This window comes from Kineococcus sp. NPDC059986 (assembly GCF_040702905.1).
In the GTDB taxonomy this organism is placed as follows: domain Bacteria; phylum Actinomycetota; class Actinomycetes; order Actinomycetales; family Kineococcaceae; genus Kineococcus.
The window spans coordinates 1-57671 of the sequence record NZ_JBFBND010000014.1; the positions used below are offsets into that span (position 1 = coordinate 1).

At 73.8% G+C, this 57671-nt stretch carries 52 protein-coding genes (1 of these 52 running past the window's edge); 21 read left to right on the forward strand and 31 right to left on the reverse strand.

What is annotated here, in order from left to right:
* The 15 genes from AB0637_RS12310 to AB0637_RS12380 all read right to left on the reverse strand — a co-directional run.
* Positions 1-611, reverse strand: a 611-nt coding sequence (locus tag AB0637_RS12310) for a hypothetical protein (protein WP_366172491.1), incomplete at its 3' end; no start/stop codon positions are given.
* A 94-nt stretch (positions 612-705) separates the two neighbouring features.
* A complete protein-coding gene (locus AB0637_RS12315) occupies positions 706-1398 on the reverse strand; it encodes a GntR family transcriptional regulator (RefSeq protein ID WP_366172493.1) in 693 nt (230 codons plus the stop codon).
* Between the two features lie 96 nt (positions 1399-1494).
* The gene (locus AB0637_RS12320) at positions 1495-3090 is read right to left on the reverse strand and encodes an ABC transporter substrate-binding protein (RefSeq protein ID WP_366172495.1); all 1596 of its coding nucleotides are present in this window, start codon (positions 3088-3090) and stop codon (positions 1495-1497) included.
* Between the two features lie 32 nt (positions 3091-3122).
* Positions 3123-4049: an ABC transporter permease gene (locus AB0637_RS12325; RefSeq protein ID WP_366172497.1), complete on the reverse strand. Its 927-nt coding sequence runs from the start codon at positions 4047-4049 to the stop codon at positions 3123-3125.
* Between the two features lie 5 nt (positions 4050-4054).
* Entirely contained in the window at positions 4055-4915 is an 861-nt protein-coding gene (locus AB0637_RS12330; protein WP_366172499.1) for an ABC transporter permease, read from the reverse strand.
* Complete coding sequence (locus tag AB0637_RS12335) at positions 4912-6672, reverse strand: ABC transporter ATP-binding protein (RefSeq protein ID WP_366172501.1); 1761 nt, start codon at positions 6670-6672, stop codon at positions 4912-4914. Before AB0637_RS12335 ends, AB0637_RS12330 begins: the two co-directional genes overlap by 4 nt.
* On the reverse strand, positions 6669-7565 hold the full coding sequence (locus AB0637_RS12340) for a polysaccharide deacetylase family protein (protein ID WP_366172503.1): 897 nt from the start codon (positions 7563-7565) through the stop codon (positions 6669-6671). The genes AB0637_RS12335 and AB0637_RS12340 overlap by 4 nt, the downstream gene beginning before the upstream one ends.
* Entirely contained in the window at positions 7562-9082 is a 1521-nt protein-coding gene (locus AB0637_RS12345) for an amidohydrolase family protein (RefSeq protein WP_366172505.1), read from the reverse strand. The genes AB0637_RS12340 and AB0637_RS12345 overlap by 4 nt, the downstream gene beginning before the upstream one ends.
* Positions 9079-9801, reverse strand: a complete 723-nt coding sequence (locus AB0637_RS12350) for an aspartate/glutamate racemase family protein (protein ID WP_366172507.1) — start codon at positions 9799-9801, stop codon at positions 9079-9081. Before AB0637_RS12350 ends, AB0637_RS12345 begins: the two co-directional genes overlap by 4 nt.
* Entirely contained in the window at positions 9798-10664 is an 867-nt protein-coding gene (locus AB0637_RS12355; RefSeq protein WP_366172509.1) for a carbohydrate kinase family protein, read from the reverse strand. The genes AB0637_RS12350 and AB0637_RS12355 overlap by 4 nt, the downstream gene beginning before the upstream one ends.
* A complete protein-coding gene (locus AB0637_RS12360; protein ID WP_366172511.1) occupies positions 10657-11838 on the reverse strand; it encodes an SIS domain-containing protein in 1182 nt (393 codons plus the stop codon). The genes AB0637_RS12355 and AB0637_RS12360 overlap by 8 nt, the downstream gene beginning before the upstream one ends.
* Positions 11835-12629, reverse strand: coding sequence for a BtpA/SgcQ family protein (locus AB0637_RS12365; RefSeq protein ID WP_366172513.1), 795 nt, complete (start codon positions 12627-12629; stop codon positions 11835-11837). The genes AB0637_RS12360 and AB0637_RS12365 overlap by 4 nt, the downstream gene beginning before the upstream one ends.
* Positions 12630-12714: 85 nt before the next feature.
* Positions 12715-13575 (reverse strand): NAD(P)-dependent oxidoreductase, encoded by an 861-nt coding sequence (locus AB0637_RS12370; protein WP_366172515.1) that lies wholly within the window; start codon positions 13573-13575, stop codon positions 12715-12717.
* Complete coding sequence (locus AB0637_RS12375) at positions 13572-14555, reverse strand: NAD(P)-dependent oxidoreductase (RefSeq protein ID WP_366172517.1); 984 nt, start codon at positions 14553-14555, stop codon at positions 13572-13574. Before AB0637_RS12375 ends, AB0637_RS12370 begins: the two co-directional genes overlap by 4 nt.
* Positions 14552-15517, reverse strand: a complete 966-nt coding sequence (locus AB0637_RS12380; RefSeq protein WP_366172519.1) for a cyclase family protein — start codon at positions 15515-15517, stop codon at positions 14552-14554. The genes AB0637_RS12375 and AB0637_RS12380 overlap by 4 nt, the downstream gene beginning before the upstream one ends.
* Positions 15518-15672: 155 nt before the next feature.
* Between AB0637_RS12380 and AB0637_RS12385 the strand changes: the two genes are divergently transcribed.
* From AB0637_RS12385 to AB0637_RS12410, 6 genes are all read left to right on the forward strand, one after another.
* Positions 15673-16449, forward strand: coding sequence for an IclR family transcriptional regulator (locus tag AB0637_RS12385; protein WP_366172521.1), 777 nt, complete (start codon positions 15673-15675; stop codon positions 16447-16449).
* 121 nt (positions 16450-16570) lie between these two features.
* Entirely contained in the window at positions 16571-18079 is a 1509-nt protein-coding gene (locus AB0637_RS12390; protein WP_366172523.1) for a sugar ABC transporter ATP-binding protein, read from the forward strand.
* On the forward strand, positions 18076-19158 hold the full coding sequence (locus AB0637_RS12395; protein ID WP_366172525.1) for an ABC transporter permease: 1083 nt from the start codon (positions 18076-18078) through the stop codon (positions 19156-19158). The genes AB0637_RS12390 and AB0637_RS12395 overlap by 4 nt, the downstream gene beginning before the upstream one ends.
* A gap of 29 nt (positions 19159-19187) precedes the next feature.
* Positions 19188-20339 carry a substrate-binding domain-containing protein gene (locus AB0637_RS12400; protein ID WP_366172527.1) on the forward strand — a complete coding sequence of 384 codons (1152 nt, stop codon included), beginning with the start codon at positions 19188-19190 and terminating at the stop codon, positions 20337-20339.
* A gap of 30 nt (positions 20340-20369) precedes the next feature.
* Positions 20370-21140: an SDR family oxidoreductase gene (locus tag AB0637_RS12405; protein WP_366172529.1), complete on the forward strand. Its 771-nt coding sequence runs from the start codon at positions 20370-20372 to the stop codon at positions 21138-21140.
* Positions 21128-22186 (forward strand): L-idonate 5-dehydrogenase, encoded by a 1059-nt coding sequence (locus tag AB0637_RS12410; protein ID WP_366172531.1) that lies wholly within the window; start codon positions 21128-21130, stop codon positions 22184-22186. The genes AB0637_RS12405 and AB0637_RS12410 overlap by 13 nt, the downstream gene beginning before the upstream one ends.
* Here the strand turns inward: AB0637_RS12410 and AB0637_RS12415 are convergent.
* The gene (locus AB0637_RS12415) at positions 22164-23834 is read right to left on the reverse strand and encodes an urease subunit alpha (RefSeq protein WP_366172699.1); all 1671 of its coding nucleotides are present in this window, start codon (positions 23832-23834) and stop codon (positions 22164-22166) included. The genes AB0637_RS12410 and AB0637_RS12415 overlap by 23 nt on opposite strands.
* 2 nt (positions 23835-23836) lie before the next feature.
* Positions 23837-24541, reverse strand: coding sequence for an urease subunit gamma (ureA, locus tag AB0637_RS12420; RefSeq protein ID WP_366172533.1), 705 nt, complete (start codon positions 24539-24541; stop codon positions 23837-23839).
* A gap of 157 nt (positions 24542-24698) precedes the next feature.
* Between ureA and AB0637_RS12425 the strand changes: the two genes are divergently transcribed.
* The 4 genes from AB0637_RS12425 to AB0637_RS12440 are packed head-to-tail and all read left to right on the forward strand — an operon-like array spanning position 24699 to position 29480.
* Positions 24699-26153: an APC family permease gene (locus AB0637_RS12425; protein ID WP_366172535.1), complete on the forward strand. Its 1455-nt coding sequence runs from the start codon at positions 24699-24701 to the stop codon at positions 26151-26153.
* On the forward strand, positions 26150-27784 hold the full coding sequence (locus AB0637_RS12430) for an amidohydrolase (RefSeq protein WP_366172537.1): 1635 nt from the start codon (positions 26150-26152) through the stop codon (positions 27782-27784). The genes AB0637_RS12425 and AB0637_RS12430 overlap by 4 nt, the downstream gene beginning before the upstream one ends.
* 30 nt (positions 27785-27814) lie before the next feature.
* Positions 27815-28840, forward strand: coding sequence for an agmatine deiminase family protein (locus AB0637_RS12435; RefSeq protein ID WP_366172539.1), 1026 nt, complete (start codon positions 27815-27817; stop codon positions 28838-28840).
* Positions 28841-28856: 16 nt separating this feature from the next.
* Complete coding sequence (locus tag AB0637_RS12440; protein WP_366172541.1) at positions 28857-29480, forward strand: TetR/AcrR family transcriptional regulator C-terminal domain-containing protein; 624 nt, start codon at positions 28857-28859, stop codon at positions 29478-29480.
* A gap of 10 nt (positions 29481-29490) precedes the next feature.
* On the opposite strand, the gene AB0637_RS12445 is transcribed toward AB0637_RS12440, so the two are convergent.
* Positions 29491-32079, reverse strand: coding sequence for a SpoIIE family protein phosphatase (locus AB0637_RS12445; protein WP_366172543.1), 2589 nt, complete (start codon positions 32077-32079; stop codon positions 29491-29493).
* A 129-nt stretch (positions 32080-32208) separates the two neighbouring features.
* Between AB0637_RS12445 and AB0637_RS12450 the strand changes: the two genes are divergently transcribed.
* Positions 32209-32925, forward strand: a complete 717-nt coding sequence (locus tag AB0637_RS12450) for an HNH endonuclease family protein (RefSeq protein ID WP_366172545.1) — start codon at positions 32209-32211, stop codon at positions 32923-32925.
* Positions 32922-33539, forward strand: a complete 618-nt coding sequence (locus AB0637_RS12455) for a LysE family translocator (protein WP_366172547.1) — start codon at positions 32922-32924, stop codon at positions 33537-33539. The genes AB0637_RS12450 and AB0637_RS12455 overlap by 4 nt, the downstream gene beginning before the upstream one ends.
* Positions 33540-33696: 157 nt before the next feature.
* Here the strand turns inward: AB0637_RS12455 and AB0637_RS12460 are convergent, their stop codons facing one another.
* The gene (locus tag AB0637_RS12460; protein ID WP_366172549.1) at positions 33697-34491 is read right to left on the reverse strand and encodes an NAD(P)-dependent oxidoreductase; all 795 of its coding nucleotides are present in this window, start codon (positions 34489-34491) and stop codon (positions 33697-33699) included.
* A gap of 22 nt (positions 34492-34513) precedes the next feature.
* Here AB0637_RS12460 and AB0637_RS12465 point away from each other — a divergent pair, with 22 nt between their 5' ends.
* A complete protein-coding gene (locus tag AB0637_RS12465; RefSeq protein WP_366172551.1) occupies positions 34514-35119 on the forward strand; it encodes a TetR/AcrR family transcriptional regulator in 606 nt (201 codons plus the stop codon).
* A gap of 1 nt (position 35120) precedes the next feature.
* Here AB0637_RS12465 and AB0637_RS12470 read toward each other — a convergent pair whose 3' ends face one another.
* The 3 genes from AB0637_RS12470 to AB0637_RS12480 are packed head-to-tail and all read right to left on the reverse strand — an operon-like array spanning position 35121 to position 37979.
* Positions 35121-36104 carry a LacI family DNA-binding transcriptional regulator gene (locus AB0637_RS12470; RefSeq protein ID WP_366172553.1) on the reverse strand — a complete coding sequence of 328 codons (984 nt, stop codon included), beginning with the start codon at positions 36102-36104 and terminating at the stop codon, positions 35121-35123.
* Positions 36105-36144: 40 nt separating this feature from the next.
* A complete protein-coding gene (locus tag AB0637_RS12475; RefSeq protein ID WP_366172555.1) occupies positions 36145-37242 on the reverse strand; it encodes a Gfo/Idh/MocA family oxidoreductase in 1098 nt (365 codons plus the stop codon).
* Positions 37239-37979, reverse strand: a complete 741-nt coding sequence (locus AB0637_RS12480) for a sugar phosphate isomerase/epimerase (protein WP_366172557.1) — start codon at positions 37977-37979, stop codon at positions 37239-37241. The genes AB0637_RS12475 and AB0637_RS12480 overlap by 4 nt, the downstream gene beginning before the upstream one ends.
* Positions 37980-38167: 188 nt before the next feature.
* Here AB0637_RS12480 and AB0637_RS12485 point away from each other — a divergent pair, with 188 nt between their 5' ends.
* Positions 38168-39970, forward strand: a complete 1803-nt coding sequence (locus AB0637_RS12485; protein ID WP_366172559.1) for an EAL domain-containing protein — start codon at positions 38168-38170, stop codon at positions 39968-39970.
* 451 nt (positions 39971-40421) lie between these two features.
* Positions 40422-41891, forward strand: a complete 1470-nt coding sequence (locus AB0637_RS12490; protein WP_366172561.1) for an HNH endonuclease — start codon at positions 40422-40424, stop codon at positions 41889-41891.
* A gap of 7 nt (positions 41892-41898) precedes the next feature.
* Here the strand turns inward: AB0637_RS12490 and AB0637_RS12495 are convergent, their stop codons facing one another.
* Positions 41899-42567, reverse strand: a complete 669-nt coding sequence (locus tag AB0637_RS12495; protein WP_366172563.1) for a CbiQ family ECF transporter T component — start codon at positions 42565-42567, stop codon at positions 41899-41901.
* The gene (locus AB0637_RS12500) at positions 42564-43238 is read right to left on the reverse strand and encodes an ABC transporter ATP-binding protein (RefSeq protein ID WP_366172565.1); all 675 of its coding nucleotides are present in this window, start codon (positions 43236-43238) and stop codon (positions 42564-42566) included. Before AB0637_RS12500 ends, AB0637_RS12495 begins: the two co-directional genes overlap by 4 nt.
* Positions 43239-43277: 39 nt before the next feature.
* Here AB0637_RS12500 and AB0637_RS12505 point away from each other — a divergent pair, with 39 nt between their 5' ends.
* A complete protein-coding gene (locus tag AB0637_RS12505) occupies positions 43278-44225 on the forward strand; it encodes an LLM class flavin-dependent oxidoreductase (RefSeq protein WP_366172567.1) in 948 nt (315 codons plus the stop codon).
* A 16-nt stretch (positions 44226-44241) separates the two neighbouring features.
* On the opposite strand, the gene AB0637_RS12510 is transcribed toward AB0637_RS12505, so the two are convergent.
* From AB0637_RS12510 to AB0637_RS12530, 5 genes are all read right to left on the reverse strand, one after another.
* On the reverse strand, positions 44242-45558 hold the full coding sequence (locus AB0637_RS12510; RefSeq protein ID WP_366172569.1) for an alpha-L-fucosidase: 1317 nt from the start codon (positions 45556-45558) through the stop codon (positions 44242-44244).
* Complete coding sequence (locus AB0637_RS12515) at positions 45555-46463, reverse strand: carbohydrate ABC transporter permease (RefSeq protein WP_366172571.1); 909 nt, start codon at positions 46461-46463, stop codon at positions 45555-45557. Before AB0637_RS12515 ends, AB0637_RS12510 begins: the two co-directional genes overlap by 4 nt.
* On the reverse strand, positions 46460-47392 hold the full coding sequence (locus AB0637_RS12520) for a sugar ABC transporter permease (RefSeq protein ID WP_366172573.1): 933 nt from the start codon (positions 47390-47392) through the stop codon (positions 46460-46462). The genes AB0637_RS12515 and AB0637_RS12520 overlap by 4 nt, the downstream gene beginning before the upstream one ends.
* A complete protein-coding gene (locus AB0637_RS12525; protein ID WP_366172575.1) occupies positions 47389-48672 on the reverse strand; it encodes an extracellular solute-binding protein in 1284 nt (427 codons plus the stop codon). The genes AB0637_RS12520 and AB0637_RS12525 overlap by 4 nt, the downstream gene beginning before the upstream one ends.
* A gap of 72 nt (positions 48673-48744) precedes the next feature.
* Positions 48745-50415, reverse strand: coding sequence for a beta-N-acetylhexosaminidase (locus AB0637_RS12530; protein WP_366172577.1), 1671 nt, complete (start codon positions 50413-50415; stop codon positions 48745-48747).
* A gap of 177 nt (positions 50416-50592) precedes the next feature.
* On the opposite strand from AB0637_RS12530, the gene AB0637_RS12535 reads away from it, so the two are divergent.
* The 3 genes from AB0637_RS12535 (at position 50593) to AB0637_RS12545 (ending at position 54601) form a co-directional block, all read left to right on the forward strand.
* Positions 50593-51744, forward strand: coding sequence for an ROK family transcriptional regulator (locus AB0637_RS12535; RefSeq protein ID WP_366172578.1), 1152 nt, complete (start codon positions 50593-50595; stop codon positions 51742-51744).
* A gap of 65 nt (positions 51745-51809) precedes the next feature.
* Complete coding sequence (locus AB0637_RS12540; RefSeq protein WP_366172580.1) at positions 51810-53603, forward strand: family 20 glycosylhydrolase; 1794 nt, start codon at positions 51810-51812, stop codon at positions 53601-53603.
* Between the two features lie 23 nt (positions 53604-53626).
* The gene (locus tag AB0637_RS12545; protein WP_366172582.1) at positions 53627-54601 is read left to right on the forward strand and encodes an ROK family protein; all 975 of its coding nucleotides are present in this window, start codon (positions 53627-53629) and stop codon (positions 54599-54601) included.
* Here AB0637_RS12545 and AB0637_RS12550 read toward each other — a convergent pair.
* Together AB0637_RS12550 and AB0637_RS12555 are read right to left on the reverse strand one after the other, a co-directional pair.
* Positions 54570-55283, reverse strand: coding sequence for a fasciclin domain-containing protein (locus AB0637_RS12550; RefSeq protein WP_366172584.1), 714 nt, complete (start codon positions 55281-55283; stop codon positions 54570-54572). The genes AB0637_RS12545 and AB0637_RS12550 overlap by 32 nt on opposite strands.
* Before the next feature lie 110 nt (positions 55284-55393).
* Positions 55394-56941, reverse strand: coding sequence for a molybdopterin-dependent oxidoreductase (locus AB0637_RS12555; protein ID WP_366172586.1), 1548 nt, complete (start codon positions 56939-56941; stop codon positions 55394-55396).
* A 182-nt stretch (positions 56942-57123) separates the two neighbouring features.
* Between AB0637_RS12555 and AB0637_RS12560 the strand changes: the two genes are divergently transcribed.
* Both AB0637_RS12560 and AB0637_RS12565 read left to right on the forward strand, forming a co-directional pair.
* On the forward strand, positions 57124-57336 hold the full coding sequence (locus AB0637_RS12560; protein ID WP_366172588.1) for a hypothetical protein: 213 nt from the start codon (positions 57124-57126) through the stop codon (positions 57334-57336).
* A gap of 88 nt (positions 57337-57424) precedes the next feature.
* Positions 57425-57671, forward strand: partial view of an oxygenase MpaB family protein gene (locus AB0637_RS12565; protein ID WP_366172590.1) — the 5' portion only. Its footprint extends 602 nt past the window's final position; the window shows 247 of its 849 coding nt (coding positions 1-247); the start codon lies at positions 57425-57427; the stop codon falls past the right edge of the window.

Genomic DNA, 57671 nt, shown 5'->3' on the forward strand with positions numbered 1-57671 from the left:
GCCGAGCCGACCTTGCCTTCGCGGGCCCAGCCCAGGGCGGTGGCGTGGAACGCGTCCAGTGTCGCGGTGAGGGCCGCCCCGTCCAGCAACGCCGGCCCTTCGGTGACGGTCTGACCGGTCGGGTCCAGGGTTGCGGTGCAGGCGGTCAGGCGGCGGGACTGGGACAGGATGGTGCGCGCCTGCCGGGCAGTGACCTGCCCGGTGGCGACGGCGTCCCACACGGGACGTTCGAGGGTGCCGGCGATGTGGGCGGCCCACACGTGGGTCAGGGCGGACTCGATGGGGACACCGCAGCCGCGGGAGTGGTGCAGGGCGACCAGTTCGATCGCCGCCTGCAGCGGGGTCCAGGCCGCGAAGGGGTGGCCGCGCAGCCGACCCATGACCTGTTCGCGGCGGTCCTGCAGTTCCCCGGCCTGGTCGGGGTGCGGGTGGGCGGTGAGCTGCGCGACGAGGTCGGCCAGGGCGAGCAGTTCGCGGGCGTGGGCCTGGTCGGCGGCGCGGCGCAACCCGGCGAGGTGGGCGTCGAGGTCGACGTCGGTGAAACCGTCGGCGTCCAGCGGCAGGACGGTGCGCACGGGGTGCCTCACCTGTTCCTGGACCGCTGTCGTCATACCCGGATCCTACCGCTCAGGAACCGTTCGATCAAGGCGAACACATTGTGCTGCAACGACTCCGCAGCGCTCTCACGTCCCGACGTCGCACCCCTCAGGCGACGGGGGAACTGCCCAGGGACCGGTGCTGGAGCACCGCCAGCGACGGTTCCCGGTCCCGTTCGATGTGGGCGAAGGCGAGGGCCTCGGCCATGCGCACGTCACCACGGGTGATGGCGGCGGTGAGTTCGACGTGGTCGTGGAACGCGTCGTGCACGTCGAGTTCGGAGGTGAGGTGGAACAGCCACTGCACGCGCCCGGAGACCGAACGCATGGACGCCTGCATCAGCGCGTTCCCCGTGAGTTCCACGACGGTCTCGTGGAACCGGGTGCTCGCCTCGGCGATGCGGTAGGCGTCGCCCTCCTCGACGACGGCCTGCGCGTGCTGCAACGCCCGTTCCAGCGCGGCCGCCGAGGAACCGCGGGCGACCGCACGTGCCGCGTGCCCGGCCGCCCCCACCTCGAGGACCTCGCGCAGGTCGAACAGGTCGTTGACGAGCTGCTCGGTCCACGTCGTCACGACCGCCCCACGGCGGGCCGCGGTCACGACGAACCCCTCCATCTCGAGCATCGGCACGGCCTCGCGCAGCGGGACGCGGGAGACGCCGAGGTCCTCGGCGATGCGCAGCTCAACGAGCTTGTGGCCCTGGGGGTAGCGCCCGCGCATGATGAGCTCGCGCAGGCGGGTGTGGATCTGGCGGGACAACGACACGGGGCCGGTGGCCTCGGGCGACGTCGGCAACGTCATCGACCTGGTCCTCCACGGTGGTCTCGGGCGCTCGGGCCGTCCCCGGCCGGGTGGTGACCCGGCCGGGGAGAACCTAGCGCCGGGGGCGGGTGGTGGTCACTTCCGCAGGCCCAGCTTGCTGAAGTCGAGTTCGTTGGCGCCGATGTTGTGCGACTCCTCGACTCCCGTGAGCCACTTCTGGGCCACCACCCAGTCCTTGTTGTAGGACAGGTTGTAGTAGCAGCCGGTCTTGGCGTACTCCTCGGCCGCGGCGACGTAGAGGGCGTCGTCGCCGGTCGCGACCGCCTGGTCCAGCTGGGCGTTGACCTCCTCCACCTCGCACCCGAAGTAGTTGATGCCCCCGGAGGCGTCCCAGAACACGTGCCCCCACATGTACGGCGAACCGCCGTCGGGCCCGTTGTTGCCGTCGAAGAACGCGTCGGGTCCCTGGGTGGGGTCGTTGATCCACCCGAACACCTGCGACGTGGGGTACGACGCGGCCGTCGCCTTGATCCCCAGCGCCTGCAGCTTCGCGGCCTGGATGTTCGCCATCTGCTCGGCGTTGGTGTTGCCGCTGGCGTAGCCGATCGTCATGGCCGTCCCCGCGGGCAGGGTCTTGGCGTAGGCCGTCATCGGAGCGGGGTCGTAGGTGATCTCCTGCTTGTCCGCACCCCCGGGGATCATCCCCTTGGCGTACAGCGTGGTCGCCGGTTCCGAGCGGCTGCCGAGCACCTGGTCGACGAGGGACTTCTGGTCGATGCTCTGCAGGAACGCCACGCGGGCCTGCTGGGACCGGAAGAACTCCTTCGTCGGGTTCACGGTGACGAGGGCGGACTGCAACGTCGGCAGCATGTAGCTGTCGAACTGCTTCGACCCCTCGTACTTCTCCAGGCTCGATGACGGCAGCGCGGCGACGACCGCCGAGACGTCACCGTGGTCGAAGGCCAACTGCAGGGCGGAGGCGTCGGTGTAGATCGGCAGTTCCACGGTCGTGAACGGCGACTTCTCCCCCCAGTACCCCGCGTACTGCTTCAGCGTCCAGGAGGTCCCGGGCTTCGCGGTCTCGATCGTGTACGGGCCGGTGCCGACGTCGTGGGTCTGCAGGTACGTCTGGGCGTCGTCCGACCCGGCGTTGGCGGCCAGGGCGGTCGGCGACTCCATCTTCGGCCCGAACGGGGAGGCGAGGTAGTCCAGGAACGCGGAGTTCGGCGCGGACAGCGTGACGACCGCGGTGAGCTCGTCGGGCGTCGCGACGTCCTTGACCCCCGCCACCATGTAGGCGGCACCCCCCTTGACCGCGGTGCGGCGGTCGAACGCGACCTTCACGGCCGCCGACGTGAACGGCGTCCCGTCGTGGAACGTCACGCCCTGGCGCAGGTGGAACGTGAAGACGGTGTTGCCGGGGTCCACCTCCCACGACGTCGCCAGCCGGGGCGCGATCTCGACGGTGTCCTTGTCGTTCGCGTACTGCACCAGCCCCTCGTAGGTGTTGAGGACGATCGCGAGACCGTTGTTGGCGTAGTAGACGTCCGGGTCCGGGGGCTGGCCGATGTCGCCCAGCAGGCCGACCGTCAGCGTCCCGTCGGTCGGGGCGGCGTTGGGGGCGCCGGACTCGTCACCTCCACCGGAGCAGGCGGCGAGGACGAACAACGGCACCGCGGCGGCGGCGACGAGCAGGGTGCGCGTCCGGCGGCCGATCGAGCTGAACCTCATGGCTCTCCTCAGGGGTGGAGTGGGTCCCGCGCTCAGGCGAGACGGGGGTCGGCCGCCGTCTGGAGGACGTCGGCGAGGGTGTTGACGACCACGTAGACCGCGCCCAGGACGAGCGTCACGGCGGCGATGGCCGGGTAGTCGGAGGTGGGGATGCTGCTGGCCAGGTAGTTGCCCATCCCGGGCCAGCTGAAGACCTGCTCGACGACGACCGTGCCCGCGAACAGGAAACCCAGTTGGAGCCCGGACATGGCCAGCGACGGACCGATGGCGTTGCGGACGACGTGCCGGCCCAGCACGGCGGCCTGGCCGAGGCCCTTGGACCGGGCGGTGCGGACGTGGTCGGCGGCCAGGGTGGCCTCCAGTCCCGCGCGCAGGATGCGGCCGATGGCCAACGCCGGCGCGATGGCCAGCACCGTGGCCGGCAGGACGAGGTGGGCCAGTTCGGAGCCCGGCCCGCCCTCACCGCGACCGGACCCGGGGAGCCAGTCGAGACGGGCGTAGAAGACGACGATGCCGACCAGGGCCAGCAGGAACGGCGGTGCGGTCGCGACGACGAGGAGGACTCCGCGGCCGATCCCGGCGAACGGCCACGACAGCGCCGACGACGCCGCGAACAGCGCGGCCAGCAGGAGGGCGACGACGAACGCCGCGAGGACGAGTTCCAGCGTGGCCGGGAACGCGCTCGCGAGGTCGGTCGCCACCGGCCGGTGGGTCCGGTAGGAGGTCCCGAAGTCCCCCCGCACGGCGTGGCCGAGGAAGCGCAGGAACTGCACGGCCAACGGGTCGTCGAGGCCCAGACGGTGCCGTTCGGCCGCCACGGCGGCGCGGGAGGCGTTGGCTCCCAGCGCGGCCCGGGCGGGGTCGCCCGGCGAGACCTGCTGGAGCAGGAACACGACGGCGCTCAGCACGAGCAGCACGACGATCAGGGAGCCGGTCCGGCGCAGCAGGAAGCGCAGCACGGGGTTCACCTCCGGGTTCCGAGGAGGGTGCGGATGCCGTCACCGGCGAGGTTGGCGACCAGGCTCAGCAGCAGGACGGCCACCCCGGGCACGACGGGCACCCACCACGCGCTGAGCAGCAACTGGGTGTTGGCGGCGGTGTCGGCGCCGAGTTCGGCGGCCGGTGCGGGTTGCCCCAGCCCCAGGAACGACAACCCCGCGAGCAGGAGCACCACGTTGCCGATGTCGAGGCTGGCGGTGACCACGGCGGTCGGGACCACCCCGGGCAGGACGTGCCGCAGCACGAGCCGGACGCGACCGACGCCCGCGAGGCGCGCGGCCTCCACGTGCGGCCGGGCGACCACGGACCGCACCTCGGCCCGGACGAGCCGGGCGTAGTAGGGCCACCACACGATCGACATGCCGAGCAGGGTGTTCCGCAGCCCGGGGCCGAGCGCGGCCACCAGCGCGATGGCGACGAGGGTGGAGGGCAGCGCGAGGAACAGGTCGGTCACGCGCATGAGCAGGGCGTCGACCCACCCGCCGCCGACCCCCGCGGCGACGCCGACGGCTCCCCCGACGAGCAGGCCGACGGCCACCACGGCCAGCGCCGAGAACCACGACGTCTGCAGACCGAACAAGGTGCGGGACAGGACGTCGCGACCGATGGCGTCGGTACCCAGCAGGTGCTCGGGCGACCCCAGCGGGAGCTGCGGGGCGGCGACCGGCTGGATCGGGTCGTCCGGGGCGAGCAGCCGCGCGACGACGGCGAGGAGGGTCAGCGCGGCCAGCAGCGCGACCAGGGTCCAGGCGGTCCGGCGGCCGGTGCGGCGGCGCCCGGGGAGCGTCGCGAGTGCCGCGCGGCGGGGCAGGACGACGGTGCTCACCGGACCACCTCGATCTCGGGGACGGAGGCGACGAGCGCCTGGGTGTACGGCTCGCGGGGCGCGCCGATGACGGCCTCCGCGTCGCCGACCTCGACGACGCGACCGCGTTCGACGACCGCGATCCGGTCGCCCATCAGCCGCGCCACCGCGAGGTCGTGGGTGACGAAGAGGACGGTCATGGCGAGCTCCTCCCGCATCTGGCGGATGAGGTTCAGCGTCGTGGCGGCCAGCGAGGCGTCCAGGGCGCTCGTCGGTTCGTCGCACAGCAGCACCGCGGGTCGCACCACCGTCGCCCGGGCCAGGGCGACCCGCTGGCGCTGCCCGCCGGACAGGTCCGCGGGCCGCAGCCGGGCCACGGCGGCGGGCAGCCCCGTGCCCTCGAGGGCCTCCTCGACCCGGCGGGTCGTCTCGGCCCGTCCCAGGCGCAGCGGGGCGAGCCGCTCCCGCAGGGTCTCCCCCACGGTCAGCCACGGGGTCAGCGAGGACCCGGCGTCCTGGAACACCATCTGGGCGCCCCCGGCGGCGACGCTGACGCGGCCGGCGGTGACGGGCACGAGCCCGGCGACCACCCGCAGGACCGTCGACTTGCCCGACCCGCTCTCCCCCACGATCGCCAGGGCCTCGCCCGCGGCGACGTCCAGGCTGATGCCGCGGACGGCCTCGACCGTGCGGCGACGGCGGCCGTGACCGGTGGTGTAGCTGACCACGACGTCGTCGAGGACCACGGCGGGTTCCGCGGTCGCGGGGGCGGTGCGGGGAGCGGCCGCAGGCGTCGGGGTGACCGCGGCCGTCGCGGACCGGACGGTCTCGCTCCCGAACCAGCAGGCGGCCCCGTGCCCGGGTGCGGGCCGGGACTCCTCCACGCCGGGTGTGTCGGTGGCGCAGCGGTCGACCGTGAGGGGGCAGCGGGCCCGGTAGGCGCAGCCGTGCGACCGCTCGTCGGCCGTCAGGGTGTCCAGGGGCAGCGTCGGCAACCGCCGGGACCGGTCGAGGGTGAGGGACAGTCGCGAACGCAGCAGACCCGCGGTGTAGGGGTGCGCGGGCGAACCGAGCACCTCCGCGGCCGGGCCCACCTCGGCGAGCCGGCCGGCGTAGAGGACGGCGATGCGGTCGGCGATCTGCGCGGCCACCCCGAGGTCGTGGGTGATGAGCAGGACGCTGCAGCCGAGGTCGTCGCGCAGTTCGCGCAGCAGGGCGAGCAGCTGCGCCTGGACGGTGACGTCGAGCGCGGTCGTCGGTTCGTCGGCCACGACGAGCGCGGGCCGACCGGCGATGGCGATCGCGGCCATGACCCGCTGCCGCAGACCTCCGGACAGTTCGTGCGGGTACACCCGGAACCGCAGTTCGGGATCGGGAACCCCCATGGCCCCCAGGAGCCGGACCGCCCCGTCCCGGTCCTGCCCGGCCTCGGTGATCTGGCGACCGACGCGCATCGTCGGGTTCAGCGACGTCATGGGGTCCTGGAACACGGCGCCGAGGGCGGCGCGACGGGCGGCCCGGCGCGCCGGTTCGGGGTCGTTCACCATGTCGGTGTCCAGCACGCGCGCCTGCCCGGTGACGTGCGGGCGGGCGTTCTCGGGCAGCAGTCCGAGCAGGCTGAGGGCGAGCATGCTCTTGCCCGACCCCGACTCACCGACGAGGCCGACGATCTCGCCGCGGGCCACGTCGAGGTCGATGCCGCGCAGCACGTCGGACCGGATCCCGTTGCGCTCCAGGGAGACGTGCAGGTCCCGGACGCTCGCCGTGGGCGCGTTCACGCCAGCGCCCGCTCGGCGGCCAGGTGGGCGGCGATGGCCCGCGGCTGGGTGAACCACACCTGGTCCCGGTGGGCGCGCAGGTGCTGCAGCGCCCGGTCCAGTGCGCGCAGGCGGAAGGGGGCTCCGGAGATGAAGGAGTGGACGACGACGCTCATGACGAGCGGCTGCTCGGCGGACCGTTCGAGGAGTTCGTCGAACTCGTCGACGACCATGTCCGCGAACTCCGCCGCCGAGGCCGCCCGCCCGACGACGGTGGTGCTGTCGTTCACCTCCAGGGCGTAGGGCAGCGCGAGGAGGGGGCCGGAACCCGTCGTCAGCGGCACCGGCCGGTCGTCCAGGCGCAGGTCGAGGAGGTACCGGTACCCGACGGCGGCCAGGCTGTCGAGGGTCGAGGGCGTGTGGGTCAGCCACGGGCTGGACCAGCCGCCGGGGGCAGTGCCCTCCTCGGCCGCGATGCGGGCGGCGACGGCGCCGACGTAGGCGGCCTCCTCGGCCGCGGACATCCCCGCCAGCGAGTCGGAGTTCGAGATGCCGTGGCCGACGAACTCGGCCCCCGCGCGGCGGGCGGCGGCGACGAGTTCGGGGGCGGTGTCGTAGAGGGCGGTGTTCAGCAGCACCGTCGGCGGGATCCCGGCCCGTTCGAGGCGCTCGAGCAGGCGGAACGCGCCCACGCGGTTGCCGTAGTCGCGCCAGGAGGTGTTCACCAGGTCGGGGGCCGTGACGCCGGGGACGATGTCCTCGGTCTGTCCGGCCCCGAACCGGTACTCCTCCAAGCCGATCGCGACGTAGACCGCGAGCCGGCGGCCGCCGGGCCACACCGGGCCGGGGGCCGCGGTGATGGGCTGGTAGTCCCACAGGGCGTGCCCCGGGGCGGGAACTGCGTCGTGCGTCATCCGATCCACCTGTTCATGCCGACGTCGGTGCGGGCGGCCCGGCGGACCACGGCGTCGTACGCCGGGAGCAGGGCGTCGGCCGCGGCCCACGTGCGTTGGAGGGCTGGGAGGCGGGCCGCGTGCAGTTCACGCGCCTCCGCCAGGAGTGCGGTCTCGTCGACGGACACCACGCGTCCGTCCTGCGCCACGACGCGGCCGGCGACGACCGTCATCCGGACGCTGCCACCGTTCTCGCAGTAGACGAGCTGGCCCCGCAGGTCGTTGAAGGGGGTGAACGCGGGGGCGTGCAGGTCGAGCAGGACGAGGTCGGCCTGCGCACCCACCTCGACGCGCCCGATGCGCCCGGTCTGGCGCATGGCCGCCGCACCGCCCTCCCAGAGGGCGTCGAGGACCTCGGCGGGGGTGGGCCACTCCTCGGCGTCGAGCCCGGAGACGTTGTGCACCAACCCGGCCGCCTTCACGACGCCCCAGGTGTTGACGGTGTCGTCGCAGATCGCCTCGTCGACCCCGAGCGCGATGCGGATCCCGCGGTCGCGCAGGGCCCGGAACGGCATGACACCGCTGCCCAGGCGCAGGTTGCTCACGGGGTTGTGCGCGACGACGGCGCCTGCGGCCGCGATGAGGTCGAGGTCCTCGTCGTCGACCCAGACGGCGTGGATGACGTTGACCCGGTCGCTGAGGAACCCCAGGTCCGCCGTGTACTTCACGAGGCTGCGCCCGGCGAACCGGTCCTGCCCCGTGCCGGGGACGGACAGCGCCCGCTGCACCCGGGTCTCCAGGACGTGTGCGAAGAGCGGCAGGTCGTGCCGGCGGCTCAGGTCGTCGAGGGCGCCGAAGTACTCCGGGCTCACGCGTTGCGGCGCGGAGATCGACACCGCTGCCCGCAGCCGGTCGCCGTGGGTGCCGTGCCAGGTCCGGACGAGGTGGTCGTACGCCGCGAGCAGTTCCGCGGCCGCCGCCGGGGCGGGTGCCGCCAGCGCCGCGGCCGCTGACGCGTCGAGGCCGTCGAGGAACGGCAGTTTCGCGCTGTCGGGGAGTTCGGGCTGGTCCAGGGCCACCGTGGCCCGGATCCCGGTGTCGGCGTAGGCCTGCAGGACGGCGTCGATGGTCTCGGGGTCCGGGGCGGGCATGAGGAACGCGTCGTCCTGCACGCTGGTCGTCCCGGTCCGGAGCATCTCCATGGCCCCGAGCGCGGTGCGCAGGTACGCCTCCCGCGGGGTCGGCCGCAGGGCGGGGTCCGCGGGCGACTCGTAGAGCATGAACGTCTCGAGCGGACGGCTGCGGAACGCACCCTTGAGGTGGTTCGCGGGCGAGTGGAAGTGCGCGTTCACCAGACCGGGCACCAGGACGTGGTGACCGCCGCCGCGGACGACGCGGGCGTCGGGCGGGGCGAGTTCCCGGGCCCGCTCGCCGACGGCGCCGACGACGTCGCCCGTGACGAGGAGGTCGGTGGGGCCGAGCATCCCGGACGGCTGGGCCGGGGCCCAGAGGAGGACGTCGGTGAACAGGACGCTCATCCCCACCCTCCGTCCGTCGTGGGGGACCCGACCGGTGCGGCCCAGGTGTTCGCGCGCGACGTCGTGAGTCCCTGCGCGAGGAGCCCCTCGACGGCCGTGGTCGCGGCGGCGACCCCGTCGACCACGGGGACCCCGAGGGCCTCGCGGAGCCCGTCCACGAGTTCGGTGAGTCCCGCGCAGCCGAGGACGACGGCCTCGGCCCCGTCGTCCGCCAGGGCCTGCCGGGCCTCCTGCGCGAACGCGTCGAAGGCGGGTCCGGCCCCGCTCTCGACCTCGGCGACCGAGACGTCGACGGCGCGCACGGTGCACCGGTGGGCGAGGCCGAGCTCCTGCACGACGCGGTCGGTCATGGCGAGCGTGCGCGGGGGCATGGTGATGACGCAGAACCTGTGGGCCAGCAGCGAGACCGCTTGCAGCGCAGCCTCCGTCATGCCGACGACGGGACCGCGGGCGAGTTCGCGCGCCGCCGGCAGACCGGTGTCGCCGAAGCAGGCGACGACGTACCCGTCGACCCCGTCGCGTTCGCCCCGCTCCACCTGGGCCAGGACCCCGGCGGCGCCGAACACCTCGTCGACGTGGGTCTCGACGGTGGCCGGAGCCGCGCGCGAGTGCGTCGCGGTGACGGTGGTCCCGGGGCGTGCCACCGCCCGGGCGGCTGCGAGCACGGCCTGCGTCATGGCGACGCTCGTGTTCGGGTTGAGGACCCGCACGTGGCTCACGCGGCGCACCCGAGGTCGGCGAGGAGCCCGGCGACGCCGTGGCCGCCGATGGCCACCCGCGCGGCGGCGGCACCGACGCGCGCCGCCTCGACGGGGTCGGCGCCCGCGACGTGCGCGGCCGCGAAACCCCCGCAGAACGCGTCCCCCGCCCCCGTGGAGTCGACGGGGACGACGGCCTCGACCGGCAGGACCCGCGTGCCGTCGGCCGTGGCGACGACGCACCCGCGTTCGGCGGTCTTCACGACGACGACGTCCGGTCCGGCGCGCAGGAAGAGGTCCGCGGCGCGTTCGAGGTCGCTCGTCCCGGCCAGGGCGACCGCCTCGACCTCGCTCGGCAGGAACACGTCGCAGGTGGCGAGCAGCGCCAGGAGTGCGGGTTCGTTCCCCGCCACGTAGTCCTCCTGCAGGTCGAGGAACACCGTGGCGTCGGTCCGCCCGCGCAGCCACGGCCCCAGGGTGAGCTGGGAGCGCAGGCTCATGGCGGCGACGAGGATCCCGCTCGCGGACAACGCCTCGGGTGTCACGTCCTCGGGGTGCACCGAGAGGAGGTCGAACGCCTCCTCACCGCAGAGCAGGTCCCAGGTGCGGGACCCGTCGGGTGCGTACTCGACGCGGTTGCGGACGGTCGGGATGCTGCGCGGGGCCACCGGTTCGACCCGGACGCCGAGGCCGGCGACGGTGTCCAGCAGCGTCGCGGGCAGGTCGGTCCCGACGGGGGCGAGCATCCGGACGTCGGCCAGGGTGCGGCGGGCGGCGAGGGCGGCGAAGAGCGCGTCCCCGCCGAGGGCGGTCGTCACCTGCCCGTCGACGACGAGGTCGTCGATCGTGAGGTTCCCCACGCACAGGAGCGAGGCGTCAGGCACGGGACTCCTCCTCCGCGGTGCGGAACTGGGCCATGGCCAGCAGGTACCCGGTGAGCTGGGCGGGGAGCACGGTGAGCAGCGGGCTGAGGGGCTCGGCCACCGCGGGCAGGGTCAGGACCGCGTCGGCGACGCCGTCGAACGCGTCCACACCCTCGGTGGTGATCGCGTACACCCGGCCACCGAACCGCTTGGCCTCGCTCGCGGTGTGGACCGCACGCGGGACGGACGGGCCGGCCGGGGCGATGACCCAGATCGGTTCCCCGGCCTTGAGGGAGTTGTAGTGGTGGAACTCCTCGACCTGCACCGCCTCGGCGTGGTCGGGGGTGCACTCCTTGACCTTGGCCGCGCCGATGACGGCGGCACCCCAGTTCGGGCCGGCGGCGGAGAACAGGAACGTGTCGGCGTCCTGCTCCCGCTCCGCGATCACCGCGAGAGGGCCTTCGACGTCGGCGATCACGCGTTCCATGAGGTCGGGGATCCGCCGCAGTTCCGCCGCGAGGTCGGCCGCTGCAGGGCGGCCGGTCCGTGCGCCCACGCGGACGGCGAGGTCGAGGAGCAGGGCCAGCGCCGTCGTCGAGGACTGCGTGGGCCAGCCGACGCGGGTGGCCTTGAGCAGCAGCGTCCGTCCGCACTCGGTGTCGAGCGTGGACCCCGGGGTGTTCGTGATGGCGACGGTGAGGGCGCCGGCGTGCTGGGCGACGAGCGCGGCCTCGACGGTGCGGGTGGTCTCCCCCGAGCTGGACAGGGCCACGACGAGGCTGCGGGGACCCACCAGCGGGGCGAGGTAGTAGGCCAGCTCCAGGCTCTGCACGGGTTCGCACGGGACGCCGAGCATCGACTCCAGCGCCTGCCGCGCGGCCACCGCGACGGCGAGGGAGTCCCCCGCCCCCGTCACGAACACCCGGTCGACCCCGGTCGCGACGACGAGGTCGGCGAGCTCGTCGAGGGCGGTGTCGTTGGCGGCGAGGGTCTCGCGGATGCGCGCGGGTTGCGCCAGCAGTTCGGGGTGGGTGGCCTCGTCGCGGGCGCGTCGCTTCGGGTCGAGGGGATGGTCGCTCGGCAGGGCGACGATCGAGGCGTGCTCGGCCGCGGAGACGCGCTGCACGACGTCCTGCTGGCGGGCGTCGAGCGGGCTGTCGGGGCCGATGAACGGGCTGGGCGGGGTGGCGTTCACTGCACACCCACCTGCCCGGCGCCCACCGTCAGGGCCGCTCCGAACCGGGCGGCGACGTCGGGGTCGACGCGGGCGTCGGGGGCGGTGGAGCGCTTGATCGCACTGCCGAGGACCGCCCCGTCCGCACCCGCCACAGCGGCGTCGACGGTGTCGAGGGACACCCGGCCGCCGACGACGAAGGGAACCCCGGGGACGACGTCGCGCAACCCGGCGATCGTGGTGAGGGCGTCGGGCACCCCGCTGTCCCGCGTGACGACGAGGACGTCGGCGCGGCCGAACTCCCGGGCCTCCCGCGCGGCCCAGGCGGGGGTCGAGGCCAGCGCCAGGCTCGTGGCCTCGTGGACGTCGGCCCACACCTCGACGTCCGAACCGAGGGAGCGCTTGACCGTGGCCACCTCGTGCGCGCACCCTTCGATCCAGCCGGTGGGGCCGATCGAGACACCGGTGAGGACCTTGACGCGGACGAACCGCGCCCCGACGGCGTGGGCGACGGCGACGGAACCCGGACCGTCGTTGTGGCCCACCACGACGCCGACCGGAAGGTATACCGAATCGGTGACCGCGGCTCCCACGACGGCGAGGGCCGCCACCGTCGGGGCACCCACGCGCACCGCCTGCGGCATGTCACTGGCGTCCTGCACCATGACGTGCGTGAATCCAGCCTGTTGCAGCGCAACGGCATCCTCCGCCGCGCGCTGGGCGATCTCGCGCACCGGGGTGCCGCGGTAGTTGACCGCCCCCGGCAGGGGCGGGAGGTGCAGGACGCCGACGAGGCGGAACGGGTGAGGCACGAGATGGACGGTATACCGTCATGTGTTTCGGGCGTGTTGCTCCGACGTAACACCTGGAGTCACGCTGGAACCGCAGTCGCCACCGTCACTCGGCGCGGCGCGACAACTCCTCCAGCACCTGCACGACCCCGCTGTGGTCGTCCCCCCCGCGTCCGGTCCACCGCATGGCGCCGAACAACTGGTCCACGAGGGCGGTGACGGGGGTGAACGCCCCGGCGGCCCGGGCGGACTCGAGCGCGAACCCCAGGTCGTGGTGCTGGTTGTCCGCCAACCCGCCGGGAGCGAACTCCCCGCTGACCAACCGGTCGCGCTTCACCTCCAGGGCACGGCTGCCCGCGAGACCGCTGCCGAGGACGTCGAGCAACCCCGCGACGTCGAGCCCGGAACTGCGGGCCAGCGTCACGGCCTCCCCCAGCGCCGTCAGCGTGATCGCGACGACGGCCTGGTTGCACGCCTTGGCCAACTGCCCGCTGCCCACGGGCCCGAGGTGGCGCACCACCGTGCCCAGGACGTCGAGCAGCGGCCGGACGCGCGCGAACGCCTCGGGGCGGCCGCCGGCCATCACCGCGAGGCGGCCCGTCTCGGCGCCGACGTCACCGCCGCTCACGGGCGCGTCGACCACCTCGACACCCCGCTCGGCGAGTTCCCCGGCCCACGTGCGCAGGGCGGCCGGGGAGGTCGTGCCCATGACGAGGAGGGTCTGCCCCGGACGCAGCAGCGGTCCGCAGACCTGCTGCACCGGAGCCAGTCCGGGGAACACCGTGACGACGACGTCGACCCCCTCGCACGCCTGCGCCGCCGTCGGGTGCAGGGTCCGGCCCGGGACCTCGGGCACGTCGACCGGGCCGCGGTTCCACGCGCGGACCGGGAAACCCGCCTCGGCGAGCCGCCGCGACATGGGGCGCCCCATGAGACCGAGGCCCAGGAACGCGACGGGGGAACTCACGAGGCCACCTCCAGGACGGCGGGGTCGACGAGGTTCCCGACCGGTTCCCCCGCGCGCAGGGCGAGGATCGAGGTGACGGCGCTGGACCCGTTCCCGAGCGCGAGCTCGTCGGTCCAGGCGAGGCAGTGGGGGGCGAGGACCACGTTCGGGAACGTCGTGAGCGGGTGGTCGGCCGGGAGGGGTTCGTCCTCGAACACGTCGAGCCCCGCACCCGCCAACCGCCCGTCCCGCAGGGCGTCGAGCAGGGCCGCCGTGTCCACGACCGGCCCCCGGGCGACGTTGACGAGGACGGCGCCGGGCCGCAGGTGGGCCAGCACCGCCGCGTCCAGCAGGTGGTGGGTCTGCGGGGTCAGGGGTGCGGTGACGACGACGACGTCCGCGCGCCGCAACCCCTCCGCCAGCGCGACGCGTTCAACGTCGGGGTCCCCCGGCCCCCGGGGAACCTCCCGGCGGCGGGTGTGCGCCAGGTTCACCGTCGCGAACGGCGCGGTGAGCCGGCAGAACTCCGCGGCGACGCTGCCGAACCCCACGACGAGGACGGTCCGGCCGGTCAGCCCGCGGCCGAGGAGGCCGGACCGGTCGGACCAGTCCCCCGCCCGCACCCGGGCGTCCTTCTCCCGGACCCGTTGCAGGACGGCCAGGACGAGGGTCAGGGCGGCGGTGGCGACGGCGCGCCGGGCCCCGTCGGGCGTCACGGTGACCGCGACCCCGGCCCGGGTGCAGGCGGCGACGTCGACGGTGTCCAACCCCACGCCGAACCGCGCGAGGTGCCGGGGCGGGTGCGGCCCGGACACCGTCTCGGCCGTGACGGCGGGCGCGGCGAACAGGACGGCGTCGCAGCCGTCGACGTGCGCGGCGGTCAGCACACCGTCGTCGGGGGGCAGGAACCGGACGTCGGCGTCCGCCGCGCGCAACCGGTCCAGCCCCAGGTCGCCCCAGGCCGCGAGGTCCGCGGACACACCGACCCGCCAACCGCTCACAGGACGGCCACCGGGTTCACGGGCGACCCCGTCCCCCCGCGCACGACGAGGGGCGCCACGACGAGGGCGAAGGTGTACCGCCCCTCCTGCGCGCACGCGGCCGACAGCTCCTCGAGGTCGAGGTTGTCGAGCAACGGCATGCCGAGCGCGGTGAGCGCGAGGGCGTGCACGGGCGAGTGGAGTTCGAGGACGGGACTGGGGCGCACGTCGGAGTCGCCGTCGGACCCGAGCAGGACGGTGCCGCGGCCGGCGAGCCACGGGACGGCGTCGACGTGCAGACCGGCACTGGCCGCGCCGGCGTCCCACGCGCCGAGCGCCCGCCGGCGACCGGCGTGACCGGTGCGCAACAGGACCGCGTCGCCCTCGCCCACCTCCACGCCCAGGGCCTCGGCCACCGCGGCGACGTCGTCCGCGTGCACGGCCGTGCCGGGTTCCAGCCAGTCCACCCCGCGCACCGCGGGGACGTCGAGGAGCACCCCCCGCAGGACCATCCCCGCGGACAACCGGTCCACCGAACCCCAGCGGGATCCCCCGGCGCCGACGACGGACCGGGCCTCGACCCCGCCGAACAGCCGCCCGCGGTACCCGATGTGGCAGACCGCGTCGAGGTGGGTGGTCGCCTTCCCGTGGTAGTCGATGCCCAGGAAGTCCTTGTGGCAGCTGGGTTCGGGGGCCTCGACGTCCCCGAGGTCGACCATGTGGTGCAGCGCCGGGTGGGCGTTGTCCGGACCGGCCGCGGTGTCCAGGGGCCACGCGAGCCCGACGGAGCGTCCGGTGCGGGCGGCCGACAGCGCCCGCAACCGCGCAGCGTCGTCCACGCGCGCGAGGGTCCCGCGCTCGTCCGGGAGCGCACCCTCCCCCCACCGGGCCAGCCGGTCGAAGAGGGCGTCGAACTCGGCCAGGGGCACCACGGGCCCGTTGTCGTACCCGTCGTCGTGCCCGGTGTCGTGAAGAGTCACCACGATCGCGTCCTCGCCCTCGAGTTCGTCACGGGCAGCCCTTGGGTTCCGCCCTGTGGGACAGCATGATGGACACAGACCAGCTCACTGGACAACCCCCAGGTTGTTCGCCGTCCAATAGGCTGAACGCGCGGTCCGCAGACAGAGGGAGACGACAGATGCCCGTCGAGCAGAGCAGTCCCGTCCCGGCGGTGACGCGCGCGGCGGCCGTCCTGGCCGCCCTCGCCGCGGCCGGCGGCGTCCCGGTCTCGGTCAGCGAGCTCGCCCGCCAGCTCGGGCTGCCGAAGTCCTCGACCGCGAACCTGTGCCAGGCACTCGAGAGCGAGCGCATGGTGACGCGGCACGAGAGCGGGTACACCCTGGGCCGCCGGCTCGTCGAGCTCGGTGGCGCCTACGTCTCCACGGTCGACCAGGTGCGGGAGTTCTACGCGGCCTGCCGGCAGGCCCCGACGATCTCCGGACTCACGGCACGGGTCGCCGTCCTGGAGGGGCTGGACGTCCTCTACCTCGCCAGGTACGACGGGGCGCAACCGATCCGGTTGACCGCCAACATCGGCGACCGCTTCCCGGCGCACTGCACGGCGACGGGCAAGGTGCTGCTCGCGGCCCTGCCGTCCGGGGCGCTCGACGAGCGGTTGCGGGGCCGGCGGTCGCTGCCCGCGCTCACCCCGCGCTCGATCACCGACCCCGGGGCGCTGCGCGCCGAGCTCGACCGCGTGCGCGAGCTCGGCTACGGCCTCGACGCCGAGGAGACGACCCCCGGGGTCACGTGCATCGCCATCGCCGTCCCCGGCGCGCGCACCGACAGCGACGCCTTCGCCATCAGCGCCACGACGCTCGCCGGCAGCAGCGAGGCCGGCGACCTCGAGAAGCTGCGGGGTGAGCTCTCCGCGATCGCCCACCTGCTGGGCAACCCGCTCGTCCCGCAGACCTGAGCAGCTCCTGACCCGGACGTCTTGCCAAAGTTCTGGACGCCGTCCATCCTGGTGAACGCCGACGCGATGACGATGTCGGCCGCCGAGGTCTCCTCGGCCCCGATCACCACGGGAGGTCCCGATGGCAGGACCCGCTCCGCTCGACCCCGGCGCCCCACCCCTCGTCCGGGTCCGCGGCGCCGGCAAGCGGTTCGGCGCCACACAGGCGCTCGACGGCGTCGACTTCGACGTCCACGGCGGTTCGGTCGTGGCGCTGCTCGGCGCCAACGGCGCCGGCAAGTCGACCCTCATCAAGGCGCTCGCCGGGGTCTACTCCCTGGACACGGGCACCGCCGAGATCGTCGGCGAACCCGTCGGCACCCCGGCCGCGCAGGCCCGCATCGCCTTCATCCACCAGGACCTCGGGCTGGTCGACGGCCTGACCGTCGCCGAGAACGTCGCCCTCGGCACCGGGTACCCCCGCCGCCGCGGCCTCATCGCCTGGCGCGACGTGCGCCGCCGCGCCGACCGCGCGCTGGAACTCATCGGTGCCGACGTCGACCCGCGGGCCCGGGTGGCGGACCTGTCCCGCACCGAACGCTCGCTCGTCGCCATCGGCCGCGCGCTCGTCGTCGACGCCAAGGTGCTCGTCCTCGACGAACCCACGGCCAGCCTGCCCGTGGACGAGACGCACCGGCTGCTCGCGGTCGTCCGCTCGCTGCGCGACGAGGGCCTCGGCATCGTCTACGTCACCCACCGCCTCGACGAGGTGTTCACCATCGCCGACGAGGTCGTCGTCATGCGCGACGGCCGCGTCGTGGAGACCACCCCGCTGTCCCGCACGAGCCCCGACGAGGTCGTCGGCCACATCGTCGGCCGCAAACCCGTCCCACCACCCCCGCCCGCCCCGCGCACCGGCACCCAGCCGGCCCTCGTGCTCGACGGCGTCGTCGGTGAACGCGTCGGCCCGGTCTCCCTCACCGTCCGCCGCGGCGAGGTCGTCGGCCTCGTCGGCCTCGCGGGCGCCGGGCACGTCGAGACCGGTCGTACGATCCTCGGTGACTCCCGTTGCTACGCAGGCCGTCTGGAACTCGACGGGAAACCCTACCGACCGACCGACGTCCCCACCGCCGTCCGCCGCGGGCTGGGCCTGGTCACGAGCGACCGGGCCGCCGAGGGGCTGGCCATGGGGCTCACCTGCACCGAGAACCTGCTGCCCAACCCGGCGCTGCAGGGCCAGAAGCCCTGGACGTGGCGACGCCACGGCGTCGAACGGGCCCGGGCGGCCGACCTCGTGCGGACGTTCGGCGTCCGCCCCGCCGACCCCGACCTGCCCGTCGGCGGCCTGTCCGGCGGCAACCAGCAGAAGGTCATCCTGGGCCGCTGGCTGTCCACCGACGCCTCCGTCCTCGTGCTCGAGGAACCCACCGCCGGCGTCGACGTCGGCGCCAAGCACGAGATCTACACCCTGCTCGACGCGGCCCTGGAACGCGGACTGGCCGTGCTGCTCATCTCCACCGACTTCGAGGAGGTCGCCACCGTGTGCCACCGCGCACTCGTGTTCCGGGACGGCGAGATCGTCCGTGAGATCACCGCGAACGACCTGAGCGTGACCACCCTGGTCGCCCTGGCCTCGGGAGCCGCCGCGTGACCGGCCCCGTGACCGGACGGGCGAACCGCCGCAGCGGCACCCCGCTCGTCGGGACGTGGGGGCTGCCCGTCCTCACCGTCGTCCTGTTCGTCCTCTTCGCCGTCCTGCTGCCGCAGACGTTCCCGACGGGGACGAACCTGCGGGCGATCCTGACGAACCAGTCGATCCCGGCACTGCTGGCCCTGGGCGCGACGATCCCCATCGTCACCGGACGGTTCGACCTGTCGATCGGGTACGGCATCGGGCTGGCGCACGTCGTGACGATGTGGCTGCTCGTCAACACCGGGCTCGCCTGGCCGCTGGTGATCCTCCTCGTGGTGGCCGGCGGCTGCGTCGTCGGCCTCGTCAACGGCCTGCTCGTCGAGGCCGCTCAGATCGACAGCTTCATCGCCACCCTCGGCACGGGCAGCGTCCTGTACGCGCTCACCGGCTGGATCACCGGGGGCGGACGCATCGTCCCCGGGGCGCAGGGCCTGCCGCCGGCGTTCACCGACCTCACGAACTCCACCCTGGCCGGGCTGCCCATCACCTTCAGCTACGTCGTGGTCCTCGGGATCCTGCTGTGGCTCGCCCTGGAACACCTGCCCATCGGCCGGTTCCTCTACGTCGTGGGCGCCAACCCCCGGGCGGCGCAGCTCGTCGGCATCCGCAGCAGCCGAACGGTCGTCCTGGCCTTCCTCGGGTCCGCGGTCGTCACCGCGGTCGCGGGGGTGCTGCTCGCCGCGCAGCAGCAGATCGGCGACCCGAGCGCCGGGCAGTCCTACCTGCTGCCCGCGTTCGTGGGGGCGCTGCTCGGCTCGACGACCATCAAACCGGGCCGCGCGAACTCCGTCGGCACGCTCGTGGCCGTCGCCGTCCTCGCCGTCGGCCTGTCCGGGTTGCAGCAGCTCGGCGCCGCGTTCTGGACCACCCCCCTCTTCAACGGGCTCACCCTGCTGGCCGCCGTCGGGCTGGCGGGTTTCGCGGCCCGCCGCCGCCAGCGCGCCGGCGCCGCGGCCGGGGCGGCGGGCCGGTCCTCCACGCCCGCCCCCGGACCGCCCACCCCCGAGGCGCCCGCTCCCGACCCGCAGCACTCCTGACCCGCTCCCCCTCGAACCCTGGAGACGACATGCGCACCACCCGATCCACCCTGCGCCTGGCCACCGTCGGGGCCCTCACGGTGACGTTGGCCCTGGCCGGCTGCTCGCGCGGGTCCCAGCAGGCGAGTTCCGGCGACCCCACGGCCACCGGGCAGGGGTCCTGCCCGGACGTCGTGGCGACCGCGAAGCAGGCCGTCCAGGCCGCCTCGGCGACCGACGCCCCGTGGACCGGACCGACTACGGGACCCGCTGCCGCACAGGGCAAGGAGATCGCGTTCGTCGCCCAGACCCTGACGAACCCCGGGGTGGCCGGGGTGGCCAAGGGCGTCCAGGAGGCCGCCGCGAAGATCGGCTGGACCGTCCGGGTCCTGGACGGCCAGGGCGATCAGGCGGGCATCCAGAACGCGTTCGGCCAGGCCCTGGCGCTGAACCCCGCCGGCATCGTCATCGGCGGTTTCGACCCCAAGACGACGTCGTCGCAGCTGGCGCAGGCCAAGGCGGCCGGGATCCCCGTCATCGGCTGGCACGCCGTCGGCGACCCCGGCCCCAGCACCGACCCCGAACTGTTCACCAACGTCACGACGAAGGTCGACGACGTGGCGAAGATCAGCGCGCAGTACATCATCGCCCAGTCCAACGGCACCGCGGGCGTCGTCGTCTTCACCGACGACTCGATCCCGTTCGCGGCCGGCAAGGCGAAGTCGATCGAGACCGACCTCGCCGAGTGCAGCAGCGTCAAGGTGCTGAACAAGTCCAACATCCCGATCCCGGACGCGGGGACCCGCACCCCGCAGGAGTTCTCCTCCCTGGCCTCCCGGCTCGGCGACTCCTGGACGTACTCCGTCGCCATCAACGACCTCTACTTCGACAACGCGGCGACCCCGCTGCGCGCCGCCGGCAAGCAGGGCGGCGGCGCGCCCTACAACGTCGGGGCGGGCGACGGGTCCGAGGCCGCCTTCCAGCGCATCGCGAGCAAGCAGTTCCAGGCCGCGACGATCCCCGAACCCCTCAACCAGGAGGGCTGGCAGATCGTCGACGAGTTCAACCGCGCGTTCGCCGGTCAGCCCGACAGCGGGTACGTCCCGGCCGTGCACATCACGGACGCCGACAACGTGGGCACCTCGACGTCGTGGGACCCTGCGGGGTACCGCGAGGCGTACGCCAAGGTCTGGGGCCGCTGACCGGCCCGCCGATCGAGATCGAGGAGCACCGTGATCCACCCCCTGTTCGACGTCAGCGGCTCACGGGCCCTGGTCACCGGGTCCAGCCGCGGGATCGGCCACGCGCTGGCCACCGGACTGCTGGAGGCCGGCTGCACCGTCGTCCTCAACGGCCGTGACCCCGCGCGGCTCGAGGAGGCCCGCGCGGGTCTGGCCGAGCGGTTCGGCGACCTCGTCCGCGCCGTCGCCTTCGACGCGACGGACGCCGACTCGGTCCGCGACGGCGTGGCCCGGATCGAGGGCGAGGTCGGCCCGCTGGACGTCCTGGTCAACAACACCGGCGCCCAGCACCGCGCGCCGTTCCTGGACTTCCCGGACGAGGCGTGGCACCGGCTCCTCGCGACGAACCTCACGAGCGCCTTCCTCGTGGGCCGGGAGGTGGGCCGGGCCATGGCCTCCCGCGGCCGCGGGAAGATCGTCAACGTCGCCTCGCTGCAGAGCGAGGTGACGCGGCCCGGCATCACGCCCTACGCCGCCACCAAGGGCGGGTTGAAGATGCTCACCAAGGGCATGTGCGCCGACCTCGCCCCGCACGGGCTGTGCGTCAACGCGATCGGGCCCGGGTACTTCGACACCGAGCTCACCTCGGCCCTCGTGGCGGACGAGGAGTTCAGCGCGTGGGTGCGGGGCCGGACCCCCGCGGGCCGGTGGGGGGACGTGCGGGACCTCGTGGGGACGCTGCTGTTCCTCGTGAGCCCCGCGTCGGACTTCGTGAACGGACAGGTCGTCTACGTGGACGGGGGCATGACGTGCGTGCTGTGATCGCCTACGGCAAGGGTGACGTCCGGGTCGAGGCGCTCGAGCTCCCCCGCCCGGGTCCGGGGCAGGTCGCGGTGCGGATCGCGTACGGCGGGATCTGCGGGTCGGACCTGCACTACGTCCACCGCGGCGGTGTCGGGGACTACTCGATCCGCGAACCCCTCACGCTCGGGCACGAGGTCTCCGGCACGGTCGCCGAGCTCGGCGAGGGCGTCGACGGTCCGCCCGTGGGCACGCCCGTCACGGTGCACCCCGCGACCCCGTGCGGGGAGTGCGCGCAGTGCCGTGCGGGCCGCCCGAACACCTGCCCCAGCACGCGCTACCTCGGCAGCGCGGCCCACCTGCCGCACGTGCAGGGCGGGTTCGCCGACGTCCTCGTGGTGCGGGCCGCGCAGCTCGTGGAACTGCCCGCCGGGTTGGCCCTGGACCGGGCGGCCCTCGCCGAACCCCTCGCCGTGGCGCTGCACGCCCTCTCGCGCGCCGGGGACGTCCGCGGGCGCCGCGTGCTCGTCACCGGCGCTGGACCCATCGGCGTCCTCGTCGCCGCCGCCGCCCGGCACGCCGGGGCGGCGGAGGTCGTCGTGAGCGACCTCGTCCCGCAGGCCCTGGAGGTGGCGCGCCGGTGCGGGGCCACCTCGACGGTGCCGGCCGGTGACCAGGCCGGTGGGCTGGACGCGGGCGACCCGCTCGACGTCGACGTCGCGGTCGAGGCCTCCGGGGCCCCGCAGGCGCTCGGCACGTGCGTCCGCCACGTCGTGCGGGGCGGGATCGTCGTGCAGGTGGGGCTGCTGCCCCCCGGCGACGTCCCGGCGCCGGGGAACCTCCTCGTCACCAAGGAGGTCGACCTGCGCGGCGCGTTCCGGTTCGCCGACGAGATCCGCACGGCCGTCGACCTGCTGGCCGGCGGGTTGCCCGTCGACGCCGTGCTGACCCACCGGGTCCCCGTGGCCGAGGCCGTCCCGGCCTTCGACCTCGCCGGCGACCGGACGGTGGCGAGCAAGGTGCTGCTCGACTTCACCGGTGACGTCACAGGTGGTACAGCCGACTGAGGCTCACCGCCTCCGCCGGTGCGGAGGTCACGGGTTCGCCGTCCATCGTCACGAGACCGGTGGGCGCGACCCGGACCTGGGCCAGCCGGGAGTTGCGCACCATCGAGGTCAGTCCGATCCCCCGGGTTCCGCGGACGCCCACGCGGCGGCGACGCGTCGTCATGCTGTCGTTGCCGTCGGCGGCCGCGGCCTGGGACGTGAACGCCACCGACAGGTCGGCCGCGGTGGCGCCGTGGGCCCCGAACTGGGGGCCGTAGACGAGCGGTTGCGCGCGGTCGATGGCCGCGTTCGGGTCGCCCGTGACGCCCCAGGCCGGGAAACCCGCCTTGAGGACGAGGTCGGGTTTGGCGCCGAACCACTCCGGTCGCCACAGCACGACGTCGGCGAGCTTGCCGACCTCGAGGGTTCCGACCTCGTGCGACAACCCGTGCGCGATGGCCGGGTTCACCGTCAGCTTGGCGACGTAGCGCAGGGCCCGCTCGTTGTCGTGCAGCGGGTCCTCCGCACCGAGTTCGGCCTTCATCTTCCCGGCCATCGCGAACGTGCGCCGGACGGTCTCCCCCGCCCGCCCCATGCCCTGGGCGTCGGAGGAGGTGATGGGGATGACGCCGAGGTCGTGCAGGACGTCCTCGGCCCCCATCGTCCCGGCACGGATGCGGTCGCGGGCCAGCGCCGCGTCGCCGGGCAGGTCCTCCTTGAGCCCGTGGGCGGCGATGATCATGTGGTAGTGCTCGGCGACCGCGTCGCGGCCGAACGGCAGGGTCGGGTTCGTCGAGGACCCGATGACGTTGGGTTCCCCCGCCATGCGCAGGACGTTCGGCACGTGGCCGCCGCCGCAGCCCTCGATGTGGAACGCGTGGATCGTCCGGCCGGCCAGGACGGCGAGGGTGTCCTCGACCGACAGCGCCTCGTTGATGCCGTCGGTGTGCAGCGCGACCTGGACGTCGTGCTCCTCCGCCACCGTGAGCGCGGTGTCGAGAGCGCGGGCGTGGGCCCCCATGTCCTCGTGGACCTTGAACCCGCAGGCCCCGCCCTCGACGAGGGCCTCGACCGAGGAACCCGGGTCGCTGGCCGAACCCCGACCGAGGAAACCGATGTTCACGGGCCAGGCGTCGAACGCGTTGAACGCGTGCCGCAGCGCCCACGGCGAGTTCACGCCCACACCCCAGACGGGGCCGAACTCCTGGCCGATGATCGTCGTCACCCCCGAGGCCAGCGAGGCCTCCATGATCCGGGGGGACAACAGGTGCACGTGGGTGTCGATGGCGCCCGCCGTGGCGATGAGGCCCTCACCGGAGACGATCGTCGTGCCGGTCCCCACGACGACGTCCACGTCGTGCAGGGTGTCGGGGTTCCCGGCCCTGCCGATGCCCGAGATGCGGCCCTCGCGGATCCCGATGGACACCTTGCGGATCCCCTGGACGGCGTCGAGGACGACGACGTTGGAGATGACGACGTCGCACGTGTCCCGGACCCGGGCGGCCTTGAGGTGCAACCCGTCGCGCGCGGTCTTGCCGAAACCCGCGAGGAACTCCTCCCCCGGGGCCTGCGCGTCGTGCTCGACCTGGACGACCAACCCCGTGTCGCCCAGGCGGATCCGGTCCCCCGCACGCGGTCCGTAGGTGGCCGCGTAGTCCCTGCCGGACAGGCTCACCGTGAACCCCCTCCGTCGTGGCCGGCGTCGAGGTACCCGCAGGCGCGGGCCCGTTCCAGCGCCTGCTCGAACGCCCCGGGTGCGTCGAGCGGTCCGTCGACCAGGCCGGCGAACCCGATGGCGACGCGGTCGCCCCCGAGGGGCGTGAGGTCCACGTCGTGGGTCTGGCCCGGGTCCCAGCGCACCGTCCCGCCCGCGTCGATCGCGGCGCGGCGGCCGTAGGCGGCGGCCCGGTCGAACGCCAGGCGGGGGTTCACCTCGAAGAAGTGGAAGTGCGAGGTGACGCTGATCGGCACCGTCGAGGTGTTCGTCACCGACAACGTCACGAGGTCGGCGAACTCCAGCGGCGTCTGCGGTCCCGGCAGGACGGCGCCGGGGGCGTCGTCGCCCTGGGACCCTCCCCCGAACGGGTCGGTGACGACGACGAGCCGCGTCCCGTCGTCGAACACGGCCTCGACCTCGACCTGACCGACGACGTCCGGAACTCCGGGCAGCACGTCCTGCACACCGAGGACGGACCGGCCGGCGGCCATGGCCTCGGCCAGGCGCCGGCCGTCCCGGGCGGCCTCGCAGACGGTGTCGGCGACGAGGGCCGTCGCCTCGGGGACGTTGAGCCGCAGTCCGCGCGCTCGGCGGGCGCGGGCGAGCTCGGCCACGGTGAAGATCAGCAGGCGGTCCCGCTCGCTCGGGGTCAGGCGCATGGCGCGGAGAGTAGCCCGCGGCGCAGGCCGCGGAAGACGTCACACGACGGAAACACGGGCGGAACGGATTCGACATCCACGAACCGCACCATAACCGACACGGTTTCGGTTAGGCTCCGGTCGTGCAACGGAGCACCTCACCCAGGAGGACCTCGTGATGGACCCTGTGATCAAGGCTGGAACGACCGCACCACCCGCTCCCCCGGCACGCTCCGACGACCAGCTCAAGGGGTCCCTCGGCGCCACCGGGATCACCGCCATGGTGGTCGCGGCCGCCGCCCCCCTCACGGTCATGACGGGCATCGCCCCCCTGGCCATCGCCATCGGCGGGATCGGCGCCCCCGCGGGCTACCTCGCCGCCATGGTCGTCCTGGCGGTCTTCGCCGTGGGTTTCACGACGATGACCCGCGTCACCGGCGGCGCCGGGGCCTTCTACTCCTACATCACGCTCGGCCTGGGCCGGAGTGTCGGCGCCGCAGCAGGACTCGTCGCGATCATGTCGTACAACGCCCTGCAGATCGGCGTGTACGGCCTGCTCGGCCTGCAGTTCCAGGCCACCGTCGCCCGCCTCACCGGACTGACCCTGCCGTGGTGGCTGTACGCCGTCGTCGCCGTCGTCGCCGTGTGGGCGCTCGGCCGGCGCGGCATCGACGTCGGCGCGAAGCTGCTCGGGGTCCTGCTCACGGCCGAGACGCTCGTCCTGGCGGTCCTCGTCGTGGGGGTCGTCGTCCACGGCGGTGCGAACGGCCTGCACCTGACGACGTTCAGCCCCGCCGCGCTCACCGACCCCGGCCTCGTCGGCATCCTCGGGTTCTGCTTCGCGGCCTTCGCCGGGTTCGAGTCGACCGCGCTCTACCGGCGCGAGGCGCGCACCCCCGAACGCTCGATCCCCCGCGCCACCTTCGGCGCCGTCGCCTTCCTCGGCCTGTTCTACGGCCTCGTCGTGTGGGCCGTCGTCCAGGCCCTGGGCGACGCCGACGCCCGCGCCGCCGCGGGCGCGAACCCCGTCGCGCTCTTCAGCGCGGTGATGGACCGCTACGTCGGGACCTGGGCCACCGACGTCATGGCCGTGCTCGTGCTCACGAGCGTCCTGGCCGCACAGCTCGCCTTCCACAACGCGATCAACCGCTACTCCTTCACCCTGGCCCGCGACGGGCTGATGCCCGCGCCGCTCGCGCACGCCCACCCGCGCTACGCCTCGCCCGCGCGCGCCGGTGCCGCGCAGAGCGTGCTGGCGGCCGTCGTCGTGGTCGGCGCCGCGCTGCTGCACGCCGACCCCTACCGCCAGCTCGTCATCTGGGTGAACACCCCCGGCGCGATCGGCGTCATGCTCCTGCAGACCCTCACGAGCATCGCCGTCGTCGCCTACCTGCGTCGTCGTCCCGACGTCAGCGGCCTCGTGAAGTGGGTCTCGGTCCTCGCCTCCGTCCTGCTCGCCGTGGCCACGGGTCTCCTGGTCCGCTACGTCGCGCTGCTGACGGGAGCCTCGACCGGCACCAACGTGGTCCTCGTGGCCATCGTCCCGGGGGCCCTGCTGCTCGGGATCGTGCTCGCGCAGCTGCTGCGCGCGCGCCGACCCGACCTGTACGTCCGCATCGGAGGAGAGTCGTGACCCACCACACCCCGGACCCACGGCTGATCGTCGTCGCCGACACCGTCCACACGCTGGACCCCGCCCGTCCGCACGCCCAGGCCGTCGCGGTCACCGACGGCACGATCACCGCCGTCGGCGACCGCGCCGACGTCGCCGGCTGGCGCGGGAAGGACACCGAGGTGGTCGACCTCGGCGGCGCCACCGTCACCCCGGGCCTCGTCGACGGCCACGTCCACCCCGTCATGGGGCTCGTGCTCACCGCGGGCGTCGACCTCACCGGCGTGCGCACCCGCGGAGAACTCGTCGAGGCGCTGCGCGCGGGCGTCGGGGACGTGCGCGGGGGTGAGTGGGTTCGCGGCTGGGGCCTGGACCCCAACGCCTTCGAGGGCGCGCCCATCACCCACGAACCCCTCGTCACCGCCCTGGGCCCCGACGCGCTCGTGCACATCACCCTCTTCGACGCCCACTCCGCGCTCGTCTCCCCCCGCGCCCTGGAGCGCGCCGGGATCACCGGGCCCCGGGAGTTCCGCTCCGGCGCCCGCGTCGTCGTCGCGCACGACGACGCGGGAGGCCGCCCGACGGGCCACCTCCTGGAACTCGAGGCCATGGACCTCGTCGGGGACCTGCTGCCGCCCGAGGCTCCCGCCGACCGGCGGCGCCGCTTCCGCGACCTGCTGCAGTCGATGGCGGCGACGGGTCTGGTCGGTGCGAACGCGATGGACTTCGAGGGCGGCTCCGCCGACCTCGTGGTCGCCGTCGCGGACGAGGAGGCCGGGTTGCCGATCCGCCTGCGGTTCGCGCCGTTCGTCATGCCGCACCACGGCCACGACCACCTCGAGCACGTGGTGGACCTGCAGCGCAGCGCCGGACGCCGCTGGTCGGTCGACGGCGCGAAGTTCATGATCGACGGGACGATCGACGGCGGGACGGCCTGGCTCGCGGAGGCCGACGCGCACGGGGAGTCCACGGCGCCGTTCTGGCCCGAACCCGCCCGGTACACCGAGGCCCTGCGGTTCCTCGCCGCGCACGGCGTGCCGACCGTCACCCACGCGATCGGCGACGCCGGCATCCGGCACGTCCTGGCGTCCGTGGCGGGGCTCGACGAGCGCCCCCGTGTCCCGCACCGGGTCGAGCACATCGAGACCCTCCCCGACGACCTCGTCGCGGAGTTCGCCCGGCTCGACGTGACGGCGAGCATGCAACCGACGCACTGCACGCACTTCACCCGGGCCGACCACAGCGACAACTGGTCCCAGCGCCTCGGCGAGGTGCGGGCCGACCGCGCCTTCCGCACCCGCGACCTGCGGGACGCCGGCGCCCGGCTCGCCCTCGGCTCGGACTGGCCGATCGCCCCGTTCGACCCCCGCGCGACCATGGCCGACGCCCGGTTGCGCCGCACCGCCGGCCGGCGGGAGGAGGAACCGGTCCTGCCCGGGCAGGCCCTCACCGCGCTCATGGCCCTGGAGGGGTACACGACGCACGCCGCCCACGCCGCCGGGCTGGGCGACCGGGCCGGTACGGTGCGGGCGGGCGCTCGGGCCGACCTCGTCGCCTTCGGCCTGGACCCGCTGAGCGCCGATCCCGACGAGTTCGCCCAGTCCCCCGTCCACCTCACCGTGGTCGACGGTGCCGTCGTCCACCGTTCCTGACCGACCTGTGCCCGACCGGAGGTCCCACCCATGACGAACCCGACGCGCGCCATGCCCGCCGAGTGGGCGCCGCACCAGCGCACCTGGATGGCGTTCCCGACCCCGAACCCCACGTTCGGGGAGGCGGGCGGACCCGACCTCGCCCGCGCCCGCCGCGCGTGGGGCGCCGTGGCGAACGCCGTCGCGGCGCACGAACCCGTGACCGTCCTGGTGAACCCCGGGGACCGCGCGGCCGCCCGGGACCTGCTCGACGCGCACGTCGACCTCGCCGAGGTCCCCCTCGACGACGCGTGGCTGCGCGACTCCGGCCCCACGTTCGCCACCGAGGGCGGTTCGCCCGTCGCGGTGGACTGGCGCTTCAACGGCTGGGGCGCCCAGGCCTGGGCCCGCTGGGAGCACGACGCCCGCGCGGCCCGCGCCGTGGCCGAGCTCACGGGCACCGCCGTCAGCGCGTCGGACCTCACCCAGGAGGGCGGGGCGTTCCACGTCGACGGGCACGGCACGGTGCTGCTCACCGACACCGTGCAGCTCGACCCGTTCCGCAACCCCGGCTGGACCCGCGAACGCGTCGAGGCGGAGGTGCACCGGCAACTCGGCACGACGACGGCGATCTGGTTGCCGCGCGGCCTGACCGCCGACTACGGCGAGTTCGGGACCCGCGGCCACGTCGACATCGTCGCCGCCTTCACCAGTTCCGGACGCGTCGTCGTGCACACCCAGCCCGACCCCGGGCACCCCGACCACGAGGTGAGCAACGAGGTCCTGGACCTGCTGCGGTCGGCGACCGACGCGCGGGGCGAACGCCTCGAGGTGCTCGAACTGCTCGCCCCGGAGACGGCGGAGGTCGACGGCGAACTCGTCGACCACTCCTACGTCAACCACTACGTCGCGAACTCCGTCGTCGTCGCCTGCGCGTTCGACGACCCGCGCGACGCCGCCGCCCGCGCCGTCCTGGAGCAGGCCTACCCCGGCCGGACCGTCGTCGCGGTCGACGCGCGCGACGTGTTCGCCTTCGGCGGCGGCATCCACTGCATCACCCAGCAGCAACCCGCCTGAACCACCGGAGATCCCCATGGCCCGCCCCAGCACCCCGCTCCTGTCCCGCGAGCAGATCCTGCGCGCCGCACTGGACCTGCTCGACACGACGGGGGAACTGGGGTTGCCCAAGCTCGCCCGCCGCCTCGACGTCGGCACCTCCTCGCTGTACCACCACTTCAAGGGCGGACGGGAGGAACTCGTCGAGGGGCTGCGGGGCCTGCTCACCGAGGACTCGATGCCGACCGTGGTCCTCGCGGGTGAGGGCTGGCAGGACTTCACGCGCCGCTGGGCGCGACGCTACCGGGAGGCGTTCGTCGCCCACCCCGCCGCGGTCCCGCTGATGACGGCGCAGACCGTCTCGCACCCCTCGACGCTCGCCAGCTACGAGATGCTCGCGCAGGTCCTGCACGACGCCGGTTTCGACGACGAGGAACTCCTGCACGCCGTGACCGTCCTGGACAACTTCGTCCTCGGGTCGGCCCTCGACGCCAGTGCCCCCGTGGAGGTCTGGGCGGACTCCGGACGCGCCGACTCGCCGCTGTCCCGGGCGATCCGGGCCACGAAGGCGCAACCCGGTGACCGCTCGGAGCGGGCGTTCCACCTGGGCCTGGAGAGCCTGCTCACCGGCCTGGAACGCCTGCGGGACGACCAGGGCTGAGGACGACCCGTCAGCGGACGGGCGGCAGTCCCCGCGGCAGCCGCTCCGGCCCGGCCTCCGGCGGCCGGGGACGGTCGTGCGAGTGCAGGCGGAACGCGAGCATGGCCACGTCGTCCTCGTGCTCGCCCGGAACCAGCCGCGCCAGCACCCCGTCGAGGAGGTCCTCGAGCGGTTCGGCCGCCAGGTCGGCCACCACCGACCGCAACAGGGCGAGACGCTCCTCCAGGGACGTGTCCCGCCGTTCGATGAGGCCGTCCGTGTAGGCCAGGACCGTGCAGCCGCGTTCCAGGACCGCGACGTGGTCGCTGCGGGTGGCCGCCGGGTCGATGCCCAGGAGGAGTTCGGCCGACCCCGAGTCCAGGCTGTGGACCGCCCCGTCGGGGGTGACGACGAGCGGGTCGAGGTGACCGGCGCTCGACCAGCGGACGTGGGTGCGCTCCCCCGACGCCTCCAGGCGCGCCACCACGGCGGTCGCGGTCGTCCCGACGTCGAGGCCCTGCATGGCCGCGTCCAGACCGGACAGCACCCGGGCGGGCGACTCCCCCGTGCTGTAGGCGATGCCGCGCAGCAGGGACCGGACCTGGCTCATGGCCGCGGCGGCGTCGATGTCGTGCCCCATGACGTCCCCGATGACGAGGACGGTCGCGCCGTCGGGGGTGAGGAACGCGTCGTACCAGTCACCGCCGACGCGCGCGGCCCGGGCCGCCGGCCGGTACCGCACCGCGACCTGCACGTGGTCCGGCTGGACGGGCGGGGTGAGGATGCTGCGCTGCAACCCCTCCGCGACGCGGTGCTGCTGGGAGTACAGCCGCGCGTTGTCGAGGGCCAGGCCGGCCCGGTCCCCCACCTCCGTCGCGAGCAGCAGGTCCTCGGAGGAGAGCCGGTCGGAGGCCCGGTCGTGGAACAGGCTGATGAGCCCGACGGTGCGGCCACGGGCGCGCACCGGCAGGCACTCGAACGCCTCCGGAGCCAGGCGCCGCAGCAGGTCCCGCGCCGGGCCCGTCGTCGTCAACTGCGCGGCGATCGCCTCGGTCGCCCCCGAGGCCAGTCCCGTCGGCTGGCCCGTGCGCCAGACCCGGAACAGGTAGGAGTTCGACGACAGCGCCTGCAGCCGGGCCGCCCGGTACTCCTGGACGAGAGACCGGCGCGCCGGGTCGGTGTGCTGGCAGCCGAGGTCGCGCAGACCACCGTCGTCGTCGACGAGCGTGACGAGGCACCAGTCCCCCAGCGCCGGCACGAGGTGCTGCGCCAGCCGCGCGTAGGCCTCCTCCACGTCCAGCGTCGAGGAGAGGTCCTCGCTGACGCGGACGATGAGGCGCAGCCGTTCGGCGGCCGCGGCGGTCGCCGCGTGGGCGGCCTCGAGCGCCCGCTGCGCCCGCAGCCGTTCGGTGACGTCGAGGAAGGAGACGGACACCCCGTCCGGGTCCGCCCACGCCCGCACCTCGAACCAGGCGTCGAGGGGGGCCGGGTAGTACGCCTCGAACGTGACGGCGGCACCCGTGCGCGCCACCTCGCGGAAGCGCCGGTCGAACTCCGACCCGACGGCCTCGGGGAACAGCTCCCACACGTTGCCGCCCAGCAGGTCCGCCCGCGAACGACCGAGCAACCGCTCGGCCTCGCCGTTGACGTACGTGAAGCGGAACTCGCGGTCCAGGGAGTAGAAGGCCGACGCCATCGACTCCAGGACCCGGGCGATGCGCGCGTCCTCGTCGCGGACCGCCGTCGTGTCGTAGGCCGCCCCCAGCACGCGGGCCGCGCGTCCGTTCTCGTCCGCGAGGGTCTGCCCGCGGGCGCGGACCCAGCGCGTGCTCCCGTCGGGGCGCACGACGCGGTACTCGGCCTCGTAGGGCCCGACCGTGTCGATCGACTCCTGCAGCGCGCGGCCCACCCGGGCGCGGTCGTCCGGGTGGACGCGGTCGTTGAAGGCCTCGATGGTGCGGCCGAAGTCGTCGGCGGCGTAGCCGAACATCGCCAGCAGGTTCTCGTCCCACACCAGGCTGCCGGTGCCGAGGTCCCAGTCGAAGGTGCCCACGCCGCCCGCGCTGACGGCGAGCTGCCACCGCACCCGCACGGCCTCGAGGTCGACCGACAGGGCCGAGAGCTCCAGCTCGGTGACGGCCGAGGCGGCCAGGGCGGTGAGCAGCGAGACGTCCGAGCCGGCCCAGTCGCGCACGTCGGGTCCGAAGACGCACAGCGCCCCCACGATGTGGCCGTCCTGGCCCCGCAGGGGCACGCCGAGGTAGGCGCGGACGGCGCCGCTGGTGACGGGCGGCAACCCGCTCACGCGGTCGTCGACGCGGGCGTCGGAGACGACGAGAGGCGCCTCGGACGTGGCCGTCACGGCAAACAGCGAGTCCGCGAGCGGTGTGACCTCCCCCGCCGCGTCGCTGGCGGGCCCGACGGCCGCGGAGATGGTCTGGACGTCGGACAGCAGCGAGACCTGGGCCGCGGGGGCACCGAGCAGCCGGGCGGCGAGCTGGGCGAGGCGGTCGAGGGCGGGGTTGTTGCTGGCGGTCACGAGGCGGCGGGCGGACTGCACGCGGTCGGTGTCGCCGGCGAACGCGGCCGCAGCGGCGGCGACCGGTGGCGGGCGGTCCATGGCGTTGGGCTCCTCGGACGACCGGACGGTTGGACGGGTGGAGCGGTCGCCGGCTTCTCCAGCGTCTCCGAGTGTGACACGCCGGGCCGGTCCCGACCCCCGCAACCGCAGGTGGGGCAGCATCCTCGGGTGATCGCGAACGTCCGCAGAACCCGGTTCCGACGGGCCCGGGCCGGGCTCCTGGCGGCGGGGTCCTGCCTCGCCCTCGTCGGGTGCGCACCCGGGGCCGCACCGGACGCGGCACCGGCCGCTCCGGGTCAGACGGCCCTGGCGCAGCTCGCGACGCTGGAGGTGAAGGGCCGCGCACCGCGCACGGGGTACGCCCGGGCGCAGTTCGGGGACGGCTGGGTCGACACCGACCGCAACGGCTGCAGCACCCGTGACGACGTCCTGGCCCGCGACCTGCAGGACGTGGCGGTCCGCCCGGGCACGCACGGCTGCGTGGTGGCCAGCGGGGAGCTCCTGGACCCCTACAGCGGGACGCGCATCGACTTCGTCCGCGGTCCGGCCACGAGCGAGGAGGTGCAGATCGACCACGTGGTGGCGTTGTCCAACGCCTGGCAGACGGGTGCCGCCCGGTGGGACGCGCAGCAGCGCAAGGCCTTCGCGAACGACCCGCTGGAACTGCTCGCCGTCGACGGGTCCCTCAACGCGGCCAAGGGCGACGGGGACGCCGCGACGTGGCTGCCCCCGGACGCCGCCTACCGCTGCGCGTACGTGGCCCGCCAGGTCGCCGTGAAGGCCGTGCACGGGTTGTGGGTGACGCCGGCCGAGGAGGAGGCCGTCGCCCGGGTGCTCTCGACGTGCCCCGGCCAGCCGTCCCCCGCGCCTACGCTCCAGCGGTGACCCTCGACGCCGTGCTCGCGTTCTGCGCCCTGTGCCTGCTGCTGGAGCTGACACCGGGTCCGAACACGTTCCTCGTCCTGCGGCACAGCCTGCACGGCGCCCGGGCGGGCGTCCTGACGGCGCTGGGGTCGGCGCTGGGGGCCCTCGTGTGGGCGAGCGCGGTCGCGGTCGGGCTCGCGGCCCTGCTGGAACGGTCCGCGCAGGCCTACCAGGTGCTCAAGGTCGCCGGCGGCGCCTACCTCGTCTTCCTCGGCGTCCGGACGTTCCTCGCGCACCGGCGCACGGGCGGCGACGTCCCCCGCCTCGCGGCCGCTCCCCGGCTGCCCGCGGCGTTCCGCGCGGGGCTCGTCTCGTGCGTCCTGAACCCCAAGGTGGGGTTGTTCTTCCTCGCCGTCGTGCCGCAGTTCGTCCCGGCCGGGGCGGGCGCCCGGGGGACGCTGCTGCTCGGCGCGCTCGAGGCGGCGGTGGCGCTGGCCTACCTCACGGTCCTGTCGCAGGTCGCCTCGCGCGCGGTCGACTGGATCCGCCGCCCGCGGGTGACGCGGACGCTGGACCGGGTGAGCGCGGCCGTGCTGACGGCCTTCGGCGTCGGGACGATCGCGGGAGCGCGCTAGTGGTCTGACCGGGAAGTCCGTGGCCACAGGCGCGTCCTGAGTGCGTGCATCGCAAGGCGTGGGAGCGATGGGCTGGCAGCGTCACCTCGAGCGACCGCAACGCAGCGAGGTGCGTGCTCAGGGCGCGAAGGGGGGCACGAACTTCCCGGTCAGACCACTAGTTCGGTTCCCCCAGCGGGGTGCGGTGGAAGTCGCCGCCGACGAGGTCGTCGTCGTCCTGCGGGACCTCGCTGGCGAAGACCTCGGCGGCGAACCGCTCGGAGTCGTCCTGCGGGTGGTACCCGATGGCCTCGCCCTCGGCCAGGGACCACCAGCGACGGGTGTTGGCCGAAACCCCCCAGACGCAGTGCCATCCCGTGACGGCCGGGTCAACGGCGGCGGTGACGAGCCGCGCGCAGTCGTCGTAGGACATCCACGTCGACAACCCGCGCACCCCGCCGGGGTGCGGGAAGCAGGAGCCGATGCGCAGGACGACGACGTCGAGCCCGGCCCGGTCGACGAACAACCGGCACAGCGACTCCCCCGCCGTCTTGCTCCAGCCGTAGTAGCTGTCGGGCCGGAAGGGGGTGTCGGCCGCCAGCGGCGGACCCTCGGGACGGGTCGTGAGGCCCACGGCGTGGTTGCTGGAGGCGAACGCGACCTTGCCGACCCCGGCCCGGACGCACGCGTCGAGCAGGACCCAGGTGCCGTGGACGTTGGCGTGCAGCACGTCCGGCCAGGCGCGCTCCTTGCTCATCCCCGCCAGGTGCACGACGGCGTCCACCCCCGCCAGGGCCGCGTCCACGACGTCGACGTCGGTGACGGAACCGGTGACGACCTCGTCGGCGTCCACCCCGTCGGCGCTCAGGTCGAGCGCCCGGACGCGGAAACCCCCGGCCCGCAGCCGGGGGACGAGTTCGCGGCCCAGGCCGCCGGAGGCACCGGTGAGGAGCAGGAGAGGTCGTTCGTCCACGGTCTGGTCTTAGCATGGCCGGGTGGCTGAGGGAACCGGGCGACCCGGCGCGTACCGCAAGGGGATCGCGCGGCGGCAGCAGATCCTCGACCACGCCATCGACCTGTTCGCCGAACGCGGCGTGGACGGGGCCTCCCTGCGCTCGGTCGCCGACGGGATCGGGGTTTCCCACGCCGCGCTGCGGCACTACTTCAGCTCGCGGGACGAACTCCTCGTCGAGGCCTACCGCGAGCACGAACGTCGCCACTCCTCCCCGGAGGACCCCGCGGCCGGGGGTCCGGTCGCGCAGATGGCGCGCTCGGCCGACCGCAACCGCGTCGTCCCCGGCCTCGTGCAGCTCTACGCGACGCTGACGGCGGACGCGTTGCAGGAGCGGCACGCGCTGACCCGGGAGTTCGTGCAGGCGCGCTTCGCCCGCGTCCGGGCCGAACTCGCCGAGGCCGTGGCCGCGGGGCAGCGCGAGGGGCGGATCGACGCCGACCTCGACCCGGTCGACGCGGCCGCGCTCGTCATCGCGGCCTCGGACGGGTTGCAGGTGCAGTGGTTGCTCGACCCCGACGGGGTCGACGTGCGCCGGTCCCTGGAACTGCTGGAACGGCTGCTGCCCAGCCGGTCCGCCCCGGAGTGACTCAGCAGCCGCAGCTGCGGCGGACGACGAGCTCGGCCGGCAGCACCTGGCGTTCGTGCGCGCCGTCGGGGGCGGGGTCGAGGGCGCGGGCCACCGCTGCGCGGGCCATCTCGGCCACGGGCTGACGGACGGTCGTCAGCGGCGGCAGGGTGAACTCCGTCTCCTCGGTCCCGTCGAAGCTCACGACGGCGACGTCGTCGGGGACGCGCAGACCCCGCTCGTGCAGCGCCCGCAGCACCCCCACGGCCTGCAGGTCCGAACTCACGAACACCGCGCGGGGGTGGTCCGGAGGCGCGAACAGCCGGGTTCCGGCGTCGTACCCGCCGCGGCGGGAGAACTCCCCGCGCGCGATGGGACCCGGGACCTGTCCGGCGTCCCGGGCGGCGGCCCGCCACCCCTGTTCACGCAGTTCGCCGGCCTCCCCGCCGATGACGAGACCCACGGGACCGCGGTCGTGGCCGAGGAGGTGGGCCGTCCCGGCGCGGGCCCCCTCGAACGCGTCGACACCGAGGCTCGGGAACCCCGGCACCTCGAAGAACGTGTTGAGCTGCACGAGCGGGACGCCGAGGCCGGAGCGGGCGACGAGGTCCGGACGCGCCATGACGCTCGTGACGACGATCGCGTCCACGCCGCGCGCGCTGAGCGCCTCGATCCGCCGGTGCTCGGCCTCGACCTCACCGTCCGTGCTGACGAGCAGGACGTCGTAGCCGCGGGCGGCGGCGACCTCGTCGACGGCGAGCGCGAACGCGGCCCACAGCGGGTTCCCGAGGTCGGGGACGACGTGGCCGAGGAGCCGGGACGACCCGCGCCGCAACGCCTGGGCGGTCGTGTTCGGGCGGTACCCGAGGACCTCGATGGCGTCCCGCACCCGCGCCGCGGTCGCCGGGGCGACCGGGCGCGGGCCGTCGTTGACGACGTAGCTCACGACCGCCGAACTGACCCCCGCGTAGCGGGCGACGTCGGCGCGGGTGACGTTCCTGCTCACCCCGGGAGCGTACTGGCCCCCACCGCGTCGGGGGTGGTGCTCAGAGCGTCGCGGCGCTGGGGTCCCAGTCCTGCGGCAGCGGGGTCACGGGGGCGACCGTGGACGCGATCTCGACGGCCGCACCGCTCGCGGCCGCGTCCCGCACCGCGAGGAGGACGTCGAGGACGTGCGCGGCCACCGCACCGGAGGCGCGTTCGGTCCCGCCCGTGCGGATCGCGCGGGCCAGGTCCAGGACACCGGAACCCCGTCCGAACGTCGACCCGACCGCAGGCAGGGTCGTGGGCTCGTCCTGGCCGAAGCGCCACAGCGTCGAGTCACCCTCGAACGTGTTCGGGTCCGGCAGGACGATGGTGCCCTCGGTCCCGTTGATCTCCACGAACCCGTTGCGCGGCAGGGCGTGCTGGAACGAGAACGTCGACTGGGCGGACTGCCCGCCGTCGAACTCGATGAGCGCGGCGTGGTGCGTCGGCACCTCGACGGGGAAGGTCTCCCCCGCCCGGGGACCCGAGGCGATGGTCCGCGTCGCCACCGACCGCGAGGCGACGGCCTGGACGCGGCTCGCGGAGCCGAAGGCGTGGACGAGGGTCGTCACGTAGTACGGGCCCATGTCGAACAGGGGTCCGGCGCCGTGGGCGAAGAGGAAGTCCGGGTTCGGGTGCCACGCCTCCGGGCCCGGGACGTGGAACATCGTCGTCGCCGTGAGGGGCTGACCGATGTCACCGCGGGCGATGGCGCGCAGCGCGCTCTGGATCCCGGCGCCGAGGACGGTGTCGGGGGCGCAGGCCACGCGCAGGCCGAGCCGTTCGGCGTCGGCGAGCAGCGCCCGGCCGGACTCGGCGTCGAGGGCGAGGGGCTTCTCGCTCCAGACGTGCTTGCCGGCGGCGAGCACCTGGCGACCGACCTCGGCGTGCACCGCGGGGATCGTGAGGTTGACGACGATCTCGACGTCGTCGCGGGCGAGGAGTTCCTCGACGGTCCCCGACGCCTGGACGCCGAACGCCTCGGCCTGCGCCGCAGCCCGGTCGAGGGCGATGTCGGCGACGAACCGGACCTCGACGTCGGCGAACTTCGTGAGGTTCTCGAGGTACTGCGTGGAGATGTTCCCGGCGCCGATGACGCCGACCCCGACGCGGCTCACGCGTCGTTCTCCTGCAGCCACGCGAGGGAGGCGGCGATGCCCTCGAAGACATCGCCGGAGTAGGCGTCGAACTCGATGACGCGCAGCGCGTCCGGCGCCGCGGCGAGGACCGCGGGGACGCCGATCTCGCCCTGACCCGCGGGCTGCTGCAGGCTCGTGTCGGTGCTGCGGGCGCCGTCCTTGACGTGCAGGAACTTGACCCGGTCGCCCAGGGAGCGCAGGAGGGCGGGGGTGTCGGCGCCGCCGACGGTGGACCAGAACGTGTCGACCTCGAGGACGACGGCCGGTTCGAGCTGCTCGACGAAGAGTTCGAGGACGGAGCGACCCTCGACGGTGTTCTGCAGCTCCCAGTGGTGGTTGTGGTAACCGAAGTCGAGGACGTACTCGTGGGCGAGCGCGCTGAGCTCGTTGACGCGCTCGGCGAGGCGGCGCACGTCGTCGGCCGTCTGCCAGCGCTCGGAGGGCACGAACGGGTCGATGACCGTCGTGATGCCGAGGGTGTTCGCCGCCTCGAAGACCTCGCGCGGGTTCTCGGCGTCGATGACCGGCGCGTGGCCGGAGGGGGCGGTGACGCCCGCGGCGGCGAAGGCGTCCTTGTACTCGGCGGTGCGCGCGTGGAACGCGTAGGGCTCCACCTGGGTCAGACCGATCTCGGCCAGTCGCGCCACCGCGGCGGACAGGTCCTGCTGCACGGCCTCGCGCACCGAGTACAGCTGCACGGAGGGTTTCCGGGACACCTCGAGACTCCTTCGTTCCGTGGACGGGGGCCGGTTTGCGGCCGAGGGCGATGCTACACCGGAACCTTCCAGTGGAAGGTATTCGCCGGGTGGGCTCCCGGTGGTGTTCCGCGCTAGGTTGCCCGGGTCCCGGTGACCGGGCGCGCTCGTCCGACCAGGGCGGTCAACCCGTCCTGACAGGAGAGGCCGTGGACCCCGACCAGAACCTGCTCGCCGCCGTCGCCGGCCTGGCCGACACCGCCGCCGCGGACGTCTCCCCCGACGACCTGCTGCGGCGCCTGGTCGACGTCGCGGTCGCGCACCTCGGCGTCGACGGCGCCGGCGTGGTGGCCGACACCCCCACCGGACTGCGCCTGGTGCACGTGAGCGCCGACGGCCCGCTGGCCGCGGAGACCCTGCAGCAGCAGCTCGCCGAGGGGCCCTGCCAGGACGCGGCGTCGTTCGGCGAGGAGGTCGTCGTGGACGACCTGCGGGACCCCCTGCAGACCGCCTGGCCCGCCTACACCGACGCGGCCCTGTCGGCCGGCTGGGCGTCGGTCGTCGCGGTCCCCCTGGCCTGCGCCGGGCGGCTGTCCGGCGTGCTGGACGTCTACCGGCGGACTGCGGGGACGTGGCAGCAGCACGAGCTGCACTGGCTGCGCGTCCTCGCCCACCTCGCCGCCTCCTACCTCGCCCTGTCCGCGGACCGGGACGAGGCCCGGCGGGCCCGGGAGGACCTGCAGCACGCCAGCACCCACGACGCGCTCACCGGACTGCCGAACCGGGTCCTGCTCTTCGACCGCCTCGACCACGCCCTGTCCACCGCCCGACGCCGGGGCCGCGGGGTCGCCGTCCTCTTCGTGGACCTCGACCGCTTCAAGGCCGTCAACGACACCTTCGGGCACGCCGCAGGCGACGACGTCCTGCGCACGGTCGCGGCCCGGATGTCCGCGGAGGTGCGGGACGGGGACACCCTCGCCCGGCTCTCGGGCGACGAGTTCGTCGTCGTCTGCGACGACCTGCCGGCGACGGCCGTCGAGGGTCGGCACCGCGACGTCGAGGCCGTGTTGACCCGCCTGCGCCGGGCCCTCGGCCGTTCCGTGCGGATCGGGGGCGTGGACGTCGTCGTGGCCGCCAGCACCGGCGTCGCCCACGACTCGGCGGGCTCCACGGCCGAGGGGCTCCTCGCCGAGGCCGACGCGGCCATGTACCGCGTCAAGCACCCGAGCCGGAACTCACCGGCCTCCGGGAGTTCCCTGCGCGACCTGGAGCCCCTGCTCGCCCGGGCCTTGCCGGAGGGCCGTCTGCGCCTGCACCACCAGCCCATCACCGACGCCACGGGAGCCGTCCGCGCCGTGGAGGCGTTGCTGCGGTGGGAGCACCCGACCCGCGGTCTGCTGCCGGCCGCCGAGTTCGTCGACCTGGCCGAACGGTCCGGGCTGGTCGTGGCCTTCGGCCGCTGGGTCGTCGAGGAGGCCTGCCGGACGATGGCCCGGTGGCGCGCGCGGCAGGGGGGGTCGGCACCGGAGACGGTGTTCGTCAACGTCAGCGCCCGGGAACTCGCCGACCCCGACCTCGGCCACGTCCTGCACGACTGCGTGCGCCGGTTCGGCCTGGTGCCCGGCGACCTCGGCCTGGAGGTGCTCGAGAGCAGTTTCATCGACCCCCTCGTCCTGCCGGGTCTGCACGACCTGCAACGCCGCGGGCACCCGCTGTCCATCGACGACTTCGGGACGGGGTACTCCTCGCTGGCCCGGCTCGTCGACCTGCCGGTGCGGATGGCCAAGGTCGACAAGTCCCTCGTCGCCGGGATCGCCGACGACCCGCGGCGGCGGTCACTGCTCGACGCGGTCGTCACCGTCGCCGCGGGGCTCGAACTGCAGGTCGTGGCCGAGGGCGTGGAGAACGCGTCGCAGGCGGAGGCGTTGCTCGCGGCCGGGTGCGACTACCTGCAGGGGTACCACTGCGGCGCACCGGTTCCCGCCGAGGAACTCGACGTCCGTCTGGGGTGAGGGTCGCCGCGGGCGGAGTCAACCGCGAGCGTGGTGCTCCTCGGCGTACGTCGCCTGCGACGTGGGCATGCTCCGGTCGAAGGCGGGGACGTACCCCTCCGGCGAAGGACGACCGCGGAACCTCCGCCAGCTCTCCTGGAGGCTGTGACGGAGGCACGCGGCGCGAGACCGCAGCGTCGACCGCGCCCCTGAACGCCCTGACCTCATCGTCCCCTCCACCCGCAACGGCCGACCGCTCGGCGTTCCCTGAGAACTCCTGGAGTTCTGCGCCTCACGACAACAGCTCTCCCGTTCCCTTCGGACGGTACGCGCGTGGGCCCTCGGACGGAAACCCCGGCGCGCCCCTTCCACACCCGCATCCACAGCCAACGGTCCGTAAACCGTTCTGCCGCAGAGAGTTACGAGGCCATCAGCCTTCCACCACAGGGTCTGTTCGACTACACTGGAACACGTGACCCCCACCGCCCAGGACCACGCCGCCGACGCCCTCACGCGTCTCGCCGGCGCCCTGGACGACCTCCTAGCCCTTCCGACCGGAACCCTCGACCGCGACGACGTCGACCACCTCACCCGGTCGCTCTACGCCCTCGGCAACCGCCTCGACGCCGCCAAACTCCACGCTCTGCGGCGGGGTCTGGAGCTCGCGCCCGAGGATTCGGTCGTGGACCTGCTCGCCACCGCGCCGGTGAACCTGTCCCGCACCCTGGCCCGCAAGGACGTCCTCGCCGCCCGCCACACCGACCCCGACGTGCACTGGGACGGCAGGATCGGCGGCCTCGACGGGGACCGCGGTGCCCTGGCCCTCATGGGTGGGGAACTGGCGGCCGGGAACACCACTCTGGCCCACGTCCACGGTGCCGTCACCGCGTTGACGTCGGTGCCCACGCACCTGCGCCGCGGCAACATCGCGGTCAAGGTGCGCCGGGAATCAGGTGAGGAGGTGTGGACCACCCAGCACCGCGGTGAGGTGCTCGACGGGTTCTTCACGACCTCCATCGCCCCCCAACCCCTGGGCACCGCCACCGCCCTGGTCGAGGACATCCTCACCCTCTTCGACCCCGACCGCGGCGACCGGCACGTCCGCGACCTCGAACCGGACTCCGCCAGCCGGCGCACCCTCACCTTCACCCGCCGGAACGGCATGCTGCGGATGACCGTCGACCTCGACGAAGCCGCCGCCGTCGTCGTCCGCTCCGCCGTCGAAGCCGCCGCCAAACCCCTGCCGAACCTCGCGCCGCAGGGAACAGGATCGGGCAGCGGGTTGGGCGGGGAACACGACACCCGCTCCCTGGGGCAGCGCCGCCACGACGGCCTCGTCGCGTTGGTGACGACAGGGGCGCACCACCCCGCCAGCAGCGTCGACCCCGTCGTCGCGCACAAGGCGACCGTGGTGCTGCGCGCCACCCTGAACGCCGATGGTTCGGTGGAGTCCGGTACCGCGACCGCGGACACCCACGGCCCCGTCAGCGACGCCACCCTGCGCGCCGCGTCCTGCGACGGCGACGTCACCGTCGCCGTCATGGACCGCCTCGGCCGGCCCCGCTCCCTGCACACCCTGGACCGGCACGCCACCGAGGCCCAACGGTTGATCGTCGCCGAACGCGACCGCGGGTGCATCGCCCCCGGCTGCGGGGCACCGGCCTGGGCCTGCCACCTGCACCACGTCGTCCACTGGGCGGACGGCGGCCCCACCAGCGTGGACAACCTCGTCCTGCTCTGCGGGCGGGACCACAGAGCACTCCACGCGGGCAGACTGGAAGCCAGGTTCGGCGACGACGGCCTACCGGAAGCACGACGACTCCAACGGGACCTCGGCAAACTCATGACCCCAGGACCGTGGACGCGGAACGACCACCCCGCCCTGCGGCAGCAGGTCGAGGAACTCAGCCGCGCCCTCGAACGGGACGACCGGGCCGCCTGAGCCCCGCTCAGTCCAGGCCCCGCGCCGCGAGCGCCTCCCCCACCTGCTCGGCGTGGGCGACGGCGCGCACGACGGTGGGCACCAGCAGCGCGCGCGGGCTGTTGCCCAGCCCGCGGGCGGCGGCTGCTTCGCGCGACTCGGCGAGCAGCCGGCCGACGACGGGAACGCTCGTGATGGTGAGGGAGAACGCGAGACCGGCGCGCTCGGGGTCGACCCCGAACCGGCGCGCCGGGCCCAGTCCGCGCACCACCGTGTCCAGCAGGTCCGGCACGGGGGTCGTGGCCGTCACGAGCGTGGCCGACCACAGGCAGGCGACGAGACCGCCGACCACGGCCGCGGCCTCCCACGGACCCTGCAGCCAGGTCTGGACGACGACCAGCGCGAGCAGCACCCACGCCGTCCGCCGCACCTGCCCGCGCAGCAACCCCCGGCGCAGCCGGCACCCCCGCGCCAGCACCACGCACGCCCCCAGCACGACGGCCAGCACCGCCGTCGCCGTCGGGGGTGCCGCCAGCGAGCGGACCAGGCCGACGACCGTCCCCACGACGACGAGGGCGAGCAGCTTCGTCCGCGGCCGCGCGCGGTGCAGCACGGACGTACCCGGTTCGGCGGTGCCCAGCAGCGGAGGAGGACCGGTCAGACCCCGACGCCGCAGGACCCCGCGCCGTCCCCTCACGCCCACGCCCGGTAGGCCGCCACGACGTCGGCGGCCGGACCGTCGAGCCGGACCCGCCCGTCCTCGATCCACAACGCCCGGTCCGCCCGCACCGCGAGGTCGAGGTCGTGCGTCGCGACGACGACCTGGTCCACGTGATCCGGCGGGTTCCGCAGCACGTCCCCCACGCGCCGTCCCGTGCGCAGGTCGAGCAGGGTGGTCGGCTCGTCGGCGAGGACGACGGCCGGGCGGGTCGCCAGGACGGTCACCAGCGCCAGCAGCTGACGCTGCCCCGAGGACACGTCGCGCACCGACCGGTCGGCCAGCCCGCCGAGACCCGCCTCGGCGAGCAGTTCGCGGGCGCGGGCGTCCCGGTCGCGCACGTCGGTGCGGCGCAACGACAACGCGACGTCCTCCACCGCCGTCGGCATGACGAGCTGCGCGTCGGGGTCGGTGAACACGAAACCCACGCGGCGGCGCAACGCCTTGAGGTCGCGGTCGGGATCGAGCCCGTCGACGACCACCCGGCCCGTCGACGGCAGCACGAGGCCGTCGAGGAGACGCAGCAGCGTGGACTTCCCGGAGCCGTTGGGCCCCACCAGGACGGTGAACCGCTCGCTCACCTCGAGGTCCAGCGGGTGCAGCACCACGCGGTCCGGGGCGTCGACACGGACACCCTCGAGGCGGATCACCTCGGCCCGCCGTCCACCCCCGGAATGTAGCGTGCGGGGGTGAGCACCGGACTCGTCCTCCCCCGCGACCTGCCCGCCGCGGACGTCCTGCCCTTCGCCCGGCGCGCCGACGCGCTGGGCGCCACGAGCCTGTGGGTCATCGAGGACCTCGGGTTCCGCGGGGGTTTCGCGCAGGCCGCCGCCGTCCTGGCCGTCACCGAGCGCGTGCACGTCGGCCTGGGCATCGCCCCGGCCGCCGCGCGCAACCCCGTCTTCACCGCCATGGAGGCCGCGACGCTGGCCGAGCAGTTCCCCGGCCGCTTCACCCTCGGCCTCGGACACGGCGTCCCCGGCTGGATGCGGCAGGTCGGCGCCTGGGGGCGCAGCCCGCTGACGTCCTTCGGCGAGCACGTCGAGGCCGTGCGCCGCCTCCTGCACGGCGAGACGGTCACGCTGCAGGGCGACTACGTCCACCTCGACGGCGTCCGCCTCGACAGCCCACCCGCCACGCCCCCGCTCGTCGTCGCCGGCGTCCGTGGCCCGAAGTCGCTCGCCCTCGCCGGCCGGGTCGCGGACGGGACGCTGCTGGCAGAACCCGTGACCCCCGAGTACGCGCGGGCGGCGCGCGAGCAGATCGGCACCGGCCCCGAGCACCGGCTCATCGGGTACGAGCTCGCCGCCGTCGACGCCGACCCCGCCCGGGCGCGCGACGCCGTCCGGCCCGGTCTCGTCTGGGTGGGCACCGCCGACGCCGCCGCGCACGTCGCACCCTCGGCCTACGCCGACGAGCTGCAGGCGCTGCGCGACCGCACCCCGGACGCCGAGGAGTTCACGCGCGCCCTGCCCGACGAGTGGGTCGACGACCTCACCCTCGCCGGGACGGCCGAGCGGGTGCGGGCCCGCATCGGCGAGCTGCGGGCGGCCGGGCTCGACGAGGTCGTCCTCTTCCCCACCGGGGACGACCGGCTCGCGGCCCTCGACACCCTGGCCGAGGTCTTCGAGCGCTGAGGCCCACTCCCGCCGGTCACTCCCGGAGGAACACCTCGACGACGGGCACGAGCACGTCGGGGCGCACCACGGGCAGCTCGAACGTCGTCGTCCCCGCCGGCAGTCCGCCCATCCCGGTGCCGTAGGCCCGGACCGACGGGTCCGCCTCCGTGAACTGGACCTCGGAGGCGTCGTCGAGGAGCTGGGCGTACTCCACGCGTCCGGCCAGGCCCGTGACGTGCAGGTGGCGCAACGGCCAGGCGAACAGGTGCACGTACAGCCGGTTCCCCCGCTGGGTCAGGCGCGCGTCCGCCGTGGTGGTGACGCCCGCCTCCACCGGGCCCGCCCCGTGCACGGAGCGGGCGTGCAGCGCCATCCAGTCGGCGAGGGTGTCCAGCGTCCGGGCCGCCGACGGGGAGAACCGGCCCCGGGCGTTCGGGCCCACGTTGAGCAGCAGGTTGCCGCCCTTGGACACTCCGTCCACGAGCATCCGCAGGAGCAGGTCGGGAGTCTTCTCCCGCAGTTCGTCGCGGTGGTAGCCCCAGCTGCCGTTGAGCGTCTGGCACGCCTCCCAGGGGACGGGCCGTCCCTGCACCGCCATGGGTTCGACGGGCTGGTACTGCTCGGGCGTCACGAGGTCGCCGGGGACGTCGAGCCGGTCGTTGACGACGATCCCGGGCTGCAGGGCGCGCACCGTCGCCATGAGCTCCTCGCTCCCCCAGTCCTCCTTGCCCTTGCCGTTCCACGCACCGGGTTTGTGGTCGTCGTCGGCGTAGGAGAAGTCGAAGAACAGGTACGAGATGCGGCCGTAGTGCGTCAGCAGTTCCGTGACCTGGCCGTGCAGGTACTCGCGGTAGCGCGCCATGTCGCGGCCCGCGTTGAGCGCCGCGACGTCGGGGGTGTTGCGCTGCGGGTGCACGCTGTCGACGACGAAGTCCTCGTGGTGCCAGTCCAGGAGCGAGTAGTAGAACCCCACCTCCAGGCCCTCGGCGCGGAACGCCTCGACGAACGGCCCCACGAGGTCCCGTCCGTGCGGGGTGCTCGCGACGGAGTAGTCGGTGAGGGCGGAGTCCCAGAGGCAGAACCCGTCGTGGTGCTTCACCGTCAGCACCGCGTAGCGCATCCCCGCCGCCCGGGCCCGGCGTGCCCACTCCCGCGGGTCGTACAGGTCGGGGTCGAAGTGGCGCAGGTACTTCTCGTACTGCCCGGTCGTCATCTCCTCGTAGTTCTTCACCCACTCGTGCCGGGCCGCGGCCGCGTACACGCCCCAGTGGACGAAGAGACCGAACCGGGCGTCGGTGAACCAGGCGGGCACGCTGGCCTCGGCGTTCGCCCCGCTCGCGAGGGTGCTCACCCCTTCACCGCCCCGGCCACGAGGCCCTTGGCCATCCGGCCCTGGACGATGAGGAACACCACGACGACGGGCAGCGCCACGAGGGTCGACCCGGCCATGATGGCGCCCCAGTCGGTGGCCTCGTTGGCGACGTTGAACCGCGCCAGCCACAGCGGCAGGGTCGCGGAGGAGTTGTCCTTCATGACGACGAGGGCCAGCGTGTACTCGTTCCAGGACGCCAGCAGGGCGAAGATCCCCGAGGCCACGAGGCCGGGGGCCAGCAGCGGCAGGGTGATGCGCAGGAACGCGCCGGGCCGGGAGCAGCCGTCGATCATCGCGGCCTCCTCCAGGTCGGCGGGCACCCCGTCGACGAACCCCTTGAGCATCCAGATCGTGATGGGCACCGAGTGCCCGGCGTAGAGCAGGCCGAGACCGACGACGCTGTTGATGAGCCCCCAGCCGTCGAGCATCCGGTACTGCGAGATGAACAGCGCCTCGGCCGGGATCATCTGGATGACGAGCACCGTGATGACCATCGACGTGCGACCGCGGAAGCGGAACCGGGTGAGCGCGACGGCCGCGAAGAACGCGCTGAACAGGGCCACGGCGACGGCGATGACGGTCACGGTGGCGCTCACGCGCAGCGCCGACCAGAACGTGGGGTCGGACAGGATGCGGCCGTAGTTCCCGAGTTCGGCGGGCGAGGGCCAGAAGTGCGGGTCCCCCGACAGTTCGGCGCTGGACTGCAGGCTGGAGTTGACCATCCAGTAGATGGGGAACACCCACAGGACGGCGATGAGCACCGCGACGACCTGCAGGACGACCTTGCGCACGCGCTGGGCCCGGCTGCGCACGACGCGGCCGGGGACGGTCGCGGAGAGCCTCCCGACGGCGGCGACGGGAGCGGCGGCGGTGGGGGCGCTCACGCGGTCGCCCCCTGCCGGACGAGCGACCGGACGTACCCGGCCGTGAGCGCGAGGGTGATGACGAGCATGACCATGGCGACCGCCGACCCCATCCCGTAGTTCCCCTGTCCCAGACCGATCTGGTAGACGTACGTGCCCAGCAGGTTGGAGTCCTCGGCGACGCCGCCGGCGTCCTGCAGCACGGAGATCTGGGTGAACACCCTGATGTCCCAGATGATCTGCAGCAGCCCGACGAGCATGAGCACCGGGGCCACCCCGGGCACCGTGACGTAGCGGAACCGCTGGATCCCCGATGCCCCGTCGAGCTCGGCCGCCTCGAGCACCTCCGGGTCCAGCTGCGTCAGGGACGCGTAGACCATGAAGACGACGAGCGGCACCGACATCCAGACGACGATGACGCCCGCGATGACGAGCAGGGTCGTCCCCTGCAGCAGCCAGGCGTACCGGTCGAACTGGTCCAGGCCCGCGTGCACGAGCACCCAGTTCACGAGGCCGTTGCGCGTGTTGAACAGCCACTGCCAGACCGTCAGCGAGGACAGCACCGGGATGGCCCAGGCCAGGAGCATGGCGCTCTGCAGCACCACGCGGACGGCCGTGACGAGCCGCGTCATGAGGACGGCGAAGGCCACGCCGAGGAGCATCGTCAGGGCGGCGCACACCGCGCAGAAGACGATGGAGCGCGCCAGGACGACCCAGAAGACGCTGTCGGAGAACACCGCGGCGTAGTTCTTCAGCCCGACGAACTCCGGGGGCTGACCGAACTGCTGACGCAGGCCGAACTCCTGGAAGGACATGACGAGCTGGCGCACCAGCGGGTAGCCCTGCGACAGCAGCACCACCGCGAGGGCGGGCAGCCCGAGCAGCAACGGGGTCAGCCACTGCGGGCGGCGTCCCGTCCGCCGCCCGGTCGTCGCGCTGACGGCGCTCACGCGTTGAGCAGGCTCTCGACCTTGGCGTCGGTCTCCTGCGCCACCTGCTGGGGGCTCGCGCCCTGGGCCAGCTTGGTGAAGCCGTCGCGGATGACGTCGTTGTTCTCCACCACGCCCCAGCCCTCCGACTTCGGCGTCGCGACGGCGTTCTGCACGGCCTTGACCTCGACGGCGCCGAGCTCGGTGGCCTCCAGCGGACCGGCGTAGGAGCTGTTGCCCGGGACCCAGCCGCCCTCGGAGGCGAACGGCTCCATGAAGCCGGACTGGAAGACGAGCTTGAGCAGGGCCTTGGCGGCCTCCTGCTTGCGGGACATCGCGGGGATCCCGATGTTGGACCCGCCCGCGAAGACCTTCCCGACCGACCCGGGCTCCTCCCCGGGGAAGGCGAAGAAGCCGGTGTCGGGAGCCAGGGCGGGGTCGACCTTGGGGAACTGGTTGTTGAGGGCGATGAACATGCCGGCCTCGCGACGGTTGTAGGGCGCGGAGGGGTCGCGGGCCTCCTCCAGGGTCGCCGTGGCCGAGACCGTGCAGGCGTTGGCGTACAGGTTCTTGAGGTCGTCCAGGCCGGCGATGCCGTCCGGCGTCGTCAGGTCGCCCTCCCACTTCCCGCCCTTCTCCACGGCGAACTTCGCCCCGCGCGTGAAGATCCAGGCGGCGCTGACGCCGTAGTCCTTGGCCGGCAGGAAGATGCCGGAGAAGTTCGCCACCCCCTCGGGGTTGGCGTTCTTCAGGGCCACGACGGCCTCGTTGAAGGCGTCCAGGGTGGTGGGGACGGCGATCCCGGCCTTCTCCAGCAGCGACTTGCGGTAGTAGACGAGCCGGGCACCGGCGTAGAACGGGGCCGCGAAGAGCTTGCCCTCGTAGCTGCCGGCGTCCACGAGGCTGGCCAGGAGGTCCTTGCCACCCAGCTCCTCCTGCAGGTCGCTGATGTCGGTGAGCGCCCCCGCGGAGGTGAAGGTGAGCACCTGGGAGTTGCCGAACTCCACGAGGTCGGGCGTCTGGTCGGCGCTGGACAGCGTCGTCTGCAGCTTGGTGACGATGCCCGTCCAGTCCTGGATCTCGACCGTGAGCTTGGCGCCGCCGTTCTGGTCCGCCCACTGCTTCACCAGCCAGTCGACGGACGTCTGGGGCACGGAGTCGCGCATCAGCCAGATCGTCAGGTCCTTGCTGTCCGACTGCCCCCCGCCGGAGGACTCGCTCGAGCCTCCGCAGGCGGACAGGGCGGCCGACCCGGCGAGGGCGGCGCCGGCGGCGAGGGTGGTCCTACGGGTGAGTTGCACGGCAACGCCTTCCTGACGCGAGGGGAGGGAGCGGTCAGTCGACCACTCCGGGGAGCCGGGTGGCAAGAGTGTTCACAAACTCGAAACGCGCGGTTCCGGAACGGGGTCCGGCTGGTCGTCGGAGGAGAGCAGGACGTGCGGCGGAGCCTGCGCCTCGATCCCCCACCACGTGTCGCTCTGCCCCTGGTGCGGCCCGTCGAGCCCACGGAACCCGATGTGCAGGGCGGCGAGCCGCTCCAGGTGCGGCTCGAGCCGGGCCAGGAACACCTCGAAGGGGTCCGGCGCCCCGCCCCACACCCGCTCGGCGAACGCGCACGTGCGGGGGAAGAGCAGGTACTCGGCCTTCTCCCGGCTGTCCGCGAACTCCGTCCAGAGGCAGACCTGGGCGCCGAGGACCAGCTCGTGCTCGGGCCAGGCGTAGTCGTAGGTGTCCCGCAGCTCCGTGAGGTACGGACCGAAGATCCTGGGGCCCAGCGGTTCCCGGGGATCGCGGGACTGCTTGTAGTCGAGGTAGAGCGCGCCCTGGGTGGCGACGACGACCTCGTGGCCGCGCTCCAGCGCCGCGCGGGCCTCGTCCTCGGACCGCCACGCCATGACCGCGGCGTCCACCGGCAGGTCGGCGGCCAGCACCTCGTCCCAGCCGATCACCGTGCGCCCCCGCGAGGCCAGGTGGTCGCGCAGCCGGCGCGTGAACCAGTGCTGCAGCGCGTCCTCGTCGGGCAGGCCGCGCTCGGCGAGGAGCTGCTGGACCCGCGGGGAGGCCTTCCACTGCGTGCGGGGACACTCGTCGCCACCGATGTGGACGTAGCGGCTGGGGAACAGCTCGACGACCTCGTCGAGGATGGTCAGGACGGCCTCGACGGTGGCGTCCTCGAGGTTCAGGACGTCGTGCGAACGGGCCCAGCGCGTCAGGACCTCCGTCTGGACGCCCGTGACGCCCCACTCGGGGTAGGCGGCCACGGCCGCCAGCACGTGCCCCGGCACGTCGATCTCCGGCACGACGGTGACACCGCGGTCGGCGGCGTAGCGGACGAGGTCGCGGACGTCGTCCTTGGTGAAGAACCCGCCGTGCGGCCGCCCGTCGAAGACGTCGGAGAACCGGTACCCCACGAGCGTCTCGCGGCGCCAGGCGCCCACCTCGGTGAGCCGGGGGAAGGCGTCCACCTGCAGGCGCCAGCCCTGGTCGTCGGTGAGGTGCAGGTGCAGGACGTTGAGCTTGTGCAGCGCCAGCAGGTCGACGAGGTCGAACGTCCAGGCCACGCCGTGGAAGTGCCGGGAGACGTCGAGCATGACCCCGCGCCAGGCGTGCCGCGGCGCGTCCAGGACGTCGACCGGCGGGACGACCGCGGGGCCCCGCCCGGCGCGGCGGAAGGTCTGCGCGGGAAGCAGTTGTCGCAGCGTCTGCAGCGCGTACAGGGCGCCGGTGGCCGTCGTCGCGACGACCTGCACGCTCCCCTGCCCCACCCGCAGCCCGTACCCCTCGGCGAGCACGGCCCCGGCACCGCACGCGTCACCCAGCCCTGGGACCTCCTGCACCTGCCGCACGGTCAGCAGGGCCGGCTCCGGACCGGCCGGAGCGTCCTCGCGCAGCGAGAACACCGCTCCCGTCCCGGCCTCCAGCGGGCGCAGCACCGTGAGGAGGGCCGGCCACCAGGCGCGCGGGGCCACCACGTCGCCGCCCGCGCCGAGGTCCGCCCCGGGCCCGGCCGGGGCGGGTCCGGTCCAGCGGGGAGCGGGAACCACGGGAAGGGTCCCGGGGAGTGCCACAGGACCTCCAGGGGGGCGGGTTCGGCCGGGTCGACGGTGACGGGCAGAACGCGGACGGTTCGTGAGCCGTGCTGCGCTTTCCGTGACGGTAGCGTCCCCGAGCACCCAGCGGAAGACTCCCGCGGGGATTTGTCAGTCTGGTATCACTACTCCGTGAGCGACCTCGTGCCCCCGCAGTGGCGCCGGGCCATGGTGTCGGGCCGACCCCGCGCCACCGTGGTCCCGGCACAGGCCCGGGCGCACAACCGCGCCGTCCTGCTGAGCCTGCTCTTCCACGACGGTCCCGCCTCCCGCGCGGACCTCGCGCGGACGACGGGGCTCACGCGGGTCACCGTCTCCGAGATCGTCGGCGACCTCGTCGCCGAGGGCCTCGTCGCCGAACTCGGGCTGCGACCCGAGGGCCGCGTGGGCAAACCCGCGATGATGGTGGGGTTGCGTTCCAGCGAGCACTTCGTGCTCGCACTCGACCTGCAGTCCCTGCCGAGGATCCGCGCCGCCGTCCTGGACCTCGGCGGAACGGTTGTGCACCAGGAGGTGGCCGACCTCGACGGACGGACGGGGGACGCAGCGCTCGACGCCGTCGAGGACCTCGCGGCGCGGACCCTGCACGGGTCGGGCCGGACCGTCGTCGGCACCGGGGTCGCCTCCCCCGGCGTCGTGGACGCCCACGGCGTCGTGCGCGACTCCGCGAACCTCGGGTGGCGCGAGGTCCACCTCGCGCAGCGGCTGGGCGCGCGGTTGGGCACGGGCGTGCACGTGGCCAACGACGCCGACGCGGCCGCGCTGGCGGAGTTCACCTACGCCGACGCGTCGACGTCGGGTTTCCTGCTCGTCGCGATCGGCCAGGGCGTCGGCGCCGGTCTCGTGCTCGACGGGAACCTCGTCCGCGGGCACGGTCTGGCCGCCGGGGAGATCGGGCACCTGACGGTGAACCCCCGGGGTCCGCAGTGCAGCTGCGGTCGCCGCGGGTGCCTCGAGACGTACCTCGGCCTGCCGCACCTGCAGGCCGCGACGGCCGGACGGACGGCCTCGGGCCGTCGCACCGCCCTGCGCGAGGCGGGCCGCCGCCTCGGCGCGGTCCTCGCCCCCGTGGTGGCCGCCCTCAACCTCGAGGAGGTGCTCCTCACCGGGTCCGACGACCTGCTCGACGGACCGCTGCTGGAGGCGACACGCGAGTTCGTCGCGGGCGCCTGCCTGCCCGCGACGAGCGGAACCGTCCGGCTGCGCATGGCCCGGCTCGGCGAAACCGCTGTCCTGCAGGGGGCTGCCGCCCTCGTCCTGTCCGGTGAGTTCGGCTTCAGCTGAGGGTTCCTCTGCGCGGCGGAACTCCCTAGACTTCCCCGATCCCCTTCGAACCAGGAGAACTCCTCGTGCCCGTCACCCCGTTCCCCCGCCCGAAGTCGATGACGACCACGACGGGCGCCGGGCCCGCGGCGGACGCTCCGCTGCGCGTCGTGCTCGACCCGTCGGTGCCCGCCCAGGGTTTCCGGTTGCAGACCGCACCGCAGGGGGTGACGGTGACGCACGCCGACGCCGCAGGCCTGCGGCACGGCCTCGCCACGCTGGACCAGTTGCGCGCCGACCGCGGGTTCTCCAGCACCTCCTACGACATCAGCGACCACCCCGACTTCCCCGTGCGGGGTTTCATGCTCGACGTGAGCCGCGACCGCGTCCCGACGCGCCGCACCCTGGCCCGCTGGGTCGAGGTGCTGGAACTGGCCCGCATCAACACCTTCGAGCTCTACACCGAGCACACGTACGCGTTCCGCGGCGAGCAGGAGGTGTGGCAGGACGCCTCCCCGCTGACCGCACAGGACCTGCAGTGGCTCGACGCGCTCTGCGCCTCCCGCGGGATCGACCTGGTGTGCAACCAGAACAGCCTGGGTCACATGGAACGCTTCCTCAAGCACCCGCGGCACGCGCAGCGCGCCGAGAACGAGGACGGGTTCACCGTGCGGGAGGTGCACCGGGCACCCAGCACCCTGGAACCTACCCCGGAGAACGCGGCCTTCGTCACGGGTCTGCTCGAGGACGTCGTGCCGAACTTCCGCACGCGGCGCCTGAACGTCGGCGCCGACGAGCCGTTCGAGCTGGGCACCGGGAAGAGCGCGCAGCGGGCCGCCGAGGTGGGGCTGGGCACGGTCTACTGGGAGTACGTCACCTCCGTCCTGCAGCCCTGGCTGGACCGGGGCTACACCGTGGAGTTCTGGGCCGACGTCTTCGGCGACCACCCCGAGCTCATGGACAAGGTGCCGGCCGGGGCCGTCCCGGTGGTGTGGCAGTACGACTCCCCCCAGCTCCTCGCCGAGGTCGTGGACGCGGCCTCTCCGGGACAGGTGCAGGAGTGGGAGTCCTTCGGCGTCGACGTCACGGCCCTGCGCGACGGTTTCCGCGACCGGGCCAAGCTGCTGCTGGACGCCGGCATCCCGTTCTGGGTCGCGCCGGGGGCCAGCAACTGGAACTCGCTGCTGGGACGCTGGGACAACGCCGTCGGGAACATGGTCGACGCTGCCGAGGTGGGGCTCGCGAACGGTGCGCAGGGGTACCTCAACACCTCCTGGGGCGATCACGGGCACTGGGACCCGCCGTCGGTCGCGTTCGGTCCCGTGCTCTTCGGCGGCGCGGTCTCCTGGTCCCTGGAGCAGAACCGCGACGTCGACGTGGCGGCCGTGCTGTCGGACGCGCTGCTGCTCGACCCGCACCGGGTCGTCGGTGACGTCCTCGTCCGGGCCGGGAAGGTCTGCGCCCGGCTCGGGGCGCCGCTGCTCAACGCCTCTCCCCTGTGCCTGGTCCTGCGCGAACCCGACCAGCTCAAGGACTGGGCCGTCCCGGCCCCCGGCGCCCTGACCGAGGTCCGCGCCGAACTGCTCGCCTGCCTCGAGGACCTGCGCGCCGCCGACCCGGCCTGCTCCGACGGGGACGTCGTGCTGCGTGAACTCACCCTCGTCCTGCGGCTCGCCGAGTTCGCGGTGCGCGTGTTCCAGGCCCGCGCGGACGACGGGTCGTTCGACGCCGCCGTCGCACCGCGGCTGCTCACCGAGCTCGAGCACCTGGTGGACGAGCACCGCACCTGCTGGGCCCTGCGGTCCCGGCCGGGTGGCCTGGCCGAGAGCCTGGCCGCCTTCGCCCCCCTGCGGCACGCGCTGCTGCGGGCCACGCACTGACCCGCCCCGTGCTCCCTGGTCCCGTGCTCCCTGGTCCCGTGCGCGTCGGGCTGGACGTCGGCGGCTCCACGGTCGAGGGCGTGGCGCTCGGCCCGCGGGACGAGGTGCTGGCCACCTGCCGGCGGCGGACGACCCCGGGGGTCGACGGTGTGGTGGAGTCGGCGGCCGGCGCCGTGGCCGAACTCGTCGACCGCACCGGCGGCCCACCGGAGCACGTCGGGGTCGGCGTGCCCGGTCTGGTCGACCCGCTGGCCGGCACCGTCCGCAGCGCGGTGAACCTCAGGTTGGGACCCGATCCCGTCGCGCTGGCGGACCGTCTCGGCACCGCCCTCGGCGGGGTGCCCGTCACGCTGGAGAACGACGTCAAGGCCGTGACGTGGGGGGCGTGGAACCTGCTGGCCCCGGACGGGGACCTCGCGCTGCTGTCGCTGGGCACGGGCGTCGCCGCCGGCCTCGTCGTCGGTGGTGTCCTGCAGCGCGGGACGGCATCGGCGGCCGGCGAGGTGGGCCACCTCTCGGTGGACCCCGCGGGGCAACGGTGCGGCTGCGGGCAGCGCGGCTGCCTCGAGACGGTGGCGGCCGGGTCGGCGCTGCGGCGGGCGTGGCCCCACGGCGAACCGGGCCGGGAGGCCGGGCACCTCTTCGCCGCGGCTGCCGCCGGTGATCCCGCCGCGGTCCGCGTCGCGGACTCGTGGGCGGCCGGCGTCGCCCTCGCCGTCCGGACGCTCGTGCTGACGGTCGACCCGGCCCTCGTCGTGCTGGCCGGGGGTGTGACGCAGGTCGGCCCGCCGGTCCTGCACGCCGTGGGGCGTGCACTGGACCGGCAGGCCGGGGACTCGGAGTTCCTGCGCGGGCTGCGGACGGCTCAGCGGCTCGTCCTGCTGCCCGCGGACCGTCCCGTCGCGGCGATCGGTGCCGCGACGGGGACGGTCGGCCCGTGGATCAGGCCGTCGATCGGGCCGTCGATCAGGCCGGGGGCATCAGCACGGAGTCGATGAGGTAGACGGTCGCGTTCGCGGTCTGCACGTTGCCGCAGATCACGTTCGTGGACCCGTTGACGGTCAGGGCGTCGGCCGAACCCGCGATCTCGACGTTCTGGCCCTCGACGGTCTTGACCGACTTCATGTCGAGCAGCTGCTGCGGGGTCATCTTGCCCTGGACGACGTGGTAGGTCAGGACCTTGGTCAGCGTCGGCGCACCCTCGGGGGTCTTGAGGGTGTTCACGGTGTCGGCGGGCAGCTTCTGGAAGGCCGCGTCGACGGGCGCGAAGACGGTGAACTGGCCACCGTTGAGGGTGTCGACGAGGTTCACCTGCGAGTTCAGCTGACCGGAGACGGCCGCGGTGAGCGTCTTGAGCAGCGGGTTGTTCGAGGCCGCCGTGGTGACGTTCGCCGTCGACATGCCCTCGACGGAACCGGCACCGCTGGGCACCTGCGACGCGTAGTCGGCGCAGCCGGGGCCGACCGGCGTGGTGTCGGAGGCGGCGGAGGCGGTCATGCTCTCCGACGGGCTGGGCGTCATCGAGCTGGACGAGGACGACGACGTGGTCGACGACGAGTCCGAGCTGGACGCGGTCCCGTCGGAACCGCTGCAGCCGGCCACCGCGAGGGTGAGGACACCGGCCAGGGCGACGAGGGAGAAGGCGCGCTTGCCGTGGGAGGTGGTGTTCAGGGTGGACATGAGTTTCTCCTCAGATTCTCGGGCGGTGTTTCCATGGTCGGTGGGTTTCTCCTCGTTCGCATCCCGAAATCGACTGCGGGAGCGGACGTTGCCGAAACGTCACCAGGTTTCTAGACGACGGTGAACAACTTGCTGGGCCATCCGGAGGAACCGTCCGGGATGGGTTTCGCGACGTCCTGCGTCTGCAGCGCACCCGTGCCGTCCGTGGCCCGGGCCCGCAGGGTGTGGTTGCCGGCTGCCAGGCCGTCGATGCCGACGGTCCACTGCACCCAGGTGTTCTTCCCGACGGACGGCAGGAGTTCCGCCGTGCGCCAGGGCCCGGAGTCGACCGAGACCTCGACCTTCGAGATCCCGCGGGTCTGCGCCCACGCCACTCCGGCCACGGGAACCGTCGCCCCCGAACGAACCTGACCGAAGGAGGCCGGGACGTCGATGCGCACGGCCGTCTTGATGGGCGCCTTCTGCGCCCACCCCCGGTCGGTCCAGTAGGCGGTCGCCCGGTCGAACCGGGTGACCTCGATCTCCGTGATCCACTTGCACGCGGAGACGTAGCCGTAGAGCCCCGGGACGAGCATCCGGGCGGGGAACCCGTGCACGTCCGTGAGGGGTTCGGAGTTCATGCCGACGGCGATCATCGAGTCGCGGCCGTCGGTCGCGTCCGCGACCGGCGTCGAGATCGTGAAACCGTCGGACGACTTCGACAGCAGCATGTCCGCGTCGGACTGCAACCCCGCACGGTCGAGCAGGGTGGTGAGCGGGACCCCGAGCCAGCGGGCGTTCCCGACCAGGTTCCCCCCGACCTCGTTCGAGACGCACGTCATGGTCGTCCAGCGTTCGACGAGGTCCTCGGCGAGGAGGTCCTGGTAGGTGACGGTGACCTCGCGGTCGACCATCCCGTGGATCCGCAACGACCACGTCGAGACGTCCACCTGCGGCACGGACAGGGCCGTGTCCACCCGGTAGAAGTCCTTCGCGCTCGTCACGTACGGGGTGATCCCCTCCACCGTGTCGATCCCCGGCGGGAGCGCCGGAGCCGGCGAGGAGGGCTTCGGCAGGACGATCCGGGACCGGGCCTGCGCCACGGACCGCGACGCGGTGACCGCGGCCCCCGCCCCGGCCCCGCCGGCCGCCACGACGGCGACGCCGCCCAGGACGACCGACCGGCGCGAGAGCGGCCCGGAGGCCGCCGCGGTGCGCGGTCGGTGCGAGGCCCGCGTGCAGAGCACGAGGGCGGCCGCGCCGAAGAGCGTGCCGACGGTGGACGGCAACCAGCTGAGCGCCGTCGCGTCGGGCCGGTTGAGCGTGGCCCCCACGGCGGCGGCCCCCAGCACGGCCACGCCCACCAGGGCGAGGCGCAGGTGACGACGCGCCAGCAACCCCAGGACGAGGAAGAAGACGACGAGCGTGCCGTACAGGCTGCCCAGCAGGACGGCCTTGTCGGACTGACCGAACTGGCGGATGGCCCACTCCTTGAGCCACTCCGGCGTCCGGGCGATGAACTCCTGACCGACCCCGAGGACGGGGTCGGAGGAGCGGACGAGGAACGAGGCGAGCAGGGAGCCGATCCCCAAGGTGAGACCCCCGGACAGCAGACCTGCCAGGGCTCCCCACGGCCATCGGGCGGCTCCGGGCCGTTCCTTCGTCGTTCGTCGGTGCACGTCGCCACCTCCTCTCCCCCCCTCTTCGGAGCTGGGACCGGTCGTGGATGCGTGGCCCAGGTCACAGTTCGGGCGCGGTCACCCTGAGGTGGTCTCCGGTGGCGGGTCCCCGCGGTCCGCGGTCAGATGCAGGAGTCACCCGACGACCACCGCACGAGCCACCGCTCTACCGAGGAGAAACCGTGATCAAGTCGCTGCACGAGGCCGGGATCAAGTCCGAGTGGGCCTACACGGCCGGTTTCGCCAGCATCGGGCTGTCGTTCCTGGCGTGGACCATCTCGCGCAAGGCCGAGGACGCCGGTGTGGACCGCGCCGACCGCTGGGGCATCTTCGTGGGCCACTGGGCGCCCACCTTCTTCGGCGTGGGCAACGCGCTGCGCAGCTACGAGAAGTAGGACGGGCACCGGTCTGCAGACCTCCGGACGGTTCCGCGCCCGGTTCCGCCGCCGCCTCTCGGGAGACCCGAGCGGGGCGCCGGACTGGGTGCGGTCCATCGCCACCGTCGGGACCGGCCCCGGCTGGTTCGAACCCGACGGCGTCGTCTGGCGGGTGCACGGCGACCTGTCGACGCTCGTCGGCGGTGTGGCGGCCCTCCTGGGCCAGGGGACGCACCCCTCGGCCCTCGCCGGCGTGCAACGCCACTCGACGTACCGGACCGACCCCTGGGGTCGGCTGGCCGGGACCGCCCGCTGGCTCGTCGTCACGACGTTCGGGTCGGCGGAACTGGCCG

Bases quoted from the DNA above. Each gene is read 5' to 3' on its own strand.
- AB0637_RS12315 (WP_366172493.1), bottom strand. From the start codon at position 1,398: ATGACGTTGCCGACGTCGCCCGAGGCCACCGGCCCCGTGTCGTTGTCC.
- ureA (WP_366172533.1), bottom strand. From the start codon at position 24,541: ATGCGCCTGACCCCGAGCGAGCGGGACCGCCTGCTGATCTTCACCGTG.
- AB0637_RS12445 (WP_366172543.1), bottom strand. From the start codon at position 32,079: ATGGACCGCCCGCCACCGGTCGCCGCCGCTGCGGCCGCGTTCGCCGGC.
- AB0637_RS12320 (WP_366172495.1), bottom strand. From the start codon at position 3,090: ATGAGGTTCAGCTCGATCGGCCGCCGGACGCGCACCCTGCTCGTCGCC.
- AB0637_RS12340 (WP_366172503.1), bottom strand. From the start codon at position 7,565: ATGACGCACGACGCAGTTCCCGCCCCGGGGCACGCCCTGTGGGACTAC.
- AB0637_RS12390 (WP_366172523.1), top strand. From the start codon at position 16,571: ATGGCAGGACCCGCTCCGCTCGACCCCGGCGCCCCACCCCTCGTCCGG.
- AB0637_RS12400 (WP_366172527.1), top strand. From the start codon at position 19,188: ATGCGCACCACCCGATCCACCCTGCGCCTGGCCACCGTCGGGGCCCTC.
- AB0637_RS12440 (WP_366172541.1), top strand. From the start codon at position 28,857: ATGGCCCGCCCCAGCACCCCGCTCCTGTCCCGCGAGCAGATCCTGCGC.
- AB0637_RS12345 (WP_366172505.1), bottom strand. From the start codon at position 9,082: ATGAGCGTCCTGTTCACCGACGTCCTCCTCTGGGCCCCGGCCCAGCCG.
- AB0637_RS12550 (WP_366172584.1), bottom strand. From the start codon at position 55,283: ATGTCCACCCTGAACACCACCTCCCACGGCAAGCGCGCCTTCTCCCTC.
- AB0637_RS12435 (WP_366172539.1), top strand. From the start codon at position 27,815: ATGACGAACCCGACGCGCGCCATGCCCGCCGAGTGGGCGCCGCACCAG.
- AB0637_RS12385 (WP_366172521.1), top strand. From the start codon at position 15,673: ATGCCCGTCGAGCAGAGCAGTCCCGTCCCGGCGGTGACGCGCGCGGCG.
- AB0637_RS12425 (WP_366172535.1), top strand. From the start codon at position 24,699: ATGGACCCTGTGATCAAGGCTGGAACGACCGCACCACCCGCTCCCCCG.